Annotated in this window: 38 protein-coding genes (1 of these 38 only partly in view); 17 read left to right on the top strand and 21 right to left on the bottom strand. The window is 56.5% G+C overall.

All coding sequences use genetic code 11. From position 1 onward, the window contains the following. Positions 1 to 355: 355 nt before the first annotated feature. A complete protein-coding gene (locus FDY93_RS16265) occupies positions 356 to 838 on the top strand; it encodes a hypothetical protein (RefSeq protein ID WP_138236818.1) in 483 nt (160 codons plus the stop codon). A 349-nt stretch (positions 839 to 1,187) separates the two neighbouring features. Here FDY93_RS16265 and tnpC read toward each other — a convergent pair whose 3' ends face one another. From tnpC to tnpA, 3 genes are all read right to left on the bottom strand, one after another. Then, positions 1,188 to 2,720, bottom strand: a complete 1,533-nt coding sequence (gene tnpC, locus FDY93_RS16260; RefSeq protein WP_138236817.1) for an IS66 family transposase — start codon at positions 2,718 to 2,720, stop codon at positions 1,188 to 1,190. An 85-nt stretch (positions 2,721 to 2,805) separates the two neighbouring features. Then, positions 2,806 to 3,117, bottom strand: coding sequence for an IS66 family insertion sequence element accessory protein TnpB (gene tnpB, locus FDY93_RS16255; RefSeq protein WP_220446223.1), 312 nt, complete (start codon positions 3,115 to 3,117; stop codon positions 2,806 to 2,808). Positions 3,118 to 3,137: 20 nt separating this feature from the next. After that, positions 3,138 to 3,470, bottom strand: a complete 333-nt coding sequence (tnpA, locus tag FDY93_RS16250; protein WP_138236815.1) for an IS66-like element accessory protein TnpA — start codon at positions 3,468 to 3,470, stop codon at positions 3,138 to 3,140. A gap of 540 nt (positions 3,471 to 4,010) precedes the next feature. Here tnpA and FDY93_RS16240 point away from each other — a divergent pair. Further along, positions 4,011 to 4,664: a hypothetical protein gene (locus FDY93_RS16240; protein ID WP_138236814.1), complete on the top strand. Its 654-nt coding sequence runs from the start codon at positions 4,011 to 4,013 to the stop codon at positions 4,662 to 4,664. Positions 4,665 to 4,728: 64 nt separating this feature from the next. On the opposite strand, the gene FDY93_RS16235 is transcribed toward FDY93_RS16240, so the two are convergent. Then, positions 4,729 to 6,093 (bottom strand): glycoside hydrolase 5 family protein, encoded by a 1,365-nt coding sequence (locus tag FDY93_RS16235; RefSeq protein WP_138236813.1) that lies wholly within the window; start codon positions 6,091 to 6,093, stop codon positions 4,729 to 4,731. A 36-nt stretch (positions 6,094 to 6,129) separates the two neighbouring features. After that, positions 6,130 to 7,764, bottom strand: coding sequence for a glucose-6-phosphate isomerase (gene pgi / locus FDY93_RS16230; RefSeq protein WP_138236812.1), 1,635 nt, complete (start codon positions 7,762 to 7,764; stop codon positions 6,130 to 6,132). 510 nt (positions 7,765 to 8,274) lie between these two features. Between pgi and FDY93_RS16225 the strand changes: the two genes are divergently transcribed. From FDY93_RS16225 to FDY93_RS16205, 5 genes are all read left to right on the top strand, one after another. Then, positions 8,275 to 11,178 carry a TonB-dependent receptor gene (locus tag FDY93_RS16225; protein WP_246068617.1) on the top strand — a complete coding sequence of 968 codons (2,904 nt, stop codon included), beginning with the start codon at positions 8,275 to 8,277 and terminating at the stop codon, positions 11,176 to 11,178. 416 nt (positions 11,179 to 11,594) lie between these two features. After that, on the top strand, positions 11,595 to 14,915 hold the full coding sequence (locus tag FDY93_RS16220) for a X2-like carbohydrate binding domain-containing protein (RefSeq protein WP_171019016.1): 3,321 nt from the start codon (positions 11,595 to 11,597) through the stop codon (positions 14,913 to 14,915). 144 nt (positions 14,916 to 15,059) lie between these two features. Beyond that, complete coding sequence (locus FDY93_RS16215; RefSeq protein WP_138236810.1) at positions 15,060 to 16,289, top strand: glycoside hydrolase family 27 protein; 1,230 nt, start codon at positions 15,060 to 15,062, stop codon at positions 16,287 to 16,289. 280 nt (positions 16,290 to 16,569) lie between these two features. Next, positions 16,570 to 19,596 carry a TonB-dependent receptor gene (locus FDY93_RS16210; protein WP_138236809.1) on the top strand — a complete coding sequence of 1,009 codons (3,027 nt, stop codon included), beginning with the start codon at positions 16,570 to 16,572 and terminating at the stop codon, positions 19,594 to 19,596. Positions 19,597 to 19,753: 157 nt separating this feature from the next. Further along, positions 19,754 to 21,673 (top strand): sialate O-acetylesterase, encoded by a 1,920-nt coding sequence (locus FDY93_RS16205; protein ID WP_138236808.1) that lies wholly within the window; start codon positions 19,754 to 19,756, stop codon positions 21,671 to 21,673. A 152-nt stretch (positions 21,674 to 21,825) separates the two neighbouring features. On the opposite strand, the gene FDY93_RS16200 is transcribed toward FDY93_RS16205, so the two are convergent. The 7 genes from FDY93_RS16200 to FDY93_RS16170 form a co-directional block, all read right to left on the bottom strand. Continuing rightward, positions 21,826 to 22,656 (bottom strand): 3-keto-disaccharide hydrolase, encoded by an 831-nt coding sequence (locus FDY93_RS16200; protein WP_246068616.1) that lies wholly within the window; start codon positions 22,654 to 22,656, stop codon positions 21,826 to 21,828. Beyond that, positions 22,644 to 23,201 (bottom strand): gluconate 2-dehydrogenase subunit 3 family protein, encoded by a 558-nt coding sequence (locus FDY93_RS16195; RefSeq protein WP_138236807.1) that lies wholly within the window; start codon positions 23,199 to 23,201, stop codon positions 22,644 to 22,646. The genes FDY93_RS16200 and FDY93_RS16195 overlap by 13 nt, the downstream gene beginning before the upstream one ends. A 2-nt stretch (positions 23,202 to 23,203) precedes the next feature. Then, a complete protein-coding gene (locus tag FDY93_RS16190) occupies positions 23,204 to 24,892 on the bottom strand; it encodes a GMC oxidoreductase (RefSeq protein WP_138236806.1) in 1,689 nt (562 codons plus the stop codon). 126 nt (positions 24,893 to 25,018) lie between these two features. Next, entirely contained in the window at positions 25,019 to 25,849 is an 831-nt protein-coding gene (locus tag FDY93_RS16185) for a hydroxypyruvate isomerase family protein (RefSeq protein ID WP_138236805.1), read from the bottom strand. Positions 25,850 to 25,924: 75 nt separating this feature from the next. After that, positions 25,925 to 27,181: a nucleoside permease gene (locus FDY93_RS16180; protein WP_138236804.1), complete on the bottom strand. Its 1,257-nt coding sequence runs from the start codon at positions 27,179 to 27,181 to the stop codon at positions 25,925 to 25,927. A gap of 60 nt (positions 27,182 to 27,241) precedes the next feature. Further along, complete coding sequence (locus tag FDY93_RS16175) at positions 27,242 to 28,300, bottom strand: sugar phosphate isomerase/epimerase family protein (protein ID WP_138236803.1); 1,059 nt, start codon at positions 28,298 to 28,300, stop codon at positions 27,242 to 27,244. A 31-nt stretch (positions 28,301 to 28,331) separates the two neighbouring features. Beyond that, entirely contained in the window at positions 28,332 to 29,495 is a 1,164-nt protein-coding gene (locus FDY93_RS16170) for a Gfo/Idh/MocA family protein (RefSeq protein ID WP_138236802.1), read from the bottom strand. Between the two features lie 284 nt (positions 29,496 to 29,779). On the opposite strand from FDY93_RS16170, the gene FDY93_RS16165 reads away from it, so the two are divergent. Together FDY93_RS16165 and FDY93_RS16160 are read left to right on the top strand one after the other, a co-directional pair. Further along, on the top strand, positions 29,780 to 30,826 hold the full coding sequence (locus FDY93_RS16165) for a LacI family DNA-binding transcriptional regulator (RefSeq protein WP_342776622.1): 1,047 nt from the start codon (positions 29,780 to 29,782) through the stop codon (positions 30,824 to 30,826). Next, positions 30,823 to 31,707, top strand: a complete 885-nt coding sequence (locus FDY93_RS16160; protein ID WP_138236801.1) for a sugar phosphate isomerase/epimerase family protein — start codon at positions 30,823 to 30,825, stop codon at positions 31,705 to 31,707. The genes FDY93_RS16165 and FDY93_RS16160 overlap by 4 nt, the downstream gene beginning before the upstream one ends. Positions 31,708 to 31,893: 186 nt before the next feature. Here FDY93_RS16160 and FDY93_RS16155 read toward each other — a convergent pair whose 3' ends face one another. The 7 genes from FDY93_RS16155 to FDY93_RS16125 form a co-directional block, all read right to left on the bottom strand. Continuing rightward, positions 31,894 to 33,483, bottom strand: a complete 1,590-nt coding sequence (locus tag FDY93_RS16155) for a sodium/sugar symporter (RefSeq protein ID WP_138236800.1) — start codon at positions 33,481 to 33,483, stop codon at positions 31,894 to 31,896. 69 nt (positions 33,484 to 33,552) lie between these two features. After that, positions 33,553 to 34,485, bottom strand: a complete 933-nt coding sequence (locus FDY93_RS16150) for a 2-dehydro-3-deoxygalactonokinase (protein WP_138236799.1) — start codon at positions 34,483 to 34,485, stop codon at positions 33,553 to 33,555. Then, a complete protein-coding gene (locus FDY93_RS16145) occupies positions 34,485 to 34,667 on the bottom strand; it encodes a hypothetical protein (protein WP_138236798.1) in 183 nt (60 codons plus the stop codon). Before FDY93_RS16145 ends, FDY93_RS16150 begins: the two co-directional genes overlap by 1 nt. 117 nt (positions 34,668 to 34,784) lie before the next feature. After that, on the bottom strand, positions 34,785 to 37,682 hold the full coding sequence (locus FDY93_RS16140; RefSeq protein ID WP_138236797.1) for a glycoside hydrolase family 31 protein: 2,898 nt from the start codon (positions 37,680 to 37,682) through the stop codon (positions 34,785 to 34,787). A 241-nt stretch (positions 37,683 to 37,923) separates the two neighbouring features. Then, positions 37,924 to 39,612, bottom strand: a complete 1,689-nt coding sequence (locus tag FDY93_RS16135) for a GH35 family beta-galactosidase (RefSeq protein WP_138236869.1) — start codon at positions 39,610 to 39,612, stop codon at positions 37,924 to 37,926. A gap of 70 nt (positions 39,613 to 39,682) precedes the next feature. After that, a complete protein-coding gene (locus FDY93_RS16130) occupies positions 39,683 to 42,577 on the bottom strand; it encodes a TonB-dependent receptor (RefSeq protein ID WP_138236796.1) in 2,895 nt (964 codons plus the stop codon). 66 nt (positions 42,578 to 42,643) lie between these two features. After that, positions 42,644 to 45,199, bottom strand: a complete 2,556-nt coding sequence (locus tag FDY93_RS16125) for a glycoside hydrolase family 95 protein (RefSeq protein ID WP_138236795.1) — start codon at positions 45,197 to 45,199, stop codon at positions 42,644 to 42,646. Positions 45,200 to 45,480: 281 nt separating this feature from the next. Between FDY93_RS16125 and FDY93_RS16120 the strand changes: the two genes are divergently transcribed. The 7 genes from FDY93_RS16120 (at position 45,481) to FDY93_RS16090 (ending at position 53,046) form a co-directional block, all read left to right on the top strand. Further along, entirely contained in the window at positions 45,481 to 46,218 is a 738-nt protein-coding gene (locus tag FDY93_RS16120) for a FadR/GntR family transcriptional regulator (RefSeq protein WP_138236794.1), read from the top strand. A gap of 105 nt (positions 46,219 to 46,323) precedes the next feature. Then, on the top strand, positions 46,324 to 47,703 hold the full coding sequence (locus FDY93_RS16115) for an alanine/glycine:cation symporter family protein (protein ID WP_138236793.1): 1,380 nt from the start codon (positions 46,324 to 46,326) through the stop codon (positions 47,701 to 47,703). A 201-nt stretch (positions 47,704 to 47,904) separates the two neighbouring features. Further along, positions 47,905 to 48,513 (top strand): bactofilin family protein, encoded by a 609-nt coding sequence (locus tag FDY93_RS16110; protein ID WP_138236792.1) that lies wholly within the window; start codon positions 47,905 to 47,907, stop codon positions 48,511 to 48,513. An 86-nt stretch (positions 48,514 to 48,599) separates the two neighbouring features. Continuing rightward, on the top strand, positions 48,600 to 49,811 hold the full coding sequence (locus FDY93_RS16105; protein ID WP_138236791.1) for a class I SAM-dependent methyltransferase: 1,212 nt from the start codon (positions 48,600 to 48,602) through the stop codon (positions 49,809 to 49,811). A 54-nt stretch (positions 49,812 to 49,865) separates the two neighbouring features. Continuing rightward, positions 49,866 to 51,227: a hypothetical protein gene (locus FDY93_RS16100; protein ID WP_138236790.1), complete on the top strand. Its 1,362-nt coding sequence runs from the start codon at positions 49,866 to 49,868 to the stop codon at positions 51,225 to 51,227. After that, positions 51,227 to 51,949: an OmpA/MotB family protein gene (locus tag FDY93_RS16095; protein ID WP_138236789.1), complete on the top strand. Its 723-nt coding sequence runs from the start codon at positions 51,227 to 51,229 to the stop codon at positions 51,947 to 51,949. The genes FDY93_RS16100 and FDY93_RS16095 overlap by 1 nt, the downstream gene beginning before the upstream one ends. Next, positions 51,949 to 53,046, top strand: coding sequence for a hypothetical protein (locus FDY93_RS16090; RefSeq protein WP_138236788.1), 1,098 nt, complete (start codon positions 51,949 to 51,951; stop codon positions 53,044 to 53,046). The genes FDY93_RS16095 and FDY93_RS16090 overlap by 1 nt, the downstream gene beginning before the upstream one ends. A 54-nt stretch (positions 53,047 to 53,100) precedes the next feature. Here FDY93_RS16090 and FDY93_RS16085 read toward each other — a convergent pair whose 3' ends face one another. Together FDY93_RS16085 and FDY93_RS16080 are read right to left on the bottom strand one after the other, a co-directional pair. Next, positions 53,101 to 53,706 (bottom strand): L,D-transpeptidase family protein, encoded by a 606-nt coding sequence (locus tag FDY93_RS16085; protein WP_240913972.1) that lies wholly within the window; start codon positions 53,704 to 53,706, stop codon positions 53,101 to 53,103. Between the two features lie 523 nt (positions 53,707 to 54,229). Next, positions 54,230 to 55,882, bottom strand: coding sequence for an alpha-amylase family glycosyl hydrolase (locus tag FDY93_RS16080; RefSeq protein ID WP_138236787.1), 1,653 nt, complete (start codon positions 55,880 to 55,882; stop codon positions 54,230 to 54,232). A gap of 409 nt (positions 55,883 to 56,291) precedes the next feature. On the opposite strand from FDY93_RS16080, the gene FDY93_RS16075 reads away from it, so the two are divergent. Then, positions 56,292 to 57,671, top strand: partial view of an AAA domain-containing protein gene (locus FDY93_RS16075; RefSeq protein ID WP_138236786.1) — the 5' portion only. Its footprint extends 1,887 nt past the window's final position; 1,380 of the gene's 3,267 nt are visible here — the first part of the coding sequence; it begins with the start codon at positions 56,292 to 56,294; its stop codon lies off the right edge, out of view.

The raw sequence follows: 57,671 nt of genomic DNA, 5'->3' as shown, positions 1-57,671 counted from the left end.
GTTAGTAGGTTCGGCATTGATGCCGACCAGGTGATACGCACTAGCGAACTGCGATTACATGATCAAGAGTGATCCATGCTAGATTTGCAGCCAGGAAAATGTCAGCACTTATAGGTGGAATTTTTCAACCTGATGGTCATGCTCATCTATAACCAATCGAAAGTTGTGCCGAAACACAAGGCTGTGAGTATATTCCACGCTTTCAGAGTTCAGCTGAAAATTTGAATGCAAGACGTCAGTGGAATAAAATCATCGAATGTATTAATTACAAGCCAGCAAAATGTCTTGCTGTTTTACTTGAATACTAAGTATTCTATCTCTCATTAGTTAACATTAGAATTAAGGATGATTTTTTATGTTTAAGAAATTTATTTTTGCGCTTGCCTTTACATCAAGTTTCGCGCTGGCCGTTGATGAAACAGTTTATCAAAGAACTGTGAACAATCTTAATCGTGGCGAAACTAAAATACTCTATCGTGTTGCTGAATTTCCACAAGGGATGAGTCAAATTTTTAATAAATACGTTGATAAAATGGATCCAATGAATCGCGGTATCGCTGAGTTCGGGGAATTCTTCGACACGGGAGATATTTTGTCGGAAAAGCCAAACTTAAGACTAGTATTCGCATTTTCTTCAAATGAGTCCGGTGCGATTTTGGTTCAACATGGAGGCGGAGGCATCAGCGCATATGTAAATGTAATTATCTTTGAAACAACAGAGGACTGGTATTGCCGTGTAAATTTAGGCCGTGATTTGTCCTACCTTGACACTCTGCGAGTTGAAAGCGTCCTGAGAGATAGAATTAAGCAAGGAGAATCACCTCATTGTGAGGAATAGCGATTTTCTAACTCCAGCAAATAGTGAGCAGTTGGTTCTGGTGTGTGTCGATGAATCCCCAAGAATAATGGAGTCGCACCCATGACGCCAACACGGATACCATTTGGCAAGTGCAAATCGTCGATGTCGAAGCCACATACTGAGAGGATAGAGCGCAGTAAGCGGCCAGTCTTCCCCCCCCCTCAATGTGGGCAATTTAGATGCCACCGGGTTTTAGTGATGGGTAAGTTTGCATTAGCGGCAGTACTTCCGCAAACATCACAAGCTGAAATAGAGGGTCAACCGGCATTCTGGAAATTTTCGCCAAAAATAGGTTAACTTTTTGTTTTCTAAAGTAAGCGTCCGGGCATCACACCTTGTCAGCGATCGCCCAGTTATGAGGCAGTAATTCGCCAATGGCACTCGCGCGCTGCGTCGGCAATCGTTGCATCACATCTTTCAGATACGCATAGGGATCATGACCATTCAGCTTGGCTGACTGGATCAGGCTCATGATCGCTGCCGCACGCTGGCCACTACGCAAGCTGCCGGCGAACAGCCAGTTGCTACGCCCCAAGGCCCACGGTCGGATCTGGTTTTCGACATGGTTGTTGTCGATGGGAACAGCGCCGTCGTCGCAGTAGCGCGTCAGCGCCTGCCAACGCTTGAGACTGTAATCTATGGCTTTGGCGGTCGCCGATCCATTGGGCATCTTTTGTCGGTGCTGCATCAGCCACTGGTGGAGGCTTTCCAGGATTGGCTTTGAATGTTCCTGACGCAGCTGCTTTCTCGCTTCAGCGGTAAGCGCTTTGGCTTCCCGCTCGATGTCATAGAGCCTCTGTATTTGTTGCAATGCCTGTTCGGCGATCTGGCTTTTGTTCGCCAAGTGCAGGTCGTAGAACTTCCGGCGAGCATGGGCCATGCAGCCGATCTCGGTAATGCCGCTACTGAAGCCGGCTTTGTAGCCACTGTAGTCGTCACACACCAGCTTGCCCTGCCAGCCTTCGAGGAAGGTGCGCGCATTGGCACCGGCACGGGTCTCCGCGAAGTCATAGACCACGGCGTTGACGGTTGCCGTCGAGGTACTGCAGTAAGCCCAGATATACGCACGGTGCGTTTTCTTTTTGCCCGGTGCCAGCATGGGCACCGGGGTTTCATCCGCGTGGAGAACCGGCTGCTGCAGCAGTTCTTTGCGCAGTGCATCAACCAGGGGTTGCAAGGCAACACCGCAGCGACCAACCCACTCCGCCAAGGTGGAACGGGAGATGGCTAGACCAGCGCGGGCAAAGATCTTCTCCTGCCGGTAGAGCGGCAGGTGATCGGCGTATTTGGCGATCAGCAGGTGTGCCAACAGACCACTGGTGGGGATACCCTTGTCGATGATCTGTGGCGGCACTGGTGCCTGGGTAATGCGCTCGCAACGTTTACAGGCCCACTTTCCGCGGATATGGCGTTCTACGGTGAAGGTGCCCGGGGTGTAATCAAGCTTTTCACTGACGTCTTCACCGATGCGCTGGAGCTGACAACCACAGTCGCACTGAGTGTTGTCCGGCTCGTGCTCAATGATCTGGCGCGGCAGCTCGGGAGGAAGTGGCGACCGTTTGGGTTGACGCTTCGCAGGCTGAGGAGTTGAAGCAGCGGATCTGATTAGCTCCATCTCTACAGCGGCGATATCGGCTTGCACCAGCTCGTCCAGCAGGCTGGTCTGGTGGGCATTGAGTGCTTCGCTGCTCTTGCCGAAGTGATGGCGCTTGAGGATGGCGAGTTCGTGTTTGAGTTTGTCGTTCAGCAGCTGCTGGTTATGAAGCCGCTTTTTGTCTTCCGCCGACTCAGCAAGCAACTGCGCCGCGAGTTGGCGCAGCTGGTTGGCATTGAGACTGTTGAGATCGGGCGGTGTTGTCATGGCCGGCATCCTGCCAGATTTCACCGCCCATGGTGATTACCAGATAGGACGTTTTGACGGCTGTGTTGGCCACAGAAAGGGGCTGCTAGAGTAGAGCAATCCGGTGATCGCGACCGACCTGGTGCCAGGGCAGCCCGATCACCAGTGCCTGCAGCTGTTCCGCTGTCAGGGCAACCCGTTCGCCTTGCCAGGGCTTGCCCCAAACAAAGCTACCCTGGTGCAGGCGACGCGCCGCCAACCACAAGCCAAAGCCATCGTGCACCAGAACCTTCATGCGGTTACCGCGTTTGTTGGCAAACAGGTAGGCACTATGGGGCTTAGCTTCACCGAACACCTGCACGACACGGGCCAGCGCCGTATCCGGCCCAGCGCGCATATCCATTGGTTCGGTGGCCATCCAGATCTCATCGAACTGGATCACGCTTGCAATGCCCGGAGCCAGGGAATGGCACGGTCGATCTGGGCAAGCGGCCAGCGCACCTTGATGCCGGCCAATTCAAAGACCACGTCGTCTGCCACCCCAGGCGGTGCGGGCAGTGGTACTGGAACAAACTTCTGTTCGGCAGGCTTCTGTTTACCCTCGGCTTCGCGCCGCCACTTGTGGATCAGGTTGGCATTGATCCCATGCTGGAGGGCAACACTCGCGACGGACGTACCGGGCTCTTGGCAAGCTCTGAGAATCTTGGCCTTAAGCTCCGGGGAATGCCGGCGACGCTTAACGGGAGTCTTAACGGGGATGATGTCACTCATAATAGGTGTCCACTTGTTGATAGGTGGACACCTAAATTACAGCGCGGAAATCGGATTGAAAGACGGGATTACCGGACGGTTACGATATTGAGTCCAAGTTTGAATCCGATGCAACCATGCGCGTCATCAACGTACCACATATTCACTCGTGGCTTGCACCAGTTATTTACACGTTACCATTGCAGTTGCTGAGCTATTACGCGGCAATTATTAAGGGTACGGATGTAGATCAGCCGCGTAACCTAGCTAAAAGTGTTACGGTTGAATAGTGAGCTGGGGACTTGCGAATGTTCAGTCTAAATTTGCACAAGTATAATTAAAAGAACGATAGTAAGTCACACTGTCGCTACCACTTAAGGTAATTCGAAAAAATTCATTGCCGCCACGTGCCTATATAGTGAGCTCAGATTTTCATTCCTGTCTCTTAGTGTAATTATCGCCGATTTCACTAGCGGTGGTCTGACTTCTAATGGAGTTTTTGGGTGAGCCATTGAGTTGGTAGGTTTTTGATAGATTGTCGTGTATGGAGGGCGTAAGATTTTGATTAGTCAAAATGAGTTTTTTATCGAGTGTCGTTTGAAAATTGAGCGAGCCGTATCTGTATTTCATAAGGATGATTTTTTGCCTAGTGGAGGTTGGCGAGATTACTGGATCATATCATTATGGTGGATGCTGCCCGCAGCAGCGTATGTTTTCGTGGTTGAGTGGTTTCGGGGATTCAGAGCGGTGGATTATTTCGACACTGCGATGAGTCAGGGGGTTAGTCCTGAGCTTTGGAATGTGATCGGCGTTTTTGGATTTACGTCTCTGGGGTTTGGTATTTTTACAGTAAATTTTCCATGTTTACATACTGTATTTATAAGAAGTGCCAACAAGCTATTACTCATCGCGTTCGATATTGGGCTTCTATCGTTTGGTATTATATTGAGTAAGGTAATTCTTGCATTTGGTGACGCTGAAATTACTTCGTGGAAAACGTGGTTTTTCGGTATCGGTGCTTTCGTTTTTCTTCCTGTAGTTTTTGCTCTGAATACTATACTTTGGTATCTTGCTACGATTATTCATAATCAGGGAACTGCCGATATGTGTTCTCCTATCATGCGCAGTTTTGCTCGGCTTAGTGGTCTTACTCGTTCCATTCTTGGAGTGGTGGTGATTACGGTGCCTATTTGTTTCCTCTTGTTGGAACGATGAAGCACCCATTATGTTATTTTCTCAAGCAAAGTGGCAGGTATTCTCCTGCCACTTTGCCTTTAACTTAATGAGTGCCAGCCGTTTTCTCTGACGGATTCAGCTTGGATGCATGCGCCTGAATAATTTCCAGCGTGCTCCTATCGCTGTCGAAAACAGAGTTGAGTCCCTGCGGCTCCTGAGGTGGGTCGCCGAGAAAATCATTGCCCGGTTGCCAGATATATTCTGGATTCCCGCTGCGGCCGTAACCGCTGAAGGTCCAGAAATTGGAGCCGGCGAAGGGGCCGTCTTCGGCAATATCCTGTTCAATGCGGGCGTAAATGGCGGTGAGGAAACGGTCGCGGTATTCGGTGCCGCTGTCCGGTGAGAAACTGCCTCCATCGCGCTCCACCCCAAATTCTTCCAGTACCAGCGGCTTGTTCAGGTCGTCGGCGATCTGCGCGTGAGAGTCGAGATAGCGGGTGGCCTTTTCCAGTGCGCTCCCGTAGGTCTGCTCTGGGTTCGTCGCATCGAACCATCCCCAGTTCTTGATCCACAGATGCACAGTGAGATAGTCGATGGCATCGCTGGCGTGGGCTCTCACATACACTTCTGCCTGCTCCTGGCTGCCGGCCAGCCCCTCACTGCCGCTGCTTACCAGCTGGCTCGGCGCCAATGATTTGATAGCGGCGGCGGAGTTGTGTACCCAGCGGATATAGTCGGCGGCGCGCTCGGGATCGTAGTTGGCGCCGCCGGAGCGGGGTTCATTGGCGAGCTGCCAGGCCATGATGGTGGGGTCGTTCTTGTACGTTTTTCCCGTAACGGAATTCACTCGTTCGATCAGGCTGCCGGCGGCCTTCAGGTACTGCTGCTGGCAGGGCGCACAGCGATAAAAGTCTGTGGTGTTTTCGATATATTCGTCCCACTTGCCGCTGATATCCGGATCGTCCAGTGCGATGTCTTCATGCCACACCAGGTATTGCGACATACCTCCGGACCACTGCCAGAAATTGGTGAGGTACAGCACCGCCTTCATATCCCTTGCCGCCATTTCTGCCAGTAGAATATCCAGGCCTGCTTGCAGGTCCGCATCGTACTCGTTTGGCGCGCTGATGACTGCGGGTGAAACACTGCGGGAATGTGCACTCTGCTCAGACAGTGCAAGTACTCTCAGATTGGTAATGCCGCGTGCGCGCAACAGGTCCAGCTCGCGAATCAGGCGCGTTTTATCCGTTGCCGCTAGATAAGCGCCGTACCAGTAGTTAGTACCCACATAGTGATAGGGCGCTCCCGCAAGCTGGAATTTTCCATCCTGTACCTGCACGAAGGCACTCGGTGCGGCGGTCGTGGAACTGACATTGATGTCAGCCGTGCAGGCGCCGAGGGCAAGACTGCCGACAATAGCGCTGGCAGTGGTCGCTCTGAGTCTGAAAGAAAGGGCATTTATTTTCATCAGTTTTTCTCTCTTCATTTTTGGTTGTGGGGGGATTCAGCTCTGGTTGCGCGCGGCTTTGTAGCGGGCAAGCAGCGCGTTGGTGCTGGCATCGAATCGCTGGCATTCACCAGTAGATGCGATTTCCGGTAGTAAGTCATCGCAGATCTGCTTGCCCAGTTCAACGCCCCACTGGTCGAAGGCGTTGATATCCCACAGTACGCTCTGCGCGAACACCTTGTGTTCGTAGAGTGCGATCAGTGCGCCGAGACGGGAGGGGGAGAGTTGGTCCGTGAGCAGCGTATTGCTGGGGCGATTGCCCGGCATCACCTTGTGCGGGGCCAGTGCATCGGCTTGCTTTTCGTCCATGCCGGTGGCGAGCAGCTCGTCGCGCGCCTGCTGCAGATTTTTGCCCACCATGAGCGCGCGGCTCTGGCTCAAACAGTTGGCGACCAGCAGGTCGTGGTGATTTCCGGTTGGGTTGTGGCTTTTTAGTGGCAGGATAAAGTCCACCGGTACCAGAATGTTGCCTTGGTGCAACAACTGATGGAAGGAGTGCTGACCGTTGGTGCCCTCGGTACCCCAGATGATCGGAGATGCAGGCTGTGGAAACGGCTCCCCATCCATGTGCACGGATTTGCCGTTGCTCTCCATATCCAGCTGTTGCACATAACTGGGGAATTCCCGCAGGTAGTGGTCGTAGGGTAGCAGTGCGAGGGTGTCAGCACCCCAGAAGTTCTGGTACCAGAAGCTCAGCAGCGCGAGTATTACTGGCATGTTCTGCGCGAGTGGCGCCAGCTGGAAGTGGTTATCCATGGCCGCCGCACCGTGCAGAAACTCTTCAAACCGGTCGCTGCCGATGGCCAGCGCCAGTGGCAAACCGATGGCGGACCAGATGGAGTAACGGCCGCCCACCCAGTCCCACATGGGAAAAGTATGTTCGGGAGGGATGCCGAACTCGGCGATGCGATCGATGGCGGTGCTCACGGCAGCGAAATGGTTTGCTACTGCATCCCTGTTGCCGGTCTTTTCCAGCAGCCAGCTTCGCGCGGTTTGCGCGTTTGCCAGGGTTTCCTGGGTGGTAAAGGTTTTTGAGGCGACGATGAACAGCGTTGTTTCCGGGTCGGCACCGCGCAGTTTTTCCGCCAGATCACTGGCGTCCACATTTGAGACAAACTGTACACGGATGCCCGGTTTATGGTAGGGCGTCAGCGCCAGGTTTGCCATGGCTGGCCCCAGATGCGAGCCGCCGATGCCGATATTGATGATATTGGTCAGCGGTTTGCCGGTGATGCCGTGGATTTCTCCTCGGTGCAGCGCGTCGGTGAAATTGGCAATTTTTTTCCACGCGTTGCGGATTTCTTGTTGTTCGCCTGTGAGACCCGGCCGTGGGCTGCGCAGCAGGGTGTGGAGCACCTGACGCTGTTCGGTGCGGTTGATGACGTCGCCGCGGAACATGGCGTCAATTTTCTGGGGCAACTGTCGAGCTTCCGCCAGCGTCTGTAGCGCAACCAGCGCTTCATTGTCGATGCGGTTCTTGCTGTAGTCGAGGGTCAGGCCGGCGGTGCTCAGGGTCATCTGATCCGCGCGCTGTGGGGACTCCGCAAACAGCGTGTTCAGCGAGGTCTGCGCGAGCCGGGCGCGGGCGCTTTGCAGTAACTGCCACGGCGTCGTGGAGGCGGGGTGTGTCATAGATTGGATTCCTGTGTTGTTCTCGATGTCTGGTCCCGACGCTTGGGTTGCCGCCAGTGTGGTTTGAGGAATCGTACCGGTACCCGCCTGCGGGGGCAGGAATTCTTGATCCCGCTTACGGGAATGGCGCTACTGTCTGCTATTGAAACAGATTGTGTAACCGGTTACACCTGGTTCTGCGGGTTTTGTAACGAATCTGTGTGCTTTTATGGGGCGTTATTCGGCGCCCTGTAAAAGGTTTGCACTGTCGGCGTGCTTGTAATAAAGTCGAAATGGAACCGGTTACATGGTGCGCTCGTACTTCGAACAAGTGCAGGCCGTATAGCCAGACGGAAGAAGAGAGTAAATGAAAGGGCTTAGGGCCCATTTGTCTTTGAAGTTTTGTAACCGGTTACATTTTCGGGCGAAAAGACCGCCCGGAAGTTGGCGTTATGATGAGGTATCGCGCCATCCGGCCCCTGATGCGGGGTACGGGACAGCTACAAGATAATAAACAATGAGGGAAACCAAATGTTGGCTAAGAAACTTCCGTTTGCCCAGGCCGTCCTGGCATCCAGTATTGCGGCCTGCGGTGTGTCGGTATCGCCGCTAGTGGCAGCCCAGGAAGACCAGGCGCTGGAAGAGGTGATCGTGCAGGGCATTCGTATGTCCCAGGAGACCGCGATCAATACCAAGCGCGATGCCTCTTCCATCGTCGACTCCATTGTGGCGGAAGACATCGGCAAACTGCCGGATGTCACCATCTCCGACTCTCTGCAGCGGATTACCGGTATCCAGATCCGCCGCTCCGCCGGTGAGGGCAGCTCCATCAACGTGCGCGGTATGCCGCAGGTGATGACCACGCTGAACGGCGAGTCCTATATGGGAGCGGGTTCGGTGACCACCGTACAGCCCAATTTCAACGATATTCCCGCGCCGCTGTTTGCCGGCGCCGATGTCTACAAGTCGCCCACCGCGTCCCAGCTCTCTGGCGGCATCACCGGTATGGTTAACCTCCGTACCCATCGCCCGATGGACTTCGACAGCGGCGTGACCACGGCCTTCTCGGCAGAGGGGCAGACCGGCCGCGACTCTGAAGAAACCGATAGCTCCCTGTCCGGGTTATTCGCCTGGAACAATGATCGCGTAGGCACGCTGCTGTCCGTCTCTGCTTCCAACGTCAACCTCGCCAACTATTACATGGGCATGGCCGGCGGCGGTTCCGATGCGGGCTGGTCCGGGATGCCGTCGGAAGCGGGCACCGATGCAGACAACTGGAATTACCACGGTAACGACATGAATGGCGATGGCGACCTGGATGACAGCTACATCGCCTATCAGGGCCACAGCGCCTACAACCAGTTTGTCGAGCGCGAACGTCTCGGCCTGAACGGCTCGCTGCAGGCAGACCTGGGCAACGGCTTCGATGTGGTCGCAGAATTCTTCTATACGCAGATGGATGAACACGATCGCAGCGCCGGTATTGCCATCTCCGACAAATGGCAGCAGTGGGGTTGGGCCGATCCGGTGGTTTCCTCCCAGGCCGCCGATCATATCAACACCGTGCAGGTATACGAGGCCAATGGTCGTCGCCTGAAATCCTATTCCGATGTCAAAGTAACCGAGTCCGAGTCCACCAACGTCAACATTGAACTGAACTACGACAACGGCGGTGCCTTTATCGGCAGCGCGCGTCTGGTATACGGCGAGGCAGAGCAGAGCCGTCTGAACAGCTATGTGGATATCGACATGGCGGACGGCAGCCAGTGGGGTGTGCAGTATCCGCAGTATGCAGGCGGCGCTCAGGCCAGTAACCCGGGCGGTTACAGCGACCCTTACCAGTCCATCACTGTGGATTATCGCGGCGATCAGCCACACTGGAGCGGTGTGCCGGATCTTGTCAGGAATCTCGACGGCTACTCCATTGGTGCGGTGTCTTCGGAAAACAACTACGACCGCGAAGGCGATATGACCATCGCCCGTTTCGATGGCTCCTACGAATTTGCCGAACAGAACTTCTTCACTTCGATGGACGCCGGCTTGCGATACTCCGATCGCGGCGCGGAAAATACCCAGTACCACCTGCTGGCTCCGATTGGCGATGACGGTTGCCTGGTGCGCTGGAAGGCCACCGACGTGGTTATGAGTGGCGGTGCCTGCTCCTTTGGCGACGGTGATGGTACCTACTATACCGCCGGCAAACCGATCTCCCTGGCGTCCTTCGGCAGCGATGTACAGTGGGTCACCGACTTCGGTGGCGTGACAGGTATTCCCGGTGTGTACACCCTGAACCCATCCGCCATGGACAACGTGCTGGCGTTCCAGAATTCGCTTTACGCCAACAATCAGCGGGCTGTGATCCCCGGCCAGACCTATGCCGTGAATCTGCAGGAAACCTCCGCTTACCTGCAAGCCAATTTTGAAACCGAGCTGGGCGTACCGGTAACCGGCAACGTAGGCCTGCGTGCGGTACAGACCGATCTCGAAGTGGAGCAGCGCGTCGTGGGCAGTTCCCGTGACTACGGTGCACCGGAAGTGGATGGCGGCGCCTTTGTCACCAGCCGCTCCTACACCGACCTGCTGCCGAGCCTGAACCTGGCGTTTGACCTGCGCGAGGACCTGATTCTGCGCGCGGCCTATGCCAAAACCACCTCCCCGCTGAATCTGGAACAGTGGGGTGGCGGCCTGTCGCCAACCTACGCGATTAATTCAGAAACCGGCGTGTTTGAAGTGATCGGAGCCAACGCCAATGGCAACCCGGAACTGGACCCCTGGCGCGCGGACAATTTTGATCTGTCGCTCGAGTACTACACCGGTAATTCCGGCATGGTGAGTATCGGTCTGTTCCTGGTGGAAGTGGACAGCTTTATCGAGAGCGGCACGATACAAATGGACCTGCCGGACCAGGATGGCGTGGTGCGCCGCACCACCGATGTGCAAACCAATGTACAGGGCGATGGCGGTGAGCTGAGTGGTGTGGAAGTAGCGGTAAAACAGGCCTTCGACTTCCTACCCGGCGTCTGGGGTAACTTCGGTGTGGATGCCAACTTCACTTATTCCCCCAGCGATTCCGGTAAAAAGGATATCGACGGCAATGACCTGCCGTTTGTAGACAACTCGGAAAAACTCGCCAACTTTGTCGGTTGGTATCAGGACGACAAACTGCAAGCACGTATCGCCTACAACTACCGCAGTGAGCGGGTGGTGGCCTTTGATCAGGTCTGGGGCACGCCCGGGTTGACCCTGATGCAGGCACCCACCGCTTATGTGGATGCATCCGTCAGTTACGACATCAACGACGATATCACCGTGTATCTGAACGGCTCCAATCTCACAGGAGAAACGGAGGATTACTACCTCCAGTGGGAAAATCAGAAGGCCTGGCAGAGTGTTTATGAACCTCGCTACACCCTGGGTGTGCGCGCCAGATTCTGATGTTTGTGCGCAATCCTCTACCGGCACGGCGTCCGGAGAGGATTGCATCTCTCCTTACCGCACGTCAGACATTCTGACATTGGCCTCCGGTTCGCCGGAGGCATTTTTACGCGGCTGCTTTCAGTATTGGTTCCATTGCGAACACCCTAAAAAGCGAATTAATAATTTTTGTTTGCGCGCCTGATCGTGCAAACCGAAAAAGCGTGTCTATCCATACGCAAAATTCAGCGGTACTAAAAACGATATTTTCCGTGCGCGGGTCACTGCGCATCAGGGATTGTGGTGCTTCAAAGGAATGAATCCTATCGTGTGTTAGCCGGGCAGGAAGTAATTGCTTGCGTGAATCGAGAGAAGCGCGCGCAGTTAACGGTCAACTCACTCCGTACTCAAAACCAATAAAAGTAATGGTGAGTGAAATGTTAAGAAGAAAAACCGGGCTACCCTTGGTGGTTGCCACCTTATTGTCGTTACCAATAATGGCCCAGGCCGATACCTGTTCCGCGCCCGCGTGGGATGCCGGCAACCAATATGTCGGTGGTGAACTGGTCACCTACGACAGTGCGCACTTCAAGGCCAAGTGGTGGATCAAGGATTCGCCGCCCGACCGCAGCCAGCAGTGGGGGCCCTGGGAATTTATCGAGGACTGCATCGCCGGTGGCGACCCCGAACCTGATCCCGACCCGGTACCGGTGGTTTCGCCGGCGACCCGCAGCTTTAATCTGGCCAACGGTGCCGATGCGGTATTCAACCTGAATACCGATGGCGACACCCTGATGTCCGTGGAAAACACTACGCTGAGTGCCTCACTCGATGGTAATGAATTCTCGCTGAATGGATTTGACCTGGTACTGAGCGCCGATTACCTCAGCACTCTGGCGCCGGGCAGTTACCGTTTTCAATTGAACTTCGCCAGCGCCGCGCCGCTTACGGTTTCTATAAACGTCGTGGACGTAAACAGTGATGCGCAGACCCTGCCGGTAACCGATGCGGTACTCAGTGGTGGTGCCGGGCTGAACGGTGGGCAGATCGACCTGCAGCATGGCAGCGCAGTGTGGAATTTTTACGCGAGCATGTCCGGCGAATATGTTGTCGAGTTTGACTATCAATCGCCCCACGGTGAAAAGGAAAACACCTTTTTCGTGGGCAGCAGCAGTCAGCAGGTGCTCTCTCAAGTTACCAGCACAACGGAAACCGTCACAATGACCGTCAACCTCAGCGCTGGCGAGCAACAGCTGGGTGTCGACGGCGGTGGCAACAACTGGGGCTATATATTCCTGGAGCAAGTCCGGGTTACCCCTTCGGAAGTGGTGCCGGAAGATCCCGCGATCAGCCCCGCGTCCCGCAATCTGGTCCTCGGCAGTGGGGAATCCGTCAGTTACAGTCTGAACCGCGGTTCCTACAGCTTCGACAGCGTTACTCTGGGCGGCACCAGCCTGCAGCAGGGCACGGACTATTCGGTGAGCGCCAGTAGCCTGACCCTCAATAGCGGGTTTGTCGGCAGCCTTTCTCTGGGAGTCCACAGCTTTAACGCACATTTTGCAGACAGCCAGTTGGGCAACAAGTCCGTCGGCTTTGAGCTGCGCCTGGACAGTGCACCGGTAGAAATGCCACAGATCACCCCGGATAGTCAGACGGTCAATGTGGATGCACCCACGGCACTGAGTTTTGCGGTAGATGCTGGCAGCTTTACTTTCAGTGGCTTGCAGGCAGACGGACTAGTATTGGAAAGCGGCAGCGACTACAGCTGGGACAACGGCAGTCTCACGCTGAACGAATCCTACATCGGGACTCTCATTAGCGGGCAGACCGTGAATCTTTCCGCACTCTTTGACAGTGCCGATCACGGCGAGGCTTCAGCCAGTTTCCTGGTGACAGCCATGCAGGCGCTGACCGGTGATTGCTTCGATGCCACCGACGTAACGCTCGAGGGTGGCGCCGAGATAGATGGCGATCGGGCAAAACTCAATGGTGAAATTGGCAGTGCGGCCTACTGGACCTTCAGCCTCGACAAGGCTGGACAGTATCAGGTGGTTCTCACCTACAGCACCGAAGGCGGAAGCAAGTATGTTTCCTATAGGCTGGATGAAGGTGGTATTGCGGGAATGCTATGGCCGGATACCCCGCCAGAAACGCCTGCAGAAAAAACTTTCGTTCACTCACTGAGTGCGGGTGTACACAGCGCGGGTATCACCAATCGCAATGGCGATTGGGGCTGGGCGAGCGTGCACAACTTGTGTGTCAATTTTCTGGGCAGCCTCGATATTCTCTCCCCACAGCCATTTGACGATCTTTCCAGCGGTAGTGATATCGTGGTGGATTTTGATAAGGGCGGAGCCGGAGCGCTGACCTATTCTGTCAACGGCGGCAGTACCCAGACATACAATGGTGAAAGTCCTCTGACCATTCCCAGTAGCGGTGATGGTCTTTACGATCTGGAATTTGGCGTAGCCGGAACCAATCTGAAAAAATCCCTGCGAGTACAGGTGGGTGAGGCTCAGGGGCCCTTCTACGTGGATACTCTGGGTACCCAGTTTGCGCTGGGTAATCGCCCCTTCTACTTTAACGGCTCCAACCAGTACTACCTGATGTACAAGCCGGAGGCGATGACCGAGGACTTCTTCAAACGCGCCCATCATCTGGGCATGACCTCGGTGCGGACCTGGATGTTCTGTAACGACAGCAAAACCCATGACGGTGTCTGTATCAACATGAAGACCGGCGACGGCTTCCTGTTGACCAAAGCTGAACGTACAGCCGAGGAGCAGGCGATTGTGGATCGCAGTTTCGAACTGTTCGACAACTATGTGGCCCTGGCCCACCAGTACGACATCAAACTGGTGTTGTCACTGGCGGATCATTGGAACTATTTCGGTAGCCTGGAGACCTACGGCTCAAACCACTATTCCAACCCGGAATCCATCGCGAACTTCAAGGCCTTCATCACCGAGCTTCTACAGCACCACAATCCACTCACCGGTTACACCTATGCGGAAGACCCGGCGATCATGATGTGGGAGGTGGCCAATGAGCCCCGTTGTGCCAGCGGCTGTGATGCGGAAATCTTCCGCAACTGGGCTGACGAAATGTCACGCCATATCAAATCACTGGCCCCCAACCATCTGGTTTCACTGGGTACGGAATCTTCCTTCGGTCACAACGGAACTGGCGATGACTTCGACTTTGTCACTACCGTGAACGATCTGCCGACCATTGACGCCGTCAGTGCCCATATGTACCCCACTGCGTGGAATATGTCGGACGACGAAGTGCTGGCAAATATCGACCTGTTGGCGGAAGTGGGGCGTGCTCTGAACAAGCCTACCTATCTTGGCGAATTCAGCTGGCCTGTTGCATCGGAGGCCTCAGTGGCGGAAGACCTGCAAACCCGATATGACCGGTTTGTGGATTGGTTTGCCAAGGCCGAAGAGCATCAGGATGTAATCGGCGGTCTGCATGCTTGGCAGTTGTCCGGGCTCGAATGGGGCAACGGCGGCACGCCACTGGATGGCTGTCAGTGGTGCGCGGGGCCATATGGTGAACCCACGGGTGCCTGGACCGCGAATAACGATGGCTACCAGATGTACTGTGCCATCACGCCGGAAGAGCAGACCCTGACAGAGACCGGCGCGCCGGGCTCCAACAAAGAGGGCAATACCATTCATATCGACCTGCACAAACCGGTGTGCGACCTGTTGATGGAACGCTCGGATTTCTACCGGGCACTGAACCAGCAGTAACCTATAACTCTCAGAATAGGCCGTGCGCCTGGTCTTGGGCCGGGCGCATTGTCACGATCCAACCGGTGTCTTTTTGCACTTTCAAATGGAGGGCAACATCTGAAGCGACCTTTTACTTTTCTACGATTTACGAGGTATAGAAAAATGCGAGCAACAACCCACAAGACTTTATTGTCCTCAGTGCTGATTGCACTGGCCGCCCTGTTCAGCCATGCCGCCAGCGCCGTCAAGTCGCCGGGACTGGCGGATACACCGCCCATGGGGTGGAACAGCTGGAACCATTTCGACTGCGAGATCAATGAGCAGATCATTCGCGATACCGCCGATGCCATGGTCGAGAGTGGCATGAAAGACGCCGGCTACGAATACATCAATATCGACGACTGCTGGCACGAAGAACGGGACGCGCAAGGCAATATCCAGCCGAGCAAAGAGCATTTCCCCTCGGGCATGAAAGTGCTCGCGGATTACGTGCACAAGAAAGGGCTGAAACTCGGAATATACTCCGACGCCGGCGCCACTACCTGCGCGGGGCGCCCGGGCAGCCGTGGGCATGAATATCAGGATGCACTCACCTACGCCCACTGGGGTATCGACTATGTGAAATACGACTGGTGCGATACCGAAAACATCAATCCCATCGGCGCCTACACCACCATGCGCGATGCCATCCACGCGTCCGGGCGGCCGATGCTGCTGAGTATTTGCGAGTGGGGCGACAACAAGCCCTGGGATTGGGCCACAGATATCGGCCACACCTGGCGTACCACCGGCGATATCTACCCCTGCTGGGACTGTGAATTCAGCCACGGCTCCTGGTCGTCCTGGGGGGTGTTGCGCATCCTCGACAAGCAGGAAGGCCTGCGCAAGTATGCCGGCCCCGGTCACTGGAACGATATGGACATGCTGGAGGTGGGCAATGGCATGACCGCGGACGAAGACCGCGCGCACTTCTCCATCTGGGCCATGCTCGCATCGCCGCTGATTGCCGGCAACGACCTGCGCACCATGAGTGAACAGACCCGCCAGATCCTCACCAACCGCGACATCATCGCTCTGAATCAGGATGCGCTGGGCATCCAGGCGATGAAATATATCGACGAGGGCGATCTGGAAATCTGGGTGAAACCCTTGGCGGGCGGCGACTGGGGCTTCATGTTCCTGAATCGCGCGGATATCGCGCAAAAGTACCGCCACGACTGGCGTGCACATCTGGTGAAGGATGACATCAGCAACCACCAGATCGACTTCGCGCAGACCACTTTCCATTGGCGAGACCTGTGGCAGGACCGCGAGGGTGACACCCGCAAACCGCTGGCCGCAGAAATTCCTGCGCACGGGGTGGTGGTGCTGCGGCTGACGCCCGTGGATTGAATGTTATGTACCGGGGCGATGGGGCGTCCCGGTTCCTGCTCGGAGTGAGAATAAGAAGAAATTTCCGCCAAAAATGAAACCGGTTACTGTAATCGGTTACACAAAGGCGCAGTTTGTGATTAAGTAGCGCCGGGGACGATATAAAGATAAGCAAAGTGCCTCGATGTATCCGCCCGGAAACGCTTCAGAACCGCGAGTGTCCACAGTGGCCCGCGGTTGGCTCGTGCCCTAATTTCGATAAAACCATAACCAGTAAATTAGCGAAGATAGAGAGAAAATAATGAAGAATAAATTGACCAGAAATCCGCTATCCGTTTGGGTGGCCGCACTGTCTCTTGGGGTAGCGGTAGTACCGGCAGGTGCCCAGGAATCCGATGGCCGCTCAGAAGCCGAGGTCGGAGAGGCGATGGAACAGATCGAAGTGACCGGTATCCGCGCTTCACAGAGACAGTCCGTGGATGTCAAACGCAACTCGGAAGTGATCGTCGATTCCATTGTCGCCGAAGATATCGGCAAACTGCCTGACGTTACCATCGCCGACTCGCTGCAACGGGTAACTGGGGTGCAGATCCAGCGCACTGCCGGTGAGGGCACCAGCCTCAACGTGCGCGGTATGCTGCAGGTTCTAACCACCCTGAATGGCGAACAATTCCTGAGCCCCTGGACCATAACCGATGTCGGGGCCAATTACTCCGATATTCCCGCCTCCATGATTTCCGGAGTGGATGTGTACAAATCGCAGGGCGCAGCGCTGTCCGCCGGCGGTATTTCCGGGGTAGTGGATTTGAAAACCCGCAACCCGCGGGATCTGGAGTCGGGCTGGACCGGTGCGATGAATGTCGAAGGTTCCCAGGGTTCCATCACCGAAGACGATAACTACAGCGCCGATACCTTTGTCGGCTTCAATGGTGAGCGCTTCGGCTTCACCCTGGGCGCGTTCAAGTCCAACAGCAATTCCGCCAACTACCAGATCTGGGAGGATATGCGCCTTGGTTTTGTCAACGCCGGTGGCGATCCGCTGGACCTGAATGGGAACGGCGATCTCAACGACCGCTACCTGGTACCGGGGGGCTACGGGGTAAACGCCTATGTGATGGAGCGGGAGCGCGAAGGTTACGCGGGCTCCTTCCAGTTCGATATTTCTCCGAGTCTCGAACTCAGTGCCGATGTGTTCTACACCAAGATGGATCAGTTTGACCGCGGTGTAGAAACCAACTTCAACGGCATGAACAGCGACAATTACGATGTGTTGCGCCCGGGAACCATCACCAGCCGGGAAGTGGTTCTGCCGGCGGAGGGAGACACACCCGAGCGGGTCATCAACTCGCTACAGGTTGCCGTGGTGGAGGCACCGGATTTCCAGGCCACGACCCAGAGTATTCAGAATCATACCGATGCGCTCAACGCGAATATCGAATTGAAGTTCGACAACGGCGGCCCCTTCACCGGCTCCCTGCGCTACGTGCGCGGCAAGGCGGAAAAAACCTATGAAAAAGCCGTTTTCCAGCAGGGGACCCCGGAGTGGTACTGGGTGGATGAGGATGGCGATGGCATGGACGATCCGGTGGAACCCTTCTGGGTCACCGTGGATTTCCGCGATGAATATCCCTCCTTCCTGTTTGACGAAGATCTCTCCGGCACAGACCGGCTGAATCTGTTCCAGGGATTTGGCGAGGGCACGGAACAGGAAGCCACACTGGATGTATTCCGCGCGGACGGCAGCTACCAGTTCGATATCGCCAGCTTCACTTCGGTCGATTTTGGTCTGCGCCACGGCCGCCGCGATGTGGAGAGCCAGCGCTTTATTTATATGACACCGACGGGTTACTACTCCACCTGGGCGGACCCCAACGTGCCGGAAGAACTGTGGTACCAGCCGCTGCCGGGTGACTTCGTATGGCAGCAATACCCGGACTGGAACGATTTCGCCGGCAACGCACAACTGGGTATCGAGCCGTTCGATGCGTTGCGCGATATGTTGATTTCCTACAACGACTTTGGCCCCTTCAAAGGCTGGGGCGATGGGGTGGCGGCGCTTGACCCCAAAGCGCTGGATGACGTTAACGGTTTTATGAACTTTCTCTATCCGGGAGCGCAGCGCTTCGTCGACCCCTCGCGCGCCTACTCTGTCACCGAGGACGAGACGTCCGCGTATGGGCAACTGAATTTTGCCAACGAAAGTGGTGTGTTCGGCATTCCGTTTGAGGGCAACCTGGGGTTGCGTGTCGTCGAAACCCGGCGCGAAGTGGTGAATGCCGTGTACGATCAGCAGGCGGTACCGGAGGAGGGCAACTACTATGGTGGTGGCTATCCCGCCACCTACGGTCAGCCGCAGGGCTGGCAGATCATGTACAAGAGCCTGGGTACTGAAACCACCAAGACTTCCTTCACCGATGTGCTGCCTTCGGCGAATATCAACTTCTTCCCGCGGGAAGATGTGATTGTCCGCTTCGGCTATGCCGAAACCATGTCGCGCAACGATCTGGTCAACGTGGGGGAGGGCGAGACTCTCTGGTATCAGGAGTATCGTGTCTACACACCGGACGGCAATCAGGTGGATGAGAATGGTGAAAGGTACAAAATGGTGACCAGCCCCGGCGGGGGCAACCATCAGGGTAATCCCCACGTCAAGCCGTGGCGCGCCAACAACTACAACGTTTCCACCGAGTGGTACTTCGGCGAGGGCGGCATACTCGGTCTCGGCCTGTTCCTGATCGAAGTGGAAAGTGCCACCCAGACGCTGCAGGAGGCGCGCGCCTACCCGGACTCCGATGGCGTGGTGCGGCGCACCGCCAATATCTGGACCACAAAAAATGTTCCCGCATCGGATCTCAAAGGATTCGAAGTGGGTTACAAACAGGCGTTTCGATCGCTGCCGGGCCTGCTGGCGAATACCGGCATCGAGGCAAACTATACCTATTCGGATAACGATTCCGGCAGCGTCGACCTGGTTGGCAACAGCTTTCCGCTCAATTCCAATTCCAAGCACCAGGCCAATATGATTCTCTGGTATCAGGGCGATAGATTGAGCACGCGGCTTGCCTACAACTGGCGCAGCGACATCTTCCAGGGCGAGGCGGGCCTGAACACCAATGAGGCTCCTATCAGTCTCGGCAACTGGGCAGAAGCTGCGGGTTACCTGGATGCGTCGATCAACTACGATCTGTTCGATAACGTTTCCGTGTATCTGCAGGGAACCAATCTGACCGAGACCAACTATCGCAACTACGCGCAGTTCGAAAGCCAGCTGCGGTCAATCAATGTGCAGGAGCGCCGTCTGGCATTGGGAGTGCGTATGCGGATGTAATTACATCGTCAGGAGGATGCTATTCACCCGGCAATCAAATAGTTCATCGTGAACTATTTGATTGCCGCCCTTGAAATACCGACGAAGAGGCGTGGATCTTCTTGTATTTCATGGATACCCTGGCAATAAACTAACGAAACTCAGCAGGACTGGATCTATGGCCAGAATGTTTGCCGCAACCAACATTAAATTGCAGGCGCGGATCGCACTCTTCCTTTTGTTGACCGGTACTGTGTGGTCGGCCCATGCAGAGATAATACCGGCCAGGATTTTCTCCGATCATATGGTGCTGCAGCGAGGGCAGGATGTCCCAATCTGGGGGAGCGCCGCGCCGAATACTTCAATCTCTTTGAGGTTTGGCAGCTATATCTACAGCGACCGCAGTGATGACAGCGGCAACTGGAAAATATCTGTCCCACCTCAGAAGGCCGGCGGGCCCTACACCCTGACACTCAGTGGCGATGGGGAAACTGTCATTCACGACGTTTACTTCGGCGATGTCTGGCTCGCTGGCGGCCAATCGAATATGGAATGGAAGCTCAGCTGGGAGATCAACGATTCCGACAAGATTATCGACGCGGCAAATTTTCCGCTGATCCGTTTTTTCGATGTACCCAGTGAAATCTCCCCAACACCCAAGAAAGACCTGAGTGGCGGCACCTGGAAAAAGACCACGCCGGAAAATGCTGCTGAATTTTCCGCAGTCGCCTACCTGTTTGCGCTTAAAAACCACACCGAAAAAAACGTTGCCGTGGGTATTATCGACAACAATTGGGGCGGCACGCCGGCGGAAGCCTGGATGAGCAAGGCGGCGCTGCTGGCACTGCCGGATTACCGCGCACGCACCCAGGCGCTATACCAGCCGGACATTGACTGGCCCGCGCAGTTTGCCCTCAACGACAGGAATGCCGCGGAAAAAATGCACCGACTCAGCAGCCGTGAAGACGCGCTGGAATCCGGAGCCCACCGCTTTGAATTTGCCACCACTGGCTGGAGCGCGCAGACCCTGCCGCAGGAATTCGAGCATATCGCCTGGTTGCGCCGGGAATTCACCATCGACAAGGTGCCGGAAACAGCGATTCTCGAACTGGGAGATCTGCAGCAGGAAGCGTTTGTTTGGATCAATGAACAGTTGATTTCCGTCGAAGACTGGCGGTCACAGAACGCCCACTACACGATTCCCGCAGAACTGCTGAAAAAAGGCCGCAATCTGATTGCCCTGCGGGTTGGCAACAGCTGGCACAATAAACCCTATGTAGGGCGCGCAGACCAGCTCTGGTTGCAGCTCGGCGAGCGCAAGCTGGATCTCAGCGGCGGCTGGCGTTACAGCAACCATGTGGAACCGCCAATACCTGAACACATCCGTTACGAACACAAGCCCACGTTCCTGTACAACAGCATGATTTATCCCATCCGCAGCTATGGCCTGCGCGGGGTTATCTGGTATCAGGGCGAGGCCAATGTGGCCGAAGCGCCGCTGTATCACGACCTGTTCAGTGCACTGATTCGAGACTGGCGCAATCAGTGGCAGCGGGATATTCCATTTCTGTTCGTACAGCTGGCCGCATTTATGCAGCCACAAAATCCACAGCCGGACAGCAGCTGGGCGCTGTTGCGGGATATGCAGAGCCGTACACTAAGCTTACCCGGAACCGGCATGGCCACCGCCATTGATATCGGCGATGCAACCGACATACATCCGCGCAACAAACAGGATGTAGCCGCACGTTTATGGGGAGAGGCCAAACGTGTCAGCTTTGGCGAAGACGTTCTCAGCCGCGGCCCGACCTACATTTCTCACCGGCTTAATGGCAATAAGGCGATCATAAAGTTCGCCCATATCGGCGATGGATTGCAAGTGAGCGAGGGTGATAACGTCAAGGGATTTGTTCTCGCGGATAGTGCCGGTAAATATCACCGGGCAGAAGCGAAAATATCCGGCGATACGGTTATCGTCTGGAATGATGATGTGAAGAAGCCAACAGCACTCAAATATGCCTGGGCCGATTATCCGGAGGTAAATCTGTACAACTCCGCGAGTCTTCCGGCACTGCCGTTTGCGATTGATGCACTTTAACTAAGGCTCGTATACCTGCCACCGCCCCGGCAGATCCATCCGCGCGGGCGGTGGTCAGTACTCCGCCGCCCGCGCTCGGGCTAACCAATCGCCCCGTGCGCATACTGTCGCATACGGCCCTGGCCGCCCAGTTCATTGAGCGGTATCTGTAGTCACAACTCTCTTACCCAGATATTGCGGAAACTCACAGGATCGTTGTGGTCTTGTAGGGCGATAGGCGCGCAGTCGTGGAATTCATATTCAGGTTCCCCTATCCACACGGTTGTACCCAGTATCTCCTTGTGGTTTTGCACCAGCACACCATTGTGTAGAACAGTGATCGTCGCCGGCTCGACCAGCTTCTTGTGTTCAAATCGAGGCGCTTTGAAAATGATATCGTAAGTCTGCCATTCGCCCGGTGGCCGCGAAGCATTCACCAAGGGAATGTGCTGCTTGTAAATCGAAGCGGCCTGGCCATTGGAGTAGGTCGGGTTTGCGTGGGAATCCAGGATCTGCACTTCATAGCGCTCCTGCAAAAAGACGCCGCTGTTATTGCGCCGTTGACCATCGCGATCGCCGAACTGGGCAGGAGTGCGCCATTCGAGGTGTACTTGCGCATCACAGAATGCGCGCTTGGTGCGAATGTTACCCTTTCCCGGCACTACGGTCAGGACTCCCTCCTCTAAGGCCCATTCGGCTTTGCCGCCTTTCGCGGATTCCCATTGCGACAAATTGGTACCGTCGAACAATACCAGAGCGTCCGAGGGTGGCGCGTCTGCTGGTGCTTCCACTGCCTTAGGTACGGGTTCCCACTGTTCAGATTTTTCGGCAAGTTGCCAGGGCTCCAGTGCTTTGTCTGTCGTCTCCGCCGTGCAGGATAACACCGTGAAAAAACACGGAATGATCATGGCAAAGGCCGTTGATCTGAAGGTGGGGAGGCGATTATTTTCTATGGAGCGCATGCGTTGTGTCATTTGATTGTATTTCATGGTCAGGTCGCCCAAGCTCGATCACCCTCGGTATAAGGTATACAGCCATCAAAGCGGCCCGGTACAGCCGTGTAACGAAGGACTTCGGTCGCGCCGACCTTCGAAGTGAAGAATCCGAACAGGGTGAGCTGCTTCATCATGGTGAAGTAGTGCGGGCCATTCTGCCCCGCATTATGCAGCCGGGCCTCGCGGTCCAGTTGCGCGAGGAGGTCGTGCCTGTCTTCCCGAGTCAGTTCCATAAAGGCGGCACCATAGGATTCCCGGCTGAAGTCCTGTAGCTGGGTAATACCGCGATGAAAAACGAGCTGATCTTCCGCGGTATAGCAGTCGTTCACCATAACCGTCATAAACTGGCCTACCTGCGCATCCTTTGCACCGGGGGTATCTGTTCTCGGAATAATGGTTTCGGCAACCTCATCCAGAAGTAATATGTCGGTAGAGCTAAAAAGATATTCTTCAGCGGGCTCCCTGCGGGTACAGCCTGCCAGCAGTACATTTCCACCAACAAAGGCTGCGCCTGTAGCGGCGGCGATCATTTTTATCAGTTCGCGTCTGTTCATGGCTAGAGGTTACCTTTCTTTAGTTCTTCCACTGCGTGGTTGGCGGCCCGGGCGGTGAGCGCCATGTAGGTTAGTGAGGGGTTTACACAGGATGCAGATGTCATACAGGCGCCGTCGGTAACGAAAACGTTAGGGGCGTCCCAAACCTGGTTGTGGCCGTTGAGCACAGAGGTTTTTGGATCGCGCCCCATACGCGCGGTTCCCATCTCGTGAATGCCTTTGCCCGGTGCGTATTCGCCAGAATATCCATGTACATTCTTTGCGCCACCGGCTTCCAATATCTCCACGGCGTCCTGCATCATGTCCTTGCGCATGGCGATCTCGTTCTCGCGGATCTCCACATCCATCGCCAGTACCGGCAAGCCCCACTTGTCTTTGACGTCGCGATTCAGGTATATCCGGTTGTCGTGATGGGGCAGCATCTCGCCGAAGCCGCCCATGCCGATTCTCCACCCTCCCGGCTCGCTCAGGGCACTCTTGAGGTCGGCGCCAATATTCAGTTCCGCGACGTCTCTCCTCCACCCCTGTCGACTGGCACCCCCCTGGTAACCGAAGCCGCGTAGGTAATCGCGCTGGTCGCCGTTCCAGTTGCGGAATCGCGGCACATAGAAACCGGTGGGGCGGCGGCCGAAGTAATATTCGTCCAGGTAGCCCTCCACATCGCCGCTGGCCCCCACGTTGAGGTGGTGGTCCATTACATTGTGGCCGAGCTCGCCGCTGCTGCTGCCAAGGCCATCGGGCCAGATATCGGTGGCCGAGTTCATCAGCACCCAGGTGGAGTTGAAGCTGGAGGCATTCAGGAAAACGATTTTGCTGGTGAACTCGTACGTCTGGTTGGTTTCCGCATCGAGAATTTCAACACCGTTGGCGCGCTTCCTGTCTTTGTCGTAGAGCAGGCGGGTGACGATGGAATAGGGGCGAAGGGTAAGATTGCCGGTTTTCATCGCCGCCGGCAGGGTGGCGGATTGGGTACTGAAATAACCGCCGAAGGGGCAACCCAGCCAGCACTTGGCCCGGGCCTGGCAGTTTACCCGGCCCTGTTCTGCTTTGGGCTGCGTGATATTTGCAGTGCGCCCCATAATCAGATGGCGCTGGCCCTTGAAGGCCTTCTGGATTCGCGCGGCTACATCCTTTTCCACGCAGTTCATCTCGAATGCTGGCTGGTACTGTCCGTCCGGTAGTACATCCAGGCCGTCGCGATTGCCACTGATGCCGGCAAAGCGCTCGACATAGTCATACCAGGGCGCGAGGTCGCTGTAACGAATGGGCCAGTCGACGGCGATGCCCTCGCGCAGGTTGGCTTCAAAATCCAGTTGGTTGAAGCGGTAACTCTGGCGTCCCCACAGCAGTGACCGACCACCGACATGGTAACCGCGAAACCAGTCGAAGCGCTTGTCTTCCACGTAGGGGGAGTCTTTGTGGCTTGCCCACATGCCGGCGGTGGATTCGTTCAGCGTATATTCGCGCTTCAGGACCGGCTCATCTTCCTTCATCTTCTGGGTTGGTGTATCCCTGTGTGGATAGTCCCAGGCTTCCTTGAGCGCATTTTTATAATCTTTGATGTGCTCGATATTGCGCCCGCGTTCAAGTAGCAGAACTTTGAGCCCTTTTTCGGTAAGTTCTTTCGCGGCCCATCCACCGCTGATGCCAGAGCCGACAACAATAGCATCGTAATGATTACCAATCGCCATGGTTATACCTCTTGTATATTATTATTTATGAAGTGAATCGTTTGCCGTATTCTAAAAAGTCTCTGTTAACTCGAATTTCAGATTTGCTTTTAATATCTGCTGCGTCAGGTATCTCAAGCCTCCCAGCTAGACGTCACAGATCCGTATCGCCGATTTCAATGATTCTATATTCCCTTCGATACTTCCTCTTGTGGGAATAAATTCCTGGGCAATGTAGCCGGTAAAGCCGGTCTCTTTGATCGCGCGGGCAATGGCCGGGTAGTAGAGCTCCTGCGTATCATCTATTTCGTTGCGGCCGGGAACGCCCGCGGTGTGATAGTGGCCGAAGTATTGATGGTGGTCGCGAATGGTGCGGATAATATCGCCTTCGCTGATCTGCATGTGGTAGATGTCGTAAAGGAGTTTGAAATTGGGGGAGTCCAGCCGTTTACACAGTTCTATTCCCCAGGCGGAGTTGTCACACAGGTAGTCGGGGTGGTCGATCTTGCTGTTGAACAGTTCCATTTGCAGGACGACGCCGCGCTTTTCTGCTTGCGATAGGATTTTTTTGAGGCCCTCGGTGGCGTTCTTCAACCCTGTTTCCGGGTCCATTCCGCGGGCGTTGCCACTGAAGCAGATCAGGTTCCGGTAGCCGGCATCGGCTACCAGATCGATATGCTTGCGGTAGTTGTCGATCAGCTGAGTGTGAAACCGGCTATCTCCCCAGCCATCCTCCAGGCTGATTTCCGCACCATTACACATGGAGGAGTCCACGCCCTCGCGCTTGAGCAGAGCCCAATCCTTCGGGCCGACGAGATCAATGGCGGCAAAGCCCAGGTCCTTGATCACCATGCATAGCTTCTCAAGGGAGAGGTCGCCATAGGTCCAGCGGCTGACGGAGTGGTTAATATTGCCTTTTAACGTGAAGGGCTCCGGGAGTTTGGGGCCCGCCAGGGTGTTCGCGCTCAGCGTGCTCATCGCGGTAGCACCCAATGTGCCCGCGGCAAGGTTGCGGAGCAGCGTGCGTCGGTTTGGATCAAAACTCACTTTTATTTAACCTCTCTCGATAGCGCCCTGTGGTAACGGTTCCTCGGAAGAGGATGTCTTTTCCTTGCGGAATGTCAGTGTGAAGAGCACAAAGACTGCCAGTGCAAAGGCCGCAGGGAAAAGCCAGATGTTTTTCCAGAGATGGCCGTCCACCTCGGTGAAGTTTTCGGTGATCTGCCCGGCCACCCAGAATCCGATGAGCATGCCGACACCATAGGTTGCCAGGGTGATCATGCCCTGGGCAGAACTCTTGAATTTCTCACCGGCTTTGGAATCTGTGTAGATCTGGCCGGATACGAAGAAAAAGTCGTAACAGATGCCGTGCAGGGCAATGCCGAGGATCAGCATGAACGCGAGATTGTCGGCATCGCCAAAGGCGAACAGGGTGTATCTCAATGCCCAGGCAATCATGCCGATCAGCAGTGTCAGCTTGATGCCGAAGCGCTTCAGGAATATTGGCAGCACCAGCATGAAAAGTACTTCGGAAATTTGTCCGATGGTCATTTTTCCGGTGGCATTCTCGACCCCGATTTCCGTCAGGAATGGATTGGCGTTCTGGTAGTAGAACGCCAGGGGAATGCAGATCAGGACCGAAGAGAGGAAGAAGAGGGCGAAGTTCCGGTCTTTCAGCAGACCCAGTGCATCCAGCCCCAGTGCATCACGGAGCGCCAGCTTTTCACCCCGTGAGGCGGCGGGTGGTGTCTCGGGCAGGGTGAAGCTGAAGATGCCCAGAATCAGAGATGCCAGGGCGCACATCAGGAAAGTATTTTTCAGCAGGCCCGCCGCAATGGCTTGCTGAGAGTCCCAGGAGAAGCCATAGCTAATGAGAAGCCCCGCGGCAATCCAGCCTACGGTGCCCCATACGCGAATGTTGGCAAAATCCTTGGCTGGGTCGTTCATTTGCCGAAAGGCAACCGAGTTGACCAGGGCGAGGGTCGGCATATACAGAATCATGTATGCCAGTACAAAGGGATAAAAAGCGTCAAAGCTCTCGGCCCGGTAGAGTTGATACATCAGAACCGCGCCTGCGAGATGCAGGAAGCCCAGTATGCGTTCGGCATTGAAGTACCGATCGGCGATCAGACCGACAACAAAGGGAGCGATGATGGCGCCCCAGGATTGCGTCGAAAAGGCCATACCGGTCTGGCTGCCAGTGGCGTTGAGGTTGTGGGCGAGAAAGGTGCCCAGGGTGACGAACCAGCCTCCCCAGATAAAAAATTGCAGGAACATCATCGCGCTGAGGCGTATTTTTATAATATTCATGGTTGCCCACACTCTTATTGGTTTTATTGGTAATTCTTGCAGGACAGAAGTTTTCCGCTCCTAGTCCGACAAGCCCAGTATGCGGCGGTTGCGCGCCTCGCTGGTGTTGCCGCCGGCAAAGTCGTCGAACGAGCGCGCGGCCTTGGTGATCATTCGCTCTTTTATGAAAGCCGCACCTTCGGCCGCACCCTGTTCGGCGTCTTTCAGGCAGCACTCCCATTCGAGTACTGCCCAGCCCTTGAAGTCGTATTGGGTCAGTTTGCTGAAGATAGCTTTGAAGTCTACCTGGCCATCCCCCAGTGAGCGGAACCGGCCCGGGCGATTCACCCAATCTTCGTAGCCGCCGTAAACACCGCAGCGGCCGTTGGGATTGAACTCCGCATCCTTGACGTGGAACATGCGGATACGGTCGTGATAGCGATCGATAAAATCGAGGTAGTCGAGTTGCTGCAGGACAAAGTGGCTGGGATCAAACAGGATATTGGCGCGCGGGTGGTTGTCCACAGCTGCCAGGAACCGCTCAAAAGAGGCGCCGTCGTGCAGGTCCTCGCCCGGGTGGATTTCGTAGCAGAGATCAACGTCGGCTTCATCGAAAGCATCCAGTATCGGCCGCCAGCGCCGCGCCAACTCCGCAAAGCCCTGTTCCACCAGACCGGCTGGGCGCTGGGGCCAGGGGTAGACCAGGTGCCAGAGCAGGGCGCCGGAAAAGGTTGCGTGCGCTTTCAGCCCCAGCCGTTGGCTTGCCTTGGCTGCCAGCTTTAGCTGGTCGATAGCCCACTCGGTACGCGCTTTGGGGTTGCCCGCGAGGGTGGCGGGGGCGAAGTTGTCGAACAACTCATCATAGGCCGGATGCACCGCCACCAGCTGCCCCTGAAGATGCGTGGACAGTTCGGTAATTTCTACCCCTGCCTCGGCACAGATGCCGCGCACATCGTCGCAGTACGCTTGGCTTTCTGCCGCTTTCTTCAGGTCAAAAAACTGGCTGTCGCTGGTCGGTACCTGAATGCCTTTGTAGCCCAGGGACGCGGCCCACTGGGCCATGGTATCCAAGCGGTTGAAGGGCGCCTCGTCCGCCAAGAACTGGGCCAGGAAAATTGCCGGCCCTTTGATACCTGTCATCTCAATACTCCTCGTTTATTGTTATTCGGTCTCAACCGACATCGGGCAATTCAATCCACTTGGTGTCGCTCTCCCGGCTGGCGACAACGGCCTCTATAAACGCCATGCCGCGCAGGCCCGCCGAGATACCGGGAACGCCGGGTGCGGAACCTGCTGCTCCGTCGCGAATGGCGGCCGCAAAATCCCGATACAGGTTGCCCATGGCTTCGAGGTAGCCTTCGGGGTGGCCGCCCGGCAGTCGACAGCGCCGCAACGCCTCAGTCCCCAGACCCGGTTGATCGACGCCGGCGCGCAGTACCCGCATCGGCTGACCAAGCTGGCGATAGATCAGGCTGTTGGGCGACATTTGCTGCCATTCCAGGCCGCCTTTATCGCCGTATACCCGGATTTTCAGTGCGTTCTCCTCGCCGGCGCAGACCTGGCTGGCGATCAATACACCTGTGGCGCCGTTGCGGGTGCGAAAGAGCGCGGCACCGTCATCGTCGAGCTGGCGAGCCGGGAGATGCGTATTCAATTCGGCGCACAGGGCGGTAATTTGTTGGCCGCCGATAAATTCGGCAAGGCCGAAGGCGTGGGTGCCTATATCAGCCATGCAGCCACTTGCGCCGGCCAGTGATGGGTCGCAGCGCCAGGCCGCCTGCTTGTTGTCCTGGGCCTCCTGATTTTCACTGAGCCAGCCCTGAGGGTATTCCACGTAAATCTTGCGCAGGGTGCCGAGCGCGCCTTCGCGCACCATCTCCCGCGCCTGCCACACCATGGGGTATCCCAGGTAGGTATGCGCGAGGCCGTAGAGGCAGTTGGACGCCTCCAGGGCCCGGGCCAGTTGCTGGGCCTCCTCCAGGGAAACGGCGGCGGGTTTCTCGGAAAACACATGGAAACCGGCGTTGATCGCGGCCAGCGCAATAGGTACGTGGAGATGGTTGGGCGTTGCGATAACCAGCATCTCCATGCGCTCGGAGGCCGGAAGCTGGGCTTCTCGTTCGATGAGTGCCTGCCAGGAATTGTAGGTGCGCTCGCTCGCCAGCCCGAGATCGGCTGCTGTGCGCTGATTGTTGCCGGGATCGCGGCTGAAGGCGCCACAGACCAGTTCGATTCTGGCATCCAGTGCCGCGGCACTGCGGTGGACGGCGCCAATAAAGGCACCTTCGCCGCCGCCTACCATACCCATACGGACTTTATTTTGGTTTGTTTTCATGGGGCTCCTTGGGCCTCTTCCGGGGCCGCTTCAGCTTTGTGGCTTTCCTCGGAAGAATATCGCTTGATAAGCAAAATGTATCCGAATACATTTGCGGGCGTCAACGTAAAAATGTATCCGGATACATTTTTCGTTGAAAGCCAGATTCCTACTATATCGACATAGTTAGACTATTTTTGCGTAGTAAATTGATGTTTTTCCGAGTGTTTTCTGTGCCTTTGGTTTTGTTGGCGCTTATTTATGATACCGGATACAATCTCGATGTTTGAAAAGTAGTGTCCTGCATGGCAGGCGTCCGTGGAGGGGGAATGTCAAACAATCGAGAGGTCGCGAAGCTGGCGGGAGTGTCCGTGGCTACGGTGTCACGCGCCCTGCAAAAGCCGGAACTCGTGTCCTTGAAAACCCGCAACAAGGTTTTGTCGGCAATCAAGAAGCTCGACTACAGGCCCAACCTGATGGCCGCGAAGTTTCGCTCGGGCAAGACGGGGAATCTGGTCGTACTTGTTCCGACCGTTGCCAACCTGTTTTTTGCGAGAGTTATCAGTGGGATGCAGGAGGCGGCCCACCAAAAAGGCTACTCCATTTTATTGTGCAACACCTTCGGCGATCCGGAAATGGAGGAGGGGTACGCGAAAATGGTGCATACCTGCCAGGCGGATGGGGTCATCCAGCTGCGTGCCTACAACCCCTTCCCGGCACAAGATACTGGCGGTAGCAGCACCGCGCTGCCGATGGTGAATGCCTGTGAGGTGCTGGACAACACAACCGTTCCCACGGTTACCCTGGATAATCGCGCGGCGGCGCGCGCCATGACGGAACACTTGCTCCAGTTGGGCCACCGACGCATTGCGGTAGTCATGGGGCCTAAGAACAGCCCGTTGACCCGCGACCGCCTTGCGGGTTATCGGGATGCCCTGCAGGAGGCTGGAATAGCTTTCGATGAAAGTCTTTTATGTCCCGGCGATTTCACCTTGCATTCCGGGCGCAAGGCCGCCGGTGAGTTAATCGAGCGCAAGGACAGCCCAACCGCTATTTTCTGTGAAAACGACGAAATGGCGATGGGCGCGATACAGCGGCTCAAGCAAAGCGGCCTCAGGGTGCCCGAAGATATTTCGGTTGCGGGGTTTGACGATATTGCCTTTGCGCAATTCAGTGATCCGCCCCTGACGACCATAGCCCAGCCCGCGGAAGAATTCGGCAGTACGGCGGTTTCTCTGCTGATTGATTTACTTGAGGGGCGGATAAAAAAGGCCCCCAAAGTTACTTTACCCTTCGAATTGGTAGTCAGGTCCAGCACAGGGCCAACTTCAAACAAGGAGACAGTGCAATGACTGATAATAATAAAGCGAAAATAAAGCAGGATCTGCGAATGAGCCGGCGCCAATTGCTGTACTTGGGCGCTGGACTGGGTCTGATGGCAATTCCAGGGTTGAGCCCCCTGGCCAAGCCTGCGCCTCAGAAAAAAATAGGCCTGCAGCTATACACTCTGCGGGACCTAATGGCCAAAAGCGTACCGGAAACGCTTAAGCTCGCGGCCGGTATCGGCTACAGGGAAGTGGAGTTTGCCGGTTATTATGACCACAAGCCCGAAGTGCTGCGCGGGATACTGGATAGTGAGGGGCTCACCGCACCATCCGCCCATGCGCCGCTGGAAAGTCTGCAAAAAGATTTTGAACCTTTGATAGAAGCGGCCCAGATTCTGGGGCACAAATACATAGTTGTGCCTTATCTCAGTGATGAGCAGCGGGGCACCGGTATCGATACTTACAAGCGCCTGGCTGAACAATTCAATATCCTGGGTGAACGCTGTTCCAAAGCCGGGCTCAAGTTTGCCTACCATAACCATGCATTTGAATTCGACAAGGTGGACGGCCAGATTCCCTACCATGTCCTTCTGGAGGAAACCGATCCACAGCATGTGTATATGGAACTGGATCTTTACTGGACTGCCAAAGCCGGGAGGGATCCTCTGGAATATTTCCGCAAGTACCCAGGGTGCTTCCCGCTCTGGCATGTCAAGGATATGGACGATAAAGGTGACTTCACCGACGTTGGCCGGGGCGTCATTGATTTCCCGCCGATTTTTGCCGCCGCGGGCATGGCGGGACTTGAGCACGGTTTTGTGGAACGGGACCAAACCGACGACCTGATTAACACCATTCGCCAGGGCTATAAAGGAATGAAGCAGTTGGCTTCATTAGCTGAAGCCTAGTGGTCCATGCGGAAAGTTGTGTAACTGTTCGCATGGACCACTAGATTAAGTCGGAAATGCAGTGTCAGGGTGTAGCGGCTACTACAAAGTAGTCGCTACAGCTACTGATAACATAGAAAAGTCATCACGGTACCCAACGGCCGGCATATAGACGCCGGCGTTGGTGGGTGGCCGTCCCCCCCCTCTTTACCACCAGGTTGCATAGAGCGCGATCAGAATCAGGGTTACCCCCAGCGCGGCCAGATTGAAGGTGCCGGCGGTAGTGAAATTGATTTCCGCAAGAGAAATCATTTGGCCGTTGTCCGAACGAACTGTCGCGGATGCGCGACGTTGTTCCCAGAGAGACAAAAGCACCGCAAGTGCGAGACAGATCAGGAAAGTGACTCCCACCCGGTCCATAAACGGCAGCTCGGGCCACCAGAATTTGAACAATAACGACAACACCGCCGAGCCGATCGCCGCCACCAGTGCGGAATTGGCGGTGGCCAGTGGCCAGAACACCCCGAGCAGGAACAGCACGGTAATACCGGGTGTAAAGAAACCGGTGAATTCCTGGATGTATTGGAATGCCTGGTCAAACTGACCGAGCAATGGTTGCGCGCAGATCATGCCAAGAATCAGTGATACCAGTGCGACGAGTCGGCCCATGCGCACGTAGTGTTGCTCGCTGCGGCCGGGCTGATGGCGCGCGTAAATATCCATGGTGAAAATGGTAGAGATACTGTTGGTCATCGACGCCAGTGAAGACACAATGGCGGCAACCAGCGCGGCAAAGATCAGCCCCTTGAAGCCAACAGGCATCAGGTTCATCAGCTGCGGGTAAGCCTGATCCGGGCGCTCAAGTTGCGGCAAAAGTACCACCGCAGCGATTCCGGGCAACACCACAATGATTGGCATCAGCAACTTAAGGTAGGCGGCAAATACAATGCCTTTCTGGCCTTCCGCAATGCTTTTTGCCCCCAGTGCGCGCTGGATAATGTACTGATTGAAGCCCCAGTAAGCGAAGTTCACTACCCACATGCCGCCGATCAGCACAGAGAGCCCAGGAAGGCTCATATAGTGCGGATTGTCTCGCGACAGGATCATATCGAACTTTTCCGGCGCTACTCGGGTAAGCTCGGTGAACCCCGTCAGCAGTCCGCCACCATTTTGTTCGCCGATCAGATTTAAAGCCAGATATGACATCATCAGTCCGCCGAACACCAGCAGCACGACCTGAATAATATCCGTGAGCGCCACCGCCTTGAGACCACCGTATAGCGAATAGCCCGCGGAGAGCACACCCAGAAACAGCAGGCCGAACAACAGTTCAACGCCAGCAATGGCATTGATGGCGAGCGCGCCCAGCCACAGTACCGAGGTCAGGTTTACAAATATGTAAACACCCAGCCAGAAAATGGCGAGGACCACTTTCACTCGGCTGTCATAGCGCTGTTCAAGAAACTGCGGCATGGTGTATATGCCTTTCCTGACGAATACTGGCAGAAAATATTTTCCCACGAGAATGAGTGTGATAGCAGCCATCCATTCATAGGAGGCAATGGCCAGCCCGATAGCGTAGCCCGAGCCGGACATGCCGATGATCTGCTCTGCAGAAATATTCGCAGCAATCAGCGATGCCCCCACCGCCCACCATGGCAACCCTTTGCCGGCGAGAAAATAATCGCTGGTATTTTTTTCGTGGCCCGTTTTCTCCCGTGACACGAGATAGCCGATGGTGACCAGTATGGCCACGTAGGCAATGAAAATTGCCAGGTCTATTGCTGACAGTTGCATAGTGTTTGCCTCATTGCTGTTTATTGTTATTCATCTAATTTAAATTTCCTGTCTCCCAGCATCGCAGGCTTATCCTGAAATCACGGCTTTCCGACCGGATACAGGGTTGTTAACGGTGCCGGCGGCGCAGATCCGGGCGATACCGCAGGTAACCGCCCGCGCTGGGTCCAGTGTGCGCAACTTGAGATCGAAGAAAGTCGCCGCCAACTGATAGAGTGTTGCCAATGGTTCGTCGCCTATTAAAAGGAGTTCGCTATTGGCATCAAACAGTTTACGGCCATGGATGAACTCACTTCCAATCAGGATACCCGAGAGGTAAGCGGACATGGACTGTCCACTGGTGTCCTCACAGAGAGTGCGGGTGCGGGCGGAAAATATCTGGTTCAGCAGACCTCCGGCGCTGGTACTTTGCGACAGTCCATGCTGGAAGCTCTCGTGGTGGTGATGCGCAGGGTCGAGCACCGCGCCGATGGAACTGTGATGGTGCAGCAGTGCGTACATTTCTCCGGTAAAAAAAGTGGCGAAATCATGAATGCACCCATCCTGCACCCGCACCCATTTACTGTGCGTGCCCGGAAGAATAACCAGAGTATTGGGGTTGTCCGTTTCGCTAATGGCGCCCAGTACCTGGCATTCCTCACCCCGCATCACATCGGGAATTCCCGCGGGTGTGAGGCAGCGCATACCCGGTATCATAAAAACGTTGTGCTCACCGGGTATTGGCAACAGACCGCGAAAGAGCGCATCCGGAGGGGCCGGGCTTGCCACATAGGGTACTTCATACCAACCTGTGCGGCTGCCTATCATGCCGCAGAGATAAACAGGAATATCCGGCCACAGGGACTGCCAGTCTCCGCAGAATTCCCGCAGTATATTGCTGTAGTTACCTTCACAATTGTGTACGCCACGGGGCGCTATCCGGCGCTCTGCAATTCTTTCATGCTCGTCGATAAGGTACGCGCGGAAATTCGTCGTACCCCAGTCCACTACAATCCTTTGCATTAGGTGCGCTCCCTATCCATCGCCGGCACCCGGTTCAGACTCGTAATCTCCGCTCTACCGCGAACAGTGCCGGAGTTCCGCCCGGTGCTGCCGTGGAGTATTTCATCCGGCCCCGCTTCATCCAGTCGCTGTCCGGTGGCTTCGTAGGAAGGCTGGAAGGCGGAGGTCAGGGTTGTTTTCATATTGGGCCTTCATTATCAAGGGCGACGGCTTTGCGGGCGTATTCCAGCCCGGGCCTGGCGTTCCCTTTGCGGATAGAGCCGGAGCTTTCTGCCAGGCAGAAAGCTCCGGCTCGTGGGTTATCCGCGTGGTATGGTTACTGGTTTGCCGCTGTAGCGAATGGTTTGTGCGGAATTGCTATCCAGATTGGACGGGGTGTCGCTCTGGGTGATCCAGCGGATATTGATGGTGCGCTCTTTGGCCATGCCATCGAAGCTGCCGCTGCGCTCGCCGATCGTGAGCTCACTCTTGGCCTCGTTGTAGCTGACGGGGATACGTGACCACTCACCCTTTTCGTAACCGTAGCTCTTGCCATCGTCTTCGTAGATTTCGAAGCTGCCGTCGGCACCAGTGAACACGTTCAGGGTGAGCGGAGTATTGATACTTTCCGCAGTGCTCTGGATTTCCGGGCCAGTGGGCAGGATGCTGCCGGCTTTCACGAATAGCGGCATTTGGGTGTAGGGAGCTTCGGCGTCAATCGTCTGGCCGCCGGAGTACTTTTTGCCACTGTTGAAGTCGTACCAGTCGCTGCCAGCAGGCAGGTAGACGTCCCGGGAGCGCGCGCCGAACTCAGTGACCGGATTCACCAGCAGGGCAGGGCCGAACATATACTGGCTGTTGATATCGCGCACATTCGGATCAGCACCGAAGTCCATCGCCAGGCCGCGCATCATGGTGCTGTCCTTGTGGTGCGCGTCGCCGGCCAGGGTGTAGATATAAGGCATCAGGCGGTAGCGCAGTTTGGTGTACTCCACCATGCTGTTGTAGGTGTCGCTGCCCTGGTCGGCGAGGTTGAAAATCTCGCGGTAGGGATTCTGGCCGTGGGCGCGGAACAGTGGCGTAAACGCGCCGAACTGGAACCAGCGCAGATTCAGCTCCTGCCACTCCTGCTGTTCGCTCTTGGCCATCTCCTTGTAATTGCCCACTGTGATATCGCCGTTGTAACGGAAGCGGTCTTCCGGGGTGAAGCCGCCGATATCAAAGGTCCAGTAGGGCATGCCCGCCATGCCAACACCGATGCCCGCGGCGATCTGCTCTTCCAGATTGGACCAGCGGGAAACCACGTCGCCGCTCCAGATCGCCGAACCAGTGCGTTGAATACCGCCAAAGCCGGAGCGGGTCAGGATAAACGCGCGTTTGTCGCCGTCTGTTTTACGTTCACCCTGATACACGGTTTCCGCGTGGGGCAGGGCGTAGGCGTTAAACATCTCCGCGCCGGTGCCCATGGCATTGGGCGTGATCAGATCTTTGCGGTGTTTGAAGCTCAGGTTCGAGTGAATATCGGGTTCAACCGCATCCAGCCACCATGCATCGAAGCCGACAGTGTTGAGCTTGTCGCGAATCTGGCCCCAGTAGATTTCCCTGCACTCGGGGTTGTAGGCATCGTAAAACGTATTCAGATAGCCGCTGCCGATCCAGTCGAGGTTTTTCTCCTCAATATTCTTGTTGAACATACAGCCGCGGACGTTGAGCTGCTTGTAGTTTTCCGTGGTGGGATAGAACTTTGGCCACACGGAAATCATGATGTTGGCATCCAGCTCATGTACCCGGTCCACCATTGCTTTTGCATCCGGGAAAAATTCTTCATCGAAGTCGTGGCTGCCCCAGGCATCTTCCGGCCAGTAAGACCAGTCAAGCACGATATTGTCGATGGGAATCTTGCGTTCGCGATACTCCTCCAGTGCGCCCAGCAGTTCGTCCTGGGATTTGTAGCGCTCTCGGCTCTGCCAGAAACCGAAGGCCCATTTGGGCAGCATGGTGGCCTTGCCGGTGAGCTCGCGATAACCGGAGATTACGTCGTCCTTGTTGTCACCGACGACGAAATAGTAGTCCACCGCTTTACCGGTATCCGCAGTAAACGACAGCTCCTGCTGCTCCTGTTCAGACAGCGGACCGTGTTGCAGCAGGCGCATGTAGCCGTCCTGTGGCTGCCAGTCCAGATTCAATGCGTACTTTTTCCCCGCCTGTAGATCCACCTCCGCATTGTGGTACCAGGGGTTCCAGTTCATGCGCCAGCGGTTCAACAGTTCCTCACCATCAAGTGAAAGAGTCGCGTAACCGGAAGAGTACATTTTGAATTCGTGTTCACCGCTAGCGGTGGGCTCGATACTGCCGGTCCACTGGATGCGCAGGTCTTTCGCGTCTGCAACTTCCTCCGGAAGCGGGATTTCCCGCACGCTGGCGTGGGACAGGAACTGATAGTTGAGGTCCGCTTCCGAGCGCTCCAGTTTTAATTCGTCGCCGTCGTAGTAGCGCGCGGTGAGTCCGCCGGGTTCGCCCTTGGCATCGTATAGTTTGAAACCCTCCGGCAGCGGCTGGGGGGGGAGTGGATCGCCGATGCGGCTGATACCGGTGTTGTTCCACAGCAGGCCGTAGTTGCGGCTGGATACCAGATAGGGAATCGCGATTTCCAGATTGTAGGTGGTAAGTTCGATGTTCTCACCCCGATAGTTCACCCGCCCGTCCTGTTGTTGGCCGAGACCGTAGAAGGCTTCGCCGTCGAGCGGCTGGAAACGCTGGCGGAAGGAGTGAGAATCCGGGTCGATGGGTCCCGGTTCGTTTATCACTCGTGCCATGCTGCGGCCGGCCTCGGTCAGCAAGGAAACACCTCGGGCATCTTTGAATTCCACCATACCGGTGGCGAGCGAGACTTCCGCGGACAATTCCGCGGTTTTGACAACCAGTTCGCCGTTTTCTTCGGTCAGCGTAAATGCGATGTCTTTCGGTTGCGCGGTGACCATCAAGGTATCCGGCAGATTACTGAAATCCTGCTGCGGAGTGGCCGAGACGCGGATGATGTCTTGGTCGATGACCTGCAGGCGAACTTTCTTGAATTCGCTGCCTTGCAGCGTCACCACCGCGCCGTGAGGTGTTTTTTCCCAGCTGGAGATCTTTGTGTCCTGCTTTCCCTCACAGCCGTAAAGTGCCGGAAAAAGCGCAAGAGCGAGCAATGAGTTTTTCGGTTTGAAGTTTTTCATGGTCTTCCCGTTTTTATTTTCTGTTCTATAAATTTCTGAGCACTTGTAGGAGCCTGCTTGCAGGCGAATTTTCGGACCTCATACCAAGCAACCATCCATGGAGCCGCCGCCGGCCCGGCCATCCGTGGCCGGCCGCTGATCATAGCGGCGAGCAGTGCTCGCCAAACGCTAAGATCAGCCTTGCAAGCCGGCTCCTACAGGGTGCGTAGCGGCGCCGCGGTGGGTATCCACCATCCAGCGTTCAATCAGTCTTGTACTTGGCGAGTTTCACCTTCAGCACATGTGGCTGATATATAAAATTCAGTCCCCAATCGGTCTGGTCTCCATTCCACACCCGCTCGAATACCCACTCACCATTTTCGAAATGCCCTTCCTCCACGCGCTCGAAGGTGTATTGCTCTCCATCCAACGCCTGGCTTGGAGAAAAACTCACCCGCGCGCGGTAGCCAACCACCAGATATTCATCCTTGCCGAGCTCCGCGATCACCGCGCCGCCGGAGGCGGGGTTGTTGCCCTTGGGTGGGTCGATCCAGAAGGCCGGGCGACCGTAGGTGATTTCCGCGGTCCAATCGCCAAGATTCTGGCGCTGGGTGTAATCTTCCGGGGCGCGTGTCTCTTTGATTTCCTCATCGCTGCCTTTCGCATTCCACAGAGCCTTGTCCGGCGCGTAGGTATCCACCGGCTCGGAAAAGCCCCAGGTGCGGTTGTTCAGGCTTATTTCCGCCCATTCGGATCCCATTGCGCCGAAGACCTTGTACAGTTCTGCAAAAGGCTTGATGACCTTCTCGTCCATGGTCTCCGCACCCAGGGGGTAGTTGGAGTACTTGGTGTTGTCCATTCCGAAGGGTGCGAAGCCGAGGGCGCCGTGGCCGAGGGCGTCGAAGAAATAGCGCACGTAGGGCTGGTCGTTGCCGATTTCGGCGATGTACAGCGGATTGTCCTCGCGGGCATAGAGGTCCATGACGCGGGTGGCGGTCTTGTGGTCGCGGAAATAGATATCTGGCGCAACAAGGTCGATATGCGGCGCGGCGGACTTCCAGATATGGATTACATTATCGGTGGCGCCGCCACTGGAATATTGACCGGGTTCACCGGGATTGTAGGGGTTTCGCAGTGCCACGTTCACATACATGGGCAGCGGGTATTCCTTCTTGCCAGCCTCGGCGATTTCATCCACAAAGCGTCCGATATGCCAGGCGTGAAAAAATTCATCCGCGTCTTTGCCAAATACCTCGCGCCAGGTTCCCGCTTCTTTACTGATGTCTGTCAGCAGTTTTCCCGGAACCGGCTGCTGAAAGATTTTTTCCGCTGTTTCGGAATAGTCGCGTGCGGAACCATAGGTGCCCACTTCATTCTGTACCTGCACCATGATCACCGTGCGTTGTCTGTCCACTTTTTTAAGGTGGCGCATCAGCTGCACGAATGCCTTCTTGTCTGCCTCCAGCGTGCTGCGATAGTGAGGTGACAGGGAGTTCAGGGTTTTTCCCTCTGGAGTTTTTACCCGGGGAAAGCGCTGATTGTCGAGCTTCACCCATCCCGGTGCGTAGTGCGGGGCGTTATTTTTCCAGGTGGCGAACCACAGCAGCACCAACCGCACATCCCTGTCTCGTGCCTGCGCGATCACGGTATCCACAAAGGAAAAATCGAACTTACCCTCCTGCGGTTCTACCTGCTCCCACGCGACAGGAATGACCAGGGTGTTCGCGTGCATTTGTTCCACTACTGGCCACACATCCGGTAGTGCGGCTGTATAGTTGGCGGAGTTGTTGGTTTGGGCCGCCAGTAGCAGGAAGGGCTTTCCGTCGACCATCAGGGCGTGACGCCCGTCGTTGCTGCGGATTTCGGGAATAGTACTGGTCGCATGGGGTGAAATAGTGCACATCCATCCGATGCAGAATAAGAAGAAAATTTTATTGGCGGGTATTTTCATTTTGTCCACAATTGTTCCTGCCGGAAAAAACGGGGCTCCATGGAGCCCCATTTTCCAGTTTCACGTTTACTTAAAAATGTGCACTCATACGCAGAATGTACGTGGTGTCATTAACGTAGGAGCTGGTGTGGTCGCCGGCCGCATTCTGGTCCGCGATCAACACAGTTTCCGCATTGCCAATATTGATGGCCTGCAGGCTGAGCGCCAGGTTATCGTTGATATGGTATTCAACGGAGGCATCCAGCTGACCATAGTCATCGTTGTACACCGGCAATCGCCACAGACCGTTGACGTCGCCGTTGAAGCCGTTCTGACCGACGCCCATCAGGAATCGGCTGCGCCAGTTGTAGGCAAGGCGGGCAGAGAAGGGGCCTTTCTCATACATGGCCGTCAGGTTGTACGCATCCTGTGAAATACCGGTGAACGGTAGATCCGCGTAGCTGGAGAAATCCGTATCGACGGGTTGTGACACGTCCTCCAGCTCCATTTTGCTGTCGATGTAGGTGTAGGTTGCGTCTATGCCGAGACCGTTGAACGGCTCGGGTAGCTGGTCGAAGAACATCTTCCAGCCCAGTTCCGCGCCTTGCAGGGTGCCGCTGCCGTTGTTGGTGGGGCGGGCGACGCTGTAGTTCCAGCCGCCGTATTCTTCTATGACAAATTCCCGGCTGATCAGGTCGCTAATGTCTTTATAGAAGACGTTGATGTGCGCCATACCGCCGCGATCATTGAAATACCACTCCAGCGACACGTCGAACTGATCTGCCATAGTAGGTTTCAGATTCGGGTTGTCGTAGAGATCTGCTGTCAGCAGGAAGTCGCTCAGTTCCGGTTGGTCTTCCAGTGTCATTCCGCCGGGAAGATCTGCACTGAGTTGTTGGTAGGCCTGCAGTTCTCCATAGGCGGGGCGGGTCATGGCACGGGCCGCAGCGAAGCGCATTTGCAGTTCTTCGCTTAACTCGACTTTTACATTCATGCTGGGCAATGCGCGGGTGTATTTATTGTCCACATCCAGTGGTTGTGGTGCGTTGTAAAAACCCTGGCTACCCATAGAGTCTGTGGATGTTGACGGAAAGATAGTCGACCCACTGGTGGACATATCGGTATTTACGACCCGAACACCGATATTACCGCTGACCGGATACTGGAGGTTATCCCAGCCAAAGTATGTCATGGCATACACCGCACTGGTCTTTTCATCCAGTAGGTTGGTGTATGCAACGTCATTGATATCGCGGATGGCGCGCAGGCCCTGCCCGCAGCGGTCGGGACACAGGAAGTTTCCGGAATCTGCTGCTTGCTGGTGCAGGTCGAGGAAGGATTGTGGGAAGCCGGCGGCCAGCGCGATGTTGGGTGTCATGAATACGCCGGGATGGGTGCCCTTACCGCGGTAAAAATTATCCAGGGTATTGAGGGAGAGCTGGCTTGCGTCGGCGGAGGGCATGGGGGCCATTCCATCCAATGCCCACCAACGCATCCACTGCTGGTAAATCGGTTGCCAGTCGTAACCCGTGTCGTGATTCTCCGATGTGACGTCGGTAAAACGTACACCGAACTTCACACCCTGGATCGCGCCGGCTTCGAAATCATACTTTGCATCCAACCGAAGCGCCGTTTCCTCCGCTTCGTTGTCGGTGCGGTTGTCCATGGTGAACGCCATGTAATAGTTGGAGGGGTCCCCCAACAATTCGCTATTGGTGCGCATCTGCGGGCGCTCACCGGTCAGGTCGACTTCCAGGTAGTCCAGTTCGATACCGGTGGCAACGGTGGCATCTAGGCTTCTGGTTTCCGCCATCACGTGTTGCAGGTCGAAATTGAAACTCCAGCTGTCGTTGGGCTGCCAGGTCAGGTTGTAGGACAGGTCGGTGGTCTCTGATTCCCGATCCTGGAAGCGGGCGGCGGCCCCCATGGGGATAGCGCCGGTTGTGGAGGCGAGCCGGCCCTGTTGAAAAACACCATTTTCGTCATAGCTGAATTCTGTTCCCTCTGCGGGCACAATATCCAGAGGCCAGTTGTCCACAAAGATGGAACTTTCATCCCAGAATTCGGCGTACTGACTGTTGAACACCTGAAAGGACATCTCGGTGGTGTCATTTACACGCCACTGGACTACCCCGTAGGTGCCTTGGCGCTCGCGATCGAATTCATAGCTGCGCCAGTCGGCGCCACGGGGGATGTAGACGGTCTGGCCGTCGACGATGTTGTCGCGTGGGAAGAAAGCCCGGGTGTACACACCGTCGGTTCTGGTGGCGGCTTCCGAATAGGCGAAGTCGAGCAGTACACCAACTTCCCCCACGCCAGTATTCCAGCGGTTACTGAACAACGCGGAGCCGGACGGGCTGGTTTTTTCTACGAAATCACCGTAGTTGCCTTCGACGGTAAATGACAGTTCCTGGCCGTCGTAATCAAACGGCTTCTTGGTGCGCAGATTGATGGAGCCACCGAGGCCGCCTTCGATCAGGTCCGCGCTCTGGTTTTTGTAAACATCGACACCGGCCATCAGTTCCGGCGGTACGTCCTGGAAGCTGAGTGCGCGCCCGCCATCGGCGGTAAAGCTGTCGCGGCCATTCAGTTCACTGCGCACCATGGTGAGGCCGCGCACCATTACGCCTGAGCCTTCCGCGGAGAAGTGCTCCGGATCACCGAGGGTTTTGAAGCGTGTGATACTCACGCCGGGAATGCGTTGCAAAGCTTCGGTCACACTTCGGTCCGGCAGCTTGCCGATGTCGGAAGCCACAATCGAATCAACGATCTGGTCGGCATCGCGTTTAAGATCCTGGGCCGACATGATGCTGAGACGTTGGCCAGTCACCTGAATTTCTTCGACCGATTTGTCGGCTTCTGTCTGATCTTTACCTTCTTCTTGCGCCCATGCTACAGATCCCAGCGCCATCAGGGAAATCCCGGAGGCGACGCGAATGTAGTGGTACAGGCGGTTTCTGGTGAATGTTTTTTTATAGTTATACATCTCTCTTCTCCCATCTTTGTGGTTAAGTTGTTACAACTCTAAGACGTTTTGGTACCACACTTTCAACTACTTCTCTCCGGCCTTTTTCTGCTGTAATGATTGGCGGCTGAGGAGGTAGCTTCTTCCGGCCCTGGCGGAGAAACTGCGGCGTTTGCCTTTTCCATCCAGGGCAAGAATTTCTTTGCTGCTGGCGTCGCGCAGCGTGTATTCAGCGTCCGCATTTTGCGGAAGCTGCAGTTCAATCGTTCTATCGTGGCCGGCGGTAAATCGGGCTTCGTTCAACCGGTTTGCACGCCAGTGCAAATCCACGGTGATGTCGCCGCGCGCGCGCAGGCCGGTAACACTGCCGTCGTCCCAGGCTTTGGGCAGGGCGGGCAGCAGTTGAATGGTGTTGTCGTTGGATTGAATCAGCATTTCCGCCATGGCGGCCGTCGCGCCGAAGTTGCCGTCGATCTGAAACGGTGGGTGAGTGCTCCACAGGTTGGGATGGGTGCTGTCCCGCAGTTGCGCGGCGAGGATCTTGTGGGCGCGGTCGCCATCGTGCAGATGTGCCCAGAGGGCCACTTTCCAGGCGCGACTCCAGCCGGTACCAGCATCGCCGCGGGCTTGCAGGGATACCCGCGCGGCGTCCAGCAGGCTGGGGGTTTGCTCGCCAATCTCGTCACCAGGAAACAGGGCGTAGAGCTGGGAGACGTGGCGGTGCTGGCTGTGCGGATCGTCGAGATCCTGTTTCCACTCCTGCAGTTGCCCCCAGTTGCCAACGCGCAGGCCGGGGTCGAGGTTTTCCAGCGCGCGATTGAGTTTGCCGACGAAGGCGGTGTCGCCCAGCCGCGAGGCGGCATCGCGGGTGTTTTTGAGCAGCTCCTGAACCAGCTGCTGTGACATGGCGGCGCCCGCAGTAAATTCGCCGTGCTCCGGTGAGTAGCTTGGGGAAACCACCAGTTTCCCATCCCGCGGGTCGGTCACCAGTCCGTCTAACCACACAAGTGCCGCACCTTTCATGACCGGATAGGCGCGTTCGCGCAGGAAATCGTCGTCGTTATTGAAGCGGTAGTGTTCGTAATAGTGATCTGCGAGCCAGGCGCCGGCCTCGGGTTGCCAGAAGGCGGTGGGCCATTCGATGACGCCGGTGAAGCCCCAGATATTGGTGTTCAGGAACAGGGTCCAGCCGCGGGTCCCGAGGAGTTTTTCCGCGGCTACGCTACCGGGTTTTTGCAGACTGTCGATAAAGTCGAACAGCGGGGCGGTGGTTTCCGCCAGGTTGGTGACCTCCGCCGGCCAGTAATTCATCTGCAGGTTGATGTTGGCGTGGTAGTCGGCATTCCACGGCGGCGTGGCGGAGTTGTTCCACACCCCCTGCAGGTTGGCAGGCAGGGAGCCTGCGCGGGAGCTGCTGATCAGCAGGTAGCGGCCGTACTGGAAGTAGAGTTGTTCCAGGGCGCGGTCGAGTGTTGCGTCGCCTGCGCCGTAGCTTTTCAGCCACTGGTCGATTGGCGGCGCGGGCGCTGTAGGAGCCTGCTTGCAGGCGAACCCCGCGGGTGCCGTTGATTGCTCGCCTGCAGGCAGGTTCCTACAGGGAGTGTTCAGAGAAAAATCGACGCGGGCGAAGAGCTCGCGATAGTCGGCGATATGGGTATCGCGCAGGGCCGCGTAGCCGCCCTCAATCACTTTGCTGCTGGCCCGGTCCAGGCGCGCCTGTACCTTTCTGTGGGGATGTGCGCCGCGGTAGCGCGGGTAGTCCGCTGCATATTCGGTACCCGCGGCAATAAGCAGGGTGGCACTGTTGGCGCCGCGGACGGTCAGCTTGCCGCTTTCTCCGGTCTCTATCCGGCCGCCGTCGGTCAGCAGCTGCAGTTGGGTTTCGTAGCCGAGGCCGTTGTCGTGCAGCCTGCCGGAAACGGTAATGCGGTCGTGTTCGATTTTCCGCTGCACACTGCGATTGTCGGGGATGTCGAGGCCGGCGGAGAAATCGAGGCTGGCGGGTGTATCGGCGCGCAGGTGTACGGCGATGATCTGGTCCGGATAGCTGGCGAGATATTCGCGGGTATAGCGGATACCATTGGTGGTGTAACTGACCTTTGCCAAGGCACTGTCGAGGTCCAGAACGCGGCGGTAATCGTGCACCTGTTCACCGTGGGCGAACTCCAGCACAAGGTCGCCGAAGCTCTGATAGTTGCCGTATGCCGTGACCTGGTTGCCGAGGACCGTTGCCACCCGCTCCGGTGGCAGCTGGCCTTGGCGAGCGAGTTCGCTGCGTATTTCGGTGAGTGCGGTGGCGCGGGGCTCGCGCGGCAGGCCGAAGTCGTAGCCCTGCGCGGGATTGTCTTTTGCCCCGGGGCCGCCGGTCCAAAGGGTTTTTTCGTTGAACTGCAGGGTGTCGCGGCGTATGCCGCCCTGAACCGCGGCACCGAGGGCACCGTTGCCGATAGGCAGGGACTCGGTTTCCCAGTCGTGCGCGGGATGATCAAACCGGATCTGCAGTGGTGAACCACCGGTCGCAGGCAGCTCGCTGCCGAATACGGAATTGGCAACAATACCGGCAAGCAGGCACAGGGCCGCCAGGGGGTGGGCGAGCGGCGTCGTCAAATTTCCCACGGAATGGTGGAAGGCATCTCGATTCATCGCTGAGTCACTGTATTTACTGTTTTTATAACGTGTGACGTCTGGTGCGCACTGGGCGCGCCGGCCCGGGTCTCTGCCCGGATTCTGATGAAAGTATCACCGCGTGTAATCGTTTACAATATTTATCGCAATTATATGCTAAATTGTTTGGCGGCTATTCTTACAGGACTTTCAGCGTCGTTTTCTCGACGCGCGCTTTGCGCCACAGGTAACTTCTGGACTTGGCGCCGATAGCGATATTTGTCATATTTATTCCACAACAAGAATCATGAGGCTGAACCGTGGACAGTAACCACAGCGGACGCAATCTGACCCAGCAACTGGTGCACACTCTCGGGGAGGCCATTGCCAGCGGGCGCTACCTGCCCGGCGACGGCCTGCCCAGCGAGGCCAGCCTGTGCGAGGAATACGGCATCAGCCGCAGTGCCACCCGCGAGGCGATCAAGATGCTCACCGCCAAGGGCTTGATCAGCTCGCGTCCGCGTCAGGGAATTCGCGTGCAGACGCGCGCGCGCTGGAACCTGTTCGACCCGGACGTGCTCGGCTGGATACTGCGTGCCAGCCCCACGCTGGAAATGCTGCGCGAATTCATGCAGCTGCGTATGGCGATTGAGAAGGAGGCAGCGGCGCTGGCGGCCGCGGAACAGGACCGCGAGGGTATTGCCGGTATTGAAGCGGCGCTGGCGCGGATGAAGGCCGCAGAGGAGGGGCTAGGCGATTCGGTGGAGGCGGATATCGCCTTCCATATCAATATTCTCAATGCCACTAATAATCCTTTCTATATCCAGCTCAGCAGCTTTATCGAGACCGCGCTGCGGGTGAGTATCCGCTACACCAACCGCATCAAGGGGGTTGAGACCGCGAGCTACGCCAACCACAAGCGGTTGTATGATGCGATCGAGCGCGGCGATGCGGCGGGTGCGAGCGGCGCCTCCGCGGCCATGCAGTCCGAGGCGCTGGCGCTGATCGAAAGCCGCCTGTCGATGCGGATGGCGGAAGTGGATTCCGCCCTGGGGTGAAACGATGACGGCGTGAACACAACGTCGATGTGACCGCGCCGGTTTGAGATTCCCATCTGTTTGCGAGAGCATTGCCAGTTTCGTCACTGGAAATGCTTTAGCGTCATGTCTTTTCTCCAATCGTTTGAATCTGCCCTCGAAACCTTCGTCGCCTACGCTTGGGGCACGCCACTGCTGGTGTTGCTGGTTGGCGGCGGGTTGTTTCTGCTGATCAGCTCCCGCGCCCGTCCTTATCGCCATCTCGGCCACAGTGTCGATCTGCTGCGTGGCAAGTACGACGATCCCAATGATCCGGGCCAGGTCCCCCATCGTCAGGCGCTTTCCACCGCGCTCTCCGGCACGCTCGGTCTTGGCAATATTGCCGGCGTGGCGCTCGCGATCAGTACCGGTGGCCCCGGTGCAATTTTCTGGATGTGGGTGACAGCACTGGTGGGGGTGGCAACGAAATTTTTTACCGCGACGCTTGCGGTGATGTATCGCGGGCGCGACGGCAGTGGCGAACTGCAGGGCGGCCCCATGTATGTGATTCGCGAGGGTATGGGGAAAAAATGGCTGCCGCTCGCCTATCTGTTTGCGCTCGCTGGCCTCTGCGGCCTGCTGCCGGTGTTCCAGTCCAACCAGACGGTGCAGTTATTGCGTGAGTCTTTCGCGTTGCCGCTCGGCTGGGTGGCCGCAGAAAATCCTTTTGTATTTGATCTTTCTCTCGGTGTTGCCCTGGCCGTTGCCGCGATGGTAGTGATTGTCGGGCGCATTCAGCGTATTGGCCGTTTTGCGGTGCGCGTGGTGCCGGCCATGGTGGTGTTCTACATGGCGCTCACCCTGATCGTAATTGGTTATTTCTGGCGTGAAGTGCCCGCTGCATTTGCCCTTATCTTCACTGATGCCTTCAGCGGCCAGGCCGCCGCCGGCGGTGTGCTGGGTACCGTGGTTGCCACCGGCATCAGCCGCGGGGCATTTTCCAACGAGGCGGGGATCGGTTCAGAATCCCTCGCCCACGGTGCTGCCAAAACCACCGAGCCGGTACGGGAGGGGGTAGTGGCAATGCTGGGGCCCATTGTCGATACCCTGGTGGTGTGTACATGCACCGCGCTGGTCATTCTGCTCACCGGTGTGTGGCAGCACGGTGAGGGCGTCGAGGGGGTGTCGCTGACCGCGAGTGCATTTTCCCAGGTATTCGGGGGCTGGGGCCCGCTGTTGTTGCTGGTGATGGTGGTGCCTCTCGCATTCAGCACTATTGTTACCTACTGGTATTACGGGGTTAAGTGTTTCAATTTTCTGTTCGGCCCGCGCTGGCAGTCTGTGTACACAGGTATCTATGTTGTGCTGATTGTGCTCGGTGCGGTGGCATCGCTCAGTATCGTCAATAACATCATTATTGGCATGTACGCGGTGATGGCGATCCCGACCATGATCTCGACACTGTTGCTATCCGGAAAAGTGAACCAGGCGGCGCACGATTACTTTAGCAAAACCCCCGGCGCCTGAGCCGGGGAAGCGCGCTGTGCGCTTTTTAGGCGAATGCGGGAGGGATTCGAGTGGCGTGAAAAAAATTATTGTGAGGGTGCTCACAAAGTCAGCGCAATCATTGAAATTTGTCTTAACCGCTATGGGAACTGTTAGAGAAAAGCGCTAAAAACGTGCTTTCATTAAAAACATAATCACTCTACGGTTACTTTAGGTGGAACAATGGCTAACCCTCTCGATCCCAAGCCGGATGCGAATCTGGACTCCAACTCTTTTCTTTCCGGAATGAACGAGCGCAACGCGGGTGAGCGACCATTCGCAGAGAAACTCGATGCCGGTATGGCGAAGGACCGTTCTGTTATCGGCAAGAACATCAAGTTCCGCGGTGAGCTGATCGGAACCGAAGATCTGCATATCGAGGGTACCATTGAAGGTACCGTGATCATGGAAGGACACGACCTGTCCATCGGTCGCGAGGGTGAAATCAACGCGAATATCCATGCCCAGAACATTGTGATCAACGGCAAACTAACGGGCGATGCGCTGGCGGATGAATTGATTGAAATTCGCAACACCGCGGTGGTTAAGGGCAACCTGATTGCCCCGCGCATCCAGCTTGACGATGGCGGTAAATTCCGCGGCTCTATGGATATGGTGGATACGGATGACGAGATGAAAGCGCGTCACTCCGAGTTCAAAGACAAGCTGGTTCACCCCAACCTGCCACCGAAAGAGGAAGTGAGCGGAAAATACGCGCCGGCCAGGAAATCTTTTGCTCCGAAAGAAGGCGCCAAGGATCAGGCCAAAGAAGCGGAGCTGGCTGACAGCTGATTTTCCGCAGCAGCGCCGCCGTCATTCCCCCGGGGCGGCGCTGCATTTTAACCTCCGGCTCACGCCCAGAATTCTTGCGAAAAATAATGCAACACCGTTCTTTTGGCCTCGCAGCGTTAACGACCGAGATGGTCAAGAGCGGGGACCGAATTCTCGACCTCGGGCCACTCTCGTCCGGTACCACCCAGGCATTTCTCGGCCTCAACTGCCAGTGTCATATCGAAGACCTGGTGGAATATCTGGCGGACAGCCAATTCGCCAGTGATCCATTGGTGGCATTGGAAGAGCACCTGTTACCCAAGCCGGCCAGCCTCAAGTTTGATGTCATTCTGTGTTGGGACTTGCTGAATTTTCTTGATCTCGAGGTCATTCAGCATCTGATACGTCTACTGGAACCCCATCTCAAGCAGGGCACGATTCTTCATACCATGCGCTATACCGGCCGCCACCAGCCGCAGAAACCGCGCCGCTTCCGCCTGCTGGACAATTTTTGCTTCGAATATGTGGATGATCCGGATTACCCGCAAGTACCATCCAGGGGGCATTCCACCGTTACCCTGTTGAAATGCATGGACAGGTTCAGCCTGTTTAACTCACTGATGAAGCGTGAGGGTATGGACCAGAATGTTACTGAGCATTTTCTCGAGTATGACAGCGTGGTGTCGCGCAACCAGGTGCGCAGTGGTGGCGCGTCCGATGTGAGTGCGTATTTTCGCCATGTGCGTGATGACGAGCGCATGGCGTTTGTCGGCGTACAAAAAGCACTGGAAGTTCTGGTTGAGGAATCTTCGGTACTCGACTGTGGGCGTAAGAACGGCCGTAATATCGACGCCCTGAAGAAAAAAGTTGGCACACTGTATGTGGAGGACCTGCACGCGTCGCTGGCCTGGCGCAAAAAAATGCACGGGGAAAACAGTGGCTTCAGTGAGTCTATGTTCAGTTTTGACCCGGGTACCGGGCTCGACGGGGTCTTTCTATGGGACCTGTTGAATTTCTGCAGCCAGCAGCAGATACAGGCACTTGGCGAGCTGCTGTCGGGAAGGATGAGGCCCGGGGGCATTCTGCATTTTCTTGTATACAAATCCAGCCGACAACCGCGGCGGCCCGCCATGTTTGAAGTGTTGGAGGACGCGCGTGTCGTCGTGACAGGTTGTACCGAGGAGCGCTGCGAGCGCCGTCTGGGAAGTACCGCTGACCTTATGCGATTGCTGCCGGGTTACCGGTTGTTCAGTCATCATCTTGGGCGCCTGCCCTCCGGAGACGCCGTGCAGGAATTCGTACTGCAATTGAAGGGCTGACCGGCATTTATCATAAAAAACTACATCGAGAAGATTTCAAGAGAGATTGCCTGCATGTCTGAATTTTTGCGCTCTGTCTTTATCGCCCTGAGCCCGGATGCGGTCACCGAAGGGTTTCTGTATCTGATGTTGGGTGTGTTTGCGCTGGCGTTGCTGTGCCGGGTGCTGAGACGCGCCGGTGAGTTTGTTGAGCAGGCCCCCGGGCTGCTGACCTCGCTGGGGATCCTCGGCACGTTTACCGGGGTCATCATCGGACTGTTTGAGTTCAGCCTGCCGGACATAGACCGCAGCATCGCCAATCTGCTGGACGGACTCAAAACGGCGTTTATTACCAGTGTGTGTGGCATCGGCCTTTCCATTCTGCTGCGCGCGTTGACCCGCTTTGTTCCGATGCCGGGAGAAGACTCCGCGGTGACGGAACTTGGCGAGATCCGCACCGCCCTGCAACAGTTGCACGTTGCGCTTGTGGAAGGGCAGGAGCGTCAGATCAGACAGAGTGAAGACCAACTGGAAAATTTTTCCCTGCAGGTATCGCAGGCTCTGGTGCGTGAAATGGCGCAGGTGGTTGAGTGTTTCAACCAGCGTGTGGAGTCCCAGTTCGGCGAGAATATGACCCGCTTCGGTGAAAATTTTGCCCGCTTTGATGCCATGGTGGAAACCCTGACCCGTGAATACAAGGTGCATGAAGAGCGCGTGGAATACTGGTCTGAACACTGCGACACCGCGGTGATGGGATTGGTGCAGGTGGCGCGGGACCTGCAGCAGATTCACCAGCAGCTGGCGGAAATGCCTCAGTTCTTTGACGGACTGCAGCGCTTCGGTGATCACGCGCGCGAACAGATGCAATCACTCAACGAGCAATTGGATCGCTACCGCGGGGTGAGCGCGCAGATACAGGATGTGCTGCCACAGCTCGGCAATCGCATCGAACAGTTTGTGCAAGGGATCGACGTGGTACAACAGGTCATGACCAGCGATATGAAGCAGTCGCTGGTCAGTATTGCCAGGCAGAGCGAACTGCTGGGTGCGCAGATCGAAGCGGTTTCCGGTGCCTTCGAGAAAATGTCCAGCCTGGATGCGAACTTCATCCAGAATCTGGTGCAGGAGTCTGTGGTTACCCATCGCAATGGTATGCAGGAACTCGCCATGCAGCAGGCGCGTACGCATAAGGAGATGGTCGACGCCCTCAGTCATATCATCCGTAAAAGCATCGGCGACGCGGAGAGTTCCATCGGCAAGCAGTACCAGATGGTGGAGCGCAGGATGGAAGAGGAAATGGAGGGGGTTATCTCCGCCATGGGCCAGGCGCTGGCGACGATCAGCGGTCAGTTCACCCGCGACTACCGCCAGCTGGTGGCGCAGATGCAGCGTTTGACCCAGACCGCCGCGGAACGCGCGCACGAGGAAGTGGCCTGATGTCGTCCCGGTCCGGGTTTTTCCGTCCCGTGGGGCGCAGCCGCGGTGAGGGCGAGGCCTCGTGGATCAGCGTATCCGATCTGATGGCGGGGCTGATGATGGTGTTTCTGTGCATAGCCGTGGCGATGATGCGCTCGGTGATGATCGAGCGGGAGAAGATCCGCACCATCGCCATGTCCTACAAGGAAAACCAGCTCGCAATTTACGAAACGCTGCAGCGTGAATTTGCCGCGGATCTGCCGCGCTGGGGTGCAACCATCGACCGCGACACTCTGACGGTGGCGTTCAACAACTCCGACGCCATGTTCGACACCGGTGAAGCAACGCTGAGCGCCAGTTACCAGGTGGTTTTCGAGGAGTTTTTTCCCCGTTACATGAACGTGCTGGCCCCGTTCAAGGCGTCCATCGAGTCGGTGCGTATCGAAGGGCACACCAGTTCTGGCTGGGGGCAGTCCAGTGACCGCAACACCACGTACTTCAACAATCTGCGGTTGTCCCAGGATCGCGCGCGCTCGGTGCTGAGATATGTATATACCCTCGCTGAAGTAACCACTCACCATGCCTGGATGATGCGGAATGTGGCGGCCGTCGGATATTCCTCGTCGCGGCCGATTTACAATGGCGACGGCAGTGAGAACATCGAACAATCCAAACGAGTGGCCTTCCGCGTGATCACCAACTCCGAAACCAAGATCCACAGTATTCTCGAGGAGTCCTTTTGATGGGCCGCTGGATTCGGCATCTGGAGGCACTGACTCAGGTGGTTTCCGGTATGGGCACCTCCCGTGAAGCCCAGGCGGATTCCGTGGCTGAGCAGGAAACCGTAGACGATGCCGATGCGATTGAAACCGGCGCTGCGCCGGACACGCCGGCGGACAGTATTGAACAGGCCCTGATTCAGGGAATGGAAGTAACGCTTGGGGACCTGCAGCCGACCCGGCACGGCTGGCTCTACCGGGGCAATCCGGTGATGGTGTATGCGGTGGAGGTGGCGGTGGTGGAAGACGTGCAGGTGCGCCGGGAGTTTTTCCAGCGGATCCACCTGACCAGTTGCTGCGGCGCACTGGAAGATCCCGCACAGGTAGTGTGGATCGGCACCGCCCGCGATGCACTGGCGGCCCCGGGGCTGGATACCGCTCCCCACGCTTGTGAATACTGCCTTGCCAAGGTCAACCACCGCGGATTTCGCAGCCTGGGACCGCGGGATCGCAGCCGGGTAGCGGGGGCCCTCAGTTTCCACTGGCATGTGAACCAGTACGCGGATGAGTATTTTCCCGCAAGTGAAACCACGTTCTGGGGCCCGGGTAAACCCGTGCAACCCCTGCAGCGCATTGCGCCCGATGCCGCAGACAGCGGCACATGTGGCTTTTGCAGCTGGCAAGTGCCGCCGGGGCAGGATTGGTTTGTGCCGGTCGAGCGCGGCCTGGTACTCGGACTGTCGCTGGATGCCTGCGTGCTCTGCGCACAACAACAGGCCATGGGCGTGTTAACGCTCGCGGATACAAGCGCACTTGATGCCAGCCAGGCGCGTTGCACAGCGCTCGCTGAAAGGCTCCCGTCGGCGGAGCCCGAAGAGCAGCGCAGCTGGTCATGGGTGCACCGGCAACTGCCCTTGGCCTGGCATCCGCTATGTGAACAGCTGGAGCGGCGCCTGTCTGCCCCGGATCTTTTCCATCACTTTGCCGGTTACGAAGGTGTTGCTGTGCTGGCCTGGCCTGAGCATCGCCGCGGTATTGTCGCCACAGAAGAGGATCGGGCCAAATTGCCGGAAGGCTGGGATTTCTGGACTATGCGCAGTGTGTTGGAAAGTCTGGGCTAGGTGGAAATAAAAATGGGCAGCGAACGCTGCCCATTTCTTTGCCAGAAGAAAACCTCAATGGCGCACCGTCACCTTGGTCCCCATAGGGGTATTTTCATAAAAGATCTTCGCCATATGCCAGGGTAGTCGGACGCAACCATGGGATTCCGGGCGCCCGGTGACCTTGCCCGCGTGCATGCTCACGGCACCGTTAAAACGCATGAAAAAGTCCATGGAGGCGCCGCGGAATACCGTGCCCGGCGGGCGCCGGTCCTTGCGCACGTCCACGCTGCTCATCCGCACATACCCCGCGCGATCCACATAGTGGCCGTAAAGATTCGAGCGGTGGTAAACCTCTTTTTCAGAAACACGGAAACTGCCGGTCGGCGTGCGGTTGCCCGCAACCCCCGTGGCGACCGGAGAGATACCTGCGAGTTGCCCGCCCTTATAGAAATAAGCCCGCTGTTCGCTCAGGTCGATGATGATATGCGGCGTGCCACCGATGACTTCCGGGCGCCACCAGGCGCTGCCATCCGTCATGGACCTGTGCTGCTGGTAGGGGTGGGGATAGTCACCCGCCTGGGCCATTGGCGCGAGCATGGCGGACGCGGCGAGCAACAGGCTGCCGCCCATCAGAATGTGTTTGAGGGAGCGTTTCAGAAGAGTGGAAGAGCCTTGCATGCGTACCTCATCTGCTCTTGCGAGCGAATTACAGATCAGGCCTGTGCGGTGACGCCGGAATCCATCGCGCATATTCTGACGGCGAGGCCGCAGAATTTTCAGAGCGAGCAAACCCCTGCACCGGAGTACACATACCTGAACATTGAATTTCCCCAAAGCGACGCGCCGGTGTGCCCCGGGTTGGCCGCGGGATGAGCCCTGCCGCTTGGTGCCGCGAGATTGCAGACCGCCAGGCAAGTGAGAGGCATGGTAGGGTCGGGAAATGGCGCCTTTTACATTTAAATGGAATGAAGAGCTTTATGGATAGACCAAAATACGCGCAAAAAAAAGCCGGCTCGAGAGCCGGCTTCAAACATTCCAGAAAGACTGGAAAGCGTGCTTTGACGAGAGAGCAACAAAGTTGACGATCTTATTGAGAGGTAACCCTTTGAGCCTATTGCCCCGGGTCTGGTTCGCCTCACTTGCGCAAGCGGGCGCCAATTTCTCAATAAATCCGAATTTTTTCCTGTTCTGGTGGCGGTGTTTATTTCTTGAGGAGGACCCGTGCGCCGGCCGCAGGCAGTTCTAACTGCGTGCCTTTGACCGCGCCCGCGAACTCGCTGGGAGTGATGTCTTCGCTGTCGGCAAACTTCTCCGGCAGCGCGAACACGGCGGGCTGGTTGCCCAGATTCAACACCACAAAATAGCTTTCCTCTTCACTGTGCCGTTCGAACACCAGCAGGTCATCACCTGTGTCCAGAACTTGCTGGTCGGCGGTGGCCAGTACCGGCGACAGGTCGGCGTGCCATTTCAGCAAACCGCGGAAGCGGTTCAGCATGGAGTGCTGGTCATCCTCCTGCACCGAGGCGGCCAGGTGATAGTGTTCCTCCGCCACCGGCAGCCACGGCTTCACCTTGGAGAAGCCGGCATTGATTTCGCCACTGTTGAACCAGGGCATGGGAGTGCGGCAGCCGTCGCGGCCCTTGAATTCCGGCCACAGATTGATGCCGTAGGGATCCTGCAGGTCCTCGAATGCCAACTCTGCTTCCGGCAGACCCAGTTCCTCGCCCTGGTACATGCACACGCTGCCGCGCAGCATCAATTGCATCAGGAAGAACAGCGGCGCGCGCGCGCGGGCGGTTTCCGGGTCGAAGCCCTTGTTCCAGCGGGTTATGGAGCGCGGTACATCGTGGTTGGATATCGACCAGCAGGGCCAGCCGTCCTCGATCACCTGGCGGTTCTTCTCCAAAGTGTCGCGCAGGAACTGCGCCGAGCAGTTTTCCGACAGCAGGTCGAAGGAGTAGGCCATGTGCAGGCGGTTTTCCGTGGTGTACTCGGCCATGATCTTGTGGGTGTTGTCGTCGCCCACTTCGCCCACGGTCGTGGTGCCCGGATACTCGTCCAGCAGGGCGCGCACGCGCTGTAGGAACACCAGGTTCTCCGGCTGCGACTTGTCGTGGATGTGCCACTGGTGCTCGTAGGTGTTCACCGGTGGCAGGCCGTTCTTGTCCAGTTTCACGGGGCGCGGCGGATTGTTTTCCAGCGAGCGGTTGTGGAATGCGTGGTTGATGGCGTCCAGGCGGAATCCGTCAACACCGCGGTCGAGCCAGAATTTCAGGTCCGCCAACAGCTGTTCCTGGACTTCCGGGTTGTGCAGGTTCAGGTCCGGCTGCTCTTTCAGGAAGTTGGTCAGGTAATACTGGCGGCGGCGGGTGCACCAGCGCCAGGCGCTGCCACTGAAGTTGGACATCCAGTTGTTCGGCGCGCTGCCGTCGGCCTTTGCATCTGCCCACACATACCAGTCGGCCTTAGGGTTGTCGCGGCTCTGGCGGCTCTCCTCGAACCAGGGGTGCTGGTCGGAGGTGTGGCTCAGGATCTGGTCGATGATGACCTTCAGACCGAGCTCGTGGGCCTTGTCGATTACCCGGTCGAAATCCTCGAGGTTGCCGAAGATCGGGTCCACGTCCCGATAGTCAGACACGTCGTAGCCGAAGTCCACCATCGGGGATTTGAAGAAGGGTGAAATCCAGATGGCGTCGACACCGAGAGATTTCACATAGTCGAGCTTCTGGCAGATACCCGGCAGATCGCCGATACCGTCGCCGTTGGCGTCGCAAAAACTGCGCGGATAGATCTGGTAAATAACGCCGTTGCGCCACCATTCCCCGTTCGCTTTGCCTGTGTGATTACCGCTCATACCGTGAGTCCGTTATTGGATACTTATTACATTAGGGTCAGTATGGCGTTGCCAGTTGTGGCTTACCTCCTCCCCGATAGGGGGGGAGGGGTCACTGTATTGGGGTAGTTCCCGCCTGTATTAGACGGCTTGGTCCGGTTTTCCTGCCACCGAGACGTGCCGACGATCTTTGCGCTTCCGGAGTTTTCAAAAGTGGACCGCAACCTTTGTACGCAAGGAGGCAAATACCCCGAACGTACAGGCCTGGTTGCCCTTGGGCAATAGGGGCGGCCGCGCGTCTATCTCATTCGGCTGCAATTAGGTAAGTTGCTAACCGGAGGATTGTGCTGGTAAAGAAAGATCTATTGGATTGATGAACTGTCTGTACCCCATCGGATAGAACAAGATTGCTATAGCAAGGAAAAAAGCTGTGACTGAGCAAGAAAATATTGTCCGTTACTGGCACGCCGTTGAGCTGCTGCAGCCACAATCGGCCCCGAATCTGGAGAAACGCAACAGCCCCTACTGCGCGTTCATTCACGATATTCCTATCGGGAGTCTCGTCCCTCCCTGGTCAAAAGCAAGTGTCGTTTCCAAACAACGTCTACCCCAACGGCGCGTCTGGAGCCACACGGTCTTTGCCCATCTCTATGACAGTCGTTGTGTAGCTGAACAGCTCAAAGAGGTTTTCGGTGCTGATCAGGGGTATCGCGAGCCACAGTATCGAGAATCGGCTATGTTCGCCGCGAAATTCACTATGGATGGCCAGTTGGTAGACGACAGTGTTGTGCTCTCCAGTGAGGCGTGGTTTCTGGGCCGCGTTTTGGCTGGAAAGGATTGGGCTAGGGGGTTCGAGGACGACCAACGAGCTATCAGTGATAAGGCGAAGGTGCTGCTTGAAAGCAAGGTATCCGGAGAGGCGTTGCGTGAGCTAACCCGTTGGATTCTCCACTACATCGGTGTCGCGGGTTTCTTTGGCGACATGGATAGAAAGGCATTTCGTTTTCGCTCCCAACCTGTCAGTCCCAGCAGGCCAGAATCAGAAGACGATCCGCTCAATAGCTTTCTGCTCGACGATCTTGTCGTTGTCGCCGATAGCATCCGCCGTGGTCAGAAAAGCGAACCGCTGGATCACTATCTGCGCCGGCACGATACGCGGCAGCGTCTTAACATAGACGGTGACCGCGCATCGTTGCCGCTGATCGACCGCCTCTTCCCTGACGCCTACGCCATGGGTTGCTGGCCTTCGGAGGGACATCTGGGACTTGTTCATTCCCAACAACTCGCTGTCAACACGATTCTGGCCTCGCTTGGCAATTCAAAAGGGCTGTTAGGTATCAACGGTCCGCCGGGCACGGGCAAGACGACCCTGCTGCGCGACTTGATTGCCGCCATTGTGACAAGTCGGGCCGATGTGCTCTCTGGGCTGTGTCGAGCTTCCGATGGGTTTGTTCGTAACGGACGTGAAACCGCCAACGACAGCGGCAAACAGCAGGCTTGTTTCAAACTCAATCCCGAGCTGTATGGCTTTGAGATCGTCGTGGCTTCGTCAAATAATGGCGCGGTGGAGAATGTCACGCTTGAGTTACCCCAACGCGACAAAATTGACGAGAGCTGGCTGCCGGAAGCTGCGTATTTTGCTGAGCTGGGCGAACTGGTTAGCGAGAAACCTGCGTGGGGGTTGATCTCCGGTGCTCTGGGTAGCAAGGCGCGGCGATCCAAGTTCGTGAGTCGCTATTTCTATGGCCAGCGTCCATTCGGTAGCGAAGATAACGCGGACTCTGATGCCGAAAGCGGGGCTGAGTTAGAC

It is taken from the genome of Microbulbifer harenosus, assembly GCF_005771435.1.
Lineage (GTDB): Bacteria > Pseudomonadota > Gammaproteobacteria > Pseudomonadales > Cellvibrionaceae > Microbulbifer > Microbulbifer harenosus.
This window is presented reverse-complemented; position numbering and strand designations above follow the sequence as displayed.

What these genes read in the sequence shown, in the direction of transcription:
- FDY93_RS16265 (WP_138236818.1), top strand. Translation starts at nt 356, where the DNA reads ATGTTTAAGAAATTTATTTTTGCGCTTGCCTTTACATCAAGTTTCGCG.
- tnpC (WP_138236817.1), bottom strand. Translation starts at nt 2,720, where the DNA reads ATGACAACACCGCCCGATCTCAACAGTCTCAATGCCAACCAGCTGCGC.
- tnpB (WP_220446223.1), bottom strand. Translation starts at nt 3,117, where the DNA reads ATGGCCACCGAACCAATGGATATGCGCGCTGGGCCGGATACGGCGCTG.
- tnpA (WP_138236815.1), bottom strand. Translation starts at nt 3,470, where the DNA reads ATGAGTGACATCATCCCCGTTAAGACTCCCGTTAAGCGTCGCCGGCAT.
- FDY93_RS16235 (WP_138236813.1), bottom strand. Translation starts at nt 6,093, where the DNA reads ATGAAAATAAATGCCCTTTCTTTCAGACTCAGAGCGACCACTGCCAGC.
- pgi (WP_138236812.1), bottom strand. Translation starts at nt 7,764, where the DNA reads ATGACACACCCCGCCTCCACGACGCCGTGGCAGTTACTGCAAAGCGCC.
- FDY93_RS16225 (WP_246068617.1), top strand. Translation starts at nt 8,275, where the DNA reads ATGTTGGCTAAGAAACTTCCGTTTGCCCAGGCCGTCCTGGCATCCAGT.
- FDY93_RS16220 (WP_171019016.1), top strand. Translation starts at nt 11,595, where the DNA reads ATGTTAAGAAGAAAAACCGGGCTACCCTTGGTGGTTGCCACCTTATTG.
- FDY93_RS16215 (WP_138236810.1), top strand. Translation starts at nt 15,060, where the DNA reads ATGCGAGCAACAACCCACAAGACTTTATTGTCCTCAGTGCTGATTGCA.
- FDY93_RS16210 (WP_138236809.1), top strand. Translation starts at nt 16,570, where the DNA reads ATGAAGAATAAATTGACCAGAAATCCGCTATCCGTTTGGGTGGCCGCA.
- FDY93_RS16205 (WP_138236808.1), top strand. Translation starts at nt 19,754, where the DNA reads ATGGCCAGAATGTTTGCCGCAACCAACATTAAATTGCAGGCGCGGATC.
- FDY93_RS16195 (WP_138236807.1), bottom strand. Translation starts at nt 23,201, where the DNA reads ATGAACAGACGCGAACTGATAAAAATGATCGCCGCCGCTACAGGCGCA.
- FDY93_RS16190 (WP_138236806.1), bottom strand. Translation starts at nt 24,892, where the DNA reads ATGGCGATTGGTAATCATTACGATGCTATTGTTGTCGGCTCTGGCATC.
- FDY93_RS16185 (WP_138236805.1), bottom strand. Translation starts at nt 25,849, where the DNA reads ATGAGCACGCTGAGCGCGAACACCCTGGCGGGCCCCAAACTCCCGGAG.
- FDY93_RS16180 (WP_138236804.1), bottom strand. Translation starts at nt 27,181, where the DNA reads ATGAATATTATAAAAATACGCCTCAGCGCGATGATGTTCCTGCAATTT.
- FDY93_RS16175 (WP_138236803.1), bottom strand. Translation starts at nt 28,300, where the DNA reads ATGACAGGTATCAAAGGGCCGGCAATTTTCCTGGCCCAGTTCTTGGCG.
- FDY93_RS16170 (WP_138236802.1), bottom strand. Translation starts at nt 29,495, where the DNA reads ATGAAAACAAACCAAAATAAAGTCCGTATGGGTATGGTAGGCGGCGGC.
- FDY93_RS16165 (WP_342776622.1), top strand. Translation starts at nt 29,780, where the DNA reads ATGGCAGGCGTCCGTGGAGGGGGAATGTCAAACAATCGAGAGGTCGCG.
- FDY93_RS16160 (WP_138236801.1), top strand. Translation starts at nt 30,823, where the DNA reads ATGACTGATAATAATAAAGCGAAAATAAAGCAGGATCTGCGAATGAGC.
- FDY93_RS16155 (WP_138236800.1), bottom strand. Translation starts at nt 33,483, where the DNA reads ATGCAACTGTCAGCAATAGACCTGGCAATTTTCATTGCCTACGTGGCC.
- FDY93_RS16150 (WP_138236799.1), bottom strand. Translation starts at nt 34,485, where the DNA reads ATGCAAAGGATTGTAGTGGACTGGGGTACGACGAATTTCCGCGCGTAC.
- FDY93_RS16145 (WP_138236798.1), bottom strand. Translation starts at nt 34,667, where the DNA reads ATGAAAACAACCCTGACCTCCGCCTTCCAGCCTTCCTACGAAGCCACC.
- FDY93_RS16140 (WP_138236797.1), bottom strand. Translation starts at nt 37,682, where the DNA reads ATGAAAAACTTCAAACCGAAAAACTCATTGCTCGCTCTTGCGCTTTTT.
- FDY93_RS16135 (WP_138236869.1), bottom strand. Translation starts at nt 39,612, where the DNA reads ATGAAAATACCCGCCAATAAAATTTTCTTCTTATTCTGCATCGGATGG.
- FDY93_RS16130 (WP_138236796.1), bottom strand. Translation starts at nt 42,577, where the DNA reads ATGTATAACTATAAAAAAACATTCACCAGAAACCGCCTGTACCACTAC.
- FDY93_RS16125 (WP_138236795.1), bottom strand. Translation starts at nt 45,199, where the DNA reads ATGAATCGAGATGCCTTCCACCATTCCGTGGGAAATTTGACGACGCCG.
- FDY93_RS16115 (WP_138236793.1), top strand. Translation starts at nt 46,324, where the DNA reads ATGTCTTTTCTCCAATCGTTTGAATCTGCCCTCGAAACCTTCGTCGCC.
- FDY93_RS16110 (WP_138236792.1), top strand. Translation starts at nt 47,905, where the DNA reads ATGGCTAACCCTCTCGATCCCAAGCCGGATGCGAATCTGGACTCCAAC.
- FDY93_RS16105 (WP_138236791.1), top strand. Translation starts at nt 48,600, where the DNA reads ATGCAACACCGTTCTTTTGGCCTCGCAGCGTTAACGACCGAGATGGTC.
- FDY93_RS16100 (WP_138236790.1), top strand. Translation starts at nt 49,866, where the DNA reads ATGTCTGAATTTTTGCGCTCTGTCTTTATCGCCCTGAGCCCGGATGCG.
- FDY93_RS16095 (WP_138236789.1), top strand. Translation starts at nt 51,227, where the DNA reads ATGTCGTCCCGGTCCGGGTTTTTCCGTCCCGTGGGGCGCAGCCGCGGT.
- FDY93_RS16090 (WP_138236788.1), top strand. Translation starts at nt 51,949, where the DNA reads ATGGGCCGCTGGATTCGGCATCTGGAGGCACTGACTCAGGTGGTTTCC.
- FDY93_RS16085 (WP_240913972.1), bottom strand. Translation starts at nt 53,706, where the DNA reads ATGCAAGGCTCTTCCACTCTTCTGAAACGCTCCCTCAAACACATTCTG.
- FDY93_RS16080 (WP_138236787.1), bottom strand. Translation starts at nt 55,882, where the DNA reads ATGAGCGGTAATCACACAGGCAAAGCGAACGGGGAATGGTGGCGCAAC.